Below are 57,671 nucleotides of genomic sequence, written 5' to 3' on the forward strand. Positions count from 1 at the left end.
AATGGCAAAGTAGGTGTGGTTGGCTTTTGTTTTGGCGGATGGATCTCGAACATGATGGCGGTACGCATTCCGGATTTAGCAGCAGCTGTTCCTTTTTACGGCGGGCAACCGGCTACAGAAGATGTACCAAGTATAAAAGCGCCCCTGCAACTGCACTTCGCTGAGCTGGATACGCGCGTAAACGAAGGCTGGCCAGCGTACGAACAGGCTTTAAAGGAACATGGCAAAACATACGAGGCTTACATGTATGCGAACGGAAACCACGGCTTCCATAACGATACAACACCCCGCTACGACAAAGCCATGGCAGAACTCGCCTGGAAACGTACCATTGATTTTTTCAGTAAGAAATTGAAGTAGAAGTATAAAGTTTACTTTATATCCGCCTTGCTCGTATGGATTATAACAGTAGCCTGTTTTATATGGATTCGATTCGTACGCTGAAAAAGAGGCGAAAAGCGAAAAACAAGGGTACGCGTTGAACACATTTGCTTTTATGTTCCTTTGCTGGTAAACTTGTATATGAAACGACTTTGTACTGCTGTATTCTCTCTCCTGCTGGCTGCTTGCAGCACCTCGCCTAGTAGTGATTTTGTCCGGGAAAAGACCAAACAGCAAATCAATGAATTCTATACGCAAACGGAGGTGCAAGCCTACACCCCCGTTTTTTACAGTGATTTAGATACTGCTCAGTATGTAACAGAAACAGATGGCACCATTACCAAACTTAGCGGCTATGTCATCCACAATTACAAGGCAAAGGCCACCGATGGCTCTTTTCGCAACTATACCGATACCTTTGATATAGATGTGTTCAAAGAGCAGGTCGTGGTTATCCCGCGCGGCTATTGACGCCCGGAGTCCAGCGCTTTCGCTGCTCATATTGGTTTCCATGCTGGCTAAACAGTTATCAAGTACCTGCCCCATACTATTTATTCTGTGCTTGCCAAAGAATTTTTAATCATCTATACAAGAGTCCTCGACAAGCTCAGAAAAACAAATAAAAAAGGTCTTCACTTAGTAGTGAAGACCTTTTTTATGAAGCCTATAACTTAAGCCCTACAACTTAAACTGTACTGAGAACTTAAGCCCGAACTTGCGGGCGTCTTTATTATCTAAGTAAGATAACCGGTGGAAAGCATCCACGCGCAGCACTTTAAAGATATTCTCGATGCCGTACCCCACTTCCATATAAGGTTTGCCGCCACCGAAAGTATAGAATTGTTCCTGCGGAGCGCCATCTATACCAACCGGTGATAGCATTTGCTGGTTTTTGGTACTCAGGTCGCCATACAGGATATTGGCAGTGGCCAGCGTACGCCATTTCAGCTTACGGATAAGTGGCAGGCGGTTAAAGAAAAGCCCCTCAAAATACTGTTCGTAGTGCAAAGATGCGTAGGTATCGCTGGCAAACTCAAAATTGTTGAGCAGGTTAAAAGCGGCAGTGTAGTAAAAAGGCGTTTCGTTTCCGGTATGTACTTCCAGTAAAGGATACGGCACCGCCGAAAATATCTTCCCCGCATCCAGTTTATAGTTGGCATTTCCTAAAAAGCCCATCGGGAAATCATGCGTCACGTTCACATCTACGCGCTGGTAATCCAGTGTAGAGCGCATGATGTTGGGCAGGCCTGCGGTATACTTCAAGGTAAAAACAGGGCGGTTGCCGTTACCCAGGCTAATGCGTTCATTGTCGTTTTGTACGTATACCTGGTGGCTGGCAATGCGCGTGGTAAAACTTACCTCTGTGGTCGTAAAACCATCTTTTAATACAGGCTGGTCGCCTTGCTGCGCAACGTAAGCAAAATTATACTGCGGCGCGAAAACACGGTTACTGAAGGCAATGCGCTGGGTTACGCCGCGTAATACATCACGTTGTAGGTACGCGCTGTTCTCTGTTACTAAGATCGGCCTCCTTAAGGTGCCAAAGCGCGAGAAACCCATAAAAAACGGACTTGCTTCCAGCCTTTCCGACATCAGGCCTACCTGTTGCAGGTCTTGTTTATGTGTTACGCCTACTTCGCTCCAATGGTCGCGGGAAAGTATGAAACGGGCACTTGTGCTATACTTCAGTTTTTTATCATCGGTGCCATAGGCAGCATAACCACGCAGCTCCAGTTTGTTACTGAAATCGATGTTGGTTTTGCCGCCTAGCTGGAAGCGGTGGCCTTCAAAATTGTTCCAGGCGTACGTATAAGGCCACGGTCCCCAGCTGAATTTCCCCATTTTCTGATAGCCGGTACTCAACAGCGTCATGATGGTAGTAAAGCGTTTGATCTTAGGGGTTTCCCGGATAGAGTCTATGGTGGCGTATACTTGCTTATCGGCTATGGTAAGCGTATCATGGCGGCTGGATTGCCAGAAAGAGTCCTGCTGTTTGGTGGCTTCCTGCAGTAATTCTACGGGTTTGTCAAAATACCGGTTGGCATGTGGCTGATTTACAACTACATCTTTGTACGAAGTATAAACATGCGCTTTTATACCTGTTTTAGAGCGGTTAAGGCCCTGCAACTGAATGGTAACGTCTGTTCTGTTGGGTATCCAGGCAATGTCGTTTACAGGCTGCAATTCCTGCACCAGCCGGATGCCGTCCACAAAGTTTATGTTAGCTGATCTGCTTATTTCCACATCAATTTTACGGAGGGCATACGTTTTTTCGGTTATCCAGATAGTACCGTTAAAAGCCAGGTCCTGCGGGCGCTTCTGGTTTACTTTGATCTGGTAGCACCATTCATCACCAATAAAAAGGCTATCCTCTAATTCATAGTCATAGGCTCTTTTCCAGCCATCAGCAATCGGGCTGATAAAATCTTTCTGTAAAACACTTACGCGGTTCTGGTAAAAATTGTAATCCTGGTACGAGCTGCCCATCAGCTGCGACATCAGGCTGCCATCCTGCAAACCAATGCCGGTCACTTTAGTAGCTTTAATTACTTCCTTCTGCAGTTTGGGATCGCGGTTATAGCTAAAATCCGAAAGCGTTTCCGACATAAAGAACGGCAGTTGCTTATCGCCTTTCTCCCCTTTTTGCAGCTTATCCGTATCCACAAAACGCGTAACGGCTCCTGTTACGGCATCTTTCCCCTTCTTTTGCCCCAGCCCGTTCAGGTGCAGTTGCATTTTGGTATAAGCCTCGTACTGGTAAGCGGTCAGTTTACGTTTGTCGTTTGCATTTTTGTGGTTTATCACTTCCCGCATAATCTTAAAAGCAGGATTTTCGCCGGGCCTAATCACAATTTCCTGTAGTGCGTGCGCGCTTGGCTCCAGTTTAAAGATCAGTTCTTGTGCGGCCACACCTTTCGCTACAGGAAGCGTTTTGGAAGTATAACCTACAAAAGATGCCGTAAGGGAATCCGGAGCTGTTGAAAGCCGGATATTAAATGCTCCGTTCAGATCGGAAGAAGTGCCAAGTGTGGAGTTTTTTATATAAATGCTGACAAACGGGAGCGCTTCTCCTGTTGCAGCATCGGTTACCTTGCCTGAGATACGGATCTGTGCCTGTAATACCGTACTGCTCAAAGCAAAAACCAATAGAAGTATGATTCGTTGCAATGTCTTGTTTCTAAAATTCAGGTGCAAAAGTAGAGTGAACTATTTAGAAAAGCTATAACTGAACGCAATGTTTATGTTGGAACACCCTTGTATAGAAAAATATATTTCATATACAATATAATTCACTAATAACTAGCACCTTAACACAAGCATAATTTTCCTGATAAAGCCAGTAATATTTGATTACTGTACCCTGCTTTCCGGGAATTTGCGGCTGCTAAAACCACCCCGTAAAGTATAACTATACCTGCCAGGTAAATGTACCGTGTTTTATACTTTGGGTAGTTTAAGCTGTAGAAAGAAAGCTTTGTAAGTATACTTTCTTTCTGAATGAAAACTTTGCTTTGATTTTACGTTAGATAGATTCAAAATTGACGATCCTTAATATATGAATATCCGTTACCGGGAAACCATACTTGTACTCCTCTTGCTTTCTTCGGGCTGTGCCCGTAAAAACTTCTTCTCCAAAACGCCCGTTTCCGACCCAGCCGTGTACCAGGCCTTGCAAACGAACACCACTCCCATCGATAGTGTAACCGTGCAGGCTGGCAAGCATTACAAGCGTTCGGGCTTTCATAACATTTTCTGGGGCTCGCATTACCGCAATGTATGGGCGGCTCCTGTTACGGTACCTGTTTTCGATTTGAAAACCATGCACGGCGGTATGGAGATCGAGAAAAAAGGCGGTGGTTTCCAGACAACCAGCCTGACCTTAGCCAGCAAAAGCGGCATGACCTACGCATTGCGCTCGCTTGATAAAGACCCTGTAGCGGTAGTACCCAAAATCTGGCAGAAAACTTTTGTTGCCAACGTACTCCGCGACCAGACATCAGCCCAAAACCCTTACGGAGCTTTTATTATTCCGCCCCTTGCCGAAGCTGTTGGGGTACCACATGCCAATCCGCAACTGGTGTATGTAAAACCTGCTGCCAAAGAGTTTGGCGAGTACGAAGAGCTTATCAGCGATGGCGTGTACATGATCGAGGAAAAGTATAACGACGAACGCGCTCTTACTCCTATGCTCGGCGATGCTGTGGATATTGTGGGCTCAGGAAAAGTGCTGAACAAGCGGTTCGAAGATGATGACCACTTTATAGATCAGTTGGCCTTTGCAAAAGCAAGGTTGCTCGATATTTTCATTAATGACTGGGACCGCCATGAAGGCCAGTGGGAATGGGCCAAGTATGAACCTGGCGAAGAGAACGTGTACCGCCCGATTCCGAAAGACCGCGATAATGCGTTTTTCCGTTTTCAGAACGGGCTTATTCCCTGGATCTTCAGCCGCAACTGGGCTATCCGCAAATTCGAATCTTTTGACGATGAATATAACGATGTGAAAGCGCTGGCCATTAACTCCAAGTTTATAGATGACCGCGCTCTGAACATGGTAACACGTGCGCAGTTCGATTCGCTGGCAAAAGAGATGCAGCGCTCCCTGACCGATAACGTGATCGAAACGGGGGTAAAACGTTTGCCTCCTTCGGTTTATAAATTGGTGGGCGAATCAACTACGCAGAAGTTAAAAAACCGCCGCGACCAGCTGGATAAAGCCGCAGCCATGTTCTATAAAGTACTGGCCGAAGAAGTATTGGTAATAGGCACCGATATGGAAGAAACTTTTGAAGTAAAACGCCTGAACGATGAGGAAACGGAAGTAAGCATTGTCCGCAAATCAGACAAAAAGCAAGTATACCACCGCATCTTCAAAACCTCCGAAACAAAAGAAATTAAATTGTATGGCCTCGCCGAAGACGATAAATTTAAGTTGAGCGGCGAGGTTAACAAAGGAATAAAGATCAGTATCATTGGTGGCCGCGGCGAAGACGAGATCAAAGATAAATCTGTTGTGAAAAGCGGCGGCAAAAAAACCTGGGTATACGATACCGTTGTAGGTACCGAACTGGAAGGTGGCCCAAGCACCAAAGATAAACGCACCAGCGATGTAAGAGTACACGCTTTTGATAGAGAAGGGTTCTGATAAGCTGAGGTTGGCTTTAAAACAAAAGGGGCTGCAATTAATTGCAGCCCCTTTTGTTTTACATATGATCTTTATCTGTCTTTCTTATTTGTGTCGCTCCCGCCACTTTCGCTGCCACTGCGGCTATCCGGGTTTTTAGCGCTTTTAAGGCCCTGGCCTTGCTGCTGCGAAGCTGTAGGCTGTGTGCCGCTTGGGCTTGTATTTACAGCCCCTTTGCGGTTTGCTTCATTCGGATCGTTTTCTGATCCAAGCTTAGCTTTATTTTCAGTGCTTTGCTTCGCGCTGTTTTGATTTTGCGGGTTATTGTTATTCTGATCTTTCATAGCTTGTCGGTTTAGGTTTAGTACATCGCCTGTCAGGTAACAGGTTGTATATTCTTACGCCTATACCAACAGCTAAGTTATGGCAATGCTTACTGGCTCTTGTTTACAACGGTAGCAGATGCCTGTGCAGCCGGCAATATCATCACCTCAGCCAGGTTTACGTGTGCAGGGCGCGTTACCATAAAAGCGATCAGTTCGGCTATATCCTGAGCTTCCAGGGCTTTGTAACCCTGATAAACGCTGGCAGCACGCTCCTTATCTCCTTTAAAGCGCACTTCCGAGAACTCCGTTTCTACCAACCCCGGATTAACTTCCGATACTTTGATGCCTTCCTGAATCAGATCCATCCGCATTCCTTTCGAGAGCGCATCTACCGCATGCTTGGATGCACAGTAAACATTCCCGTTCGGGTACACCTCTTTGCCCGCAATAGAGCCGATGTTAACGATATGGCCTTTTTTATACTTTTGCATCAACGGAATTACGGCATGGCTTACGTACAACAGGCCTTTCACGTTTATATCGATCATTGCATCCCAGTCAGCCAGGTCACCACCCTGTACCGGCGACAGGCCGTGTGCATTACCAGCATTGTTTACGAGCACTTCGATCTGTTTCCAGGCATCCGGCAGCGAGTTAATGGCATCGGCTACCGCATTTTTATCGCGCACATCAAAGGCTAACGTATAAACCGGAACTCCGCTAAGCTGTTGTTTCAGTTCTTCCAGGCGTTCTGTTCTGCGGCCTGTGGCAATAATCTTAAATCCCTGTTTTGCCAGTTCCAATGCGGTTGCGTGGCCAATACCAGAGGTGACTCCGGTTACAAGTGCTATTCTGTTCATCTTTTATTCAAAGAAAAGTATAAGCGATACGTTGTGGTTTTTCAGTTTCTGGATGCTGCGGTCGTACAGTTGCAGGTCGTCGTTTAACGGATCGTGCATGTTCATCAGCCCATGAGAAAAACGGAGTTCGGGCGCAAACTTAAAGTACGGGTAAAAAATATCGAGCCCGACGCCATACTCCAGTGCCAGGTCAAATTTTTTGGTCTGGATCAGCTGCGTCTTGGCATCTTCCGGCGAATTTTTCAAACTCCCCATATCGATGCCGGGCTTTATCCCTCCCACAAAATACATCCTGAAGTTACCACGGCGCTTGGCTTTATACTTTAAAAGCAGCGGCAACTCGATCATGGTAGAGCTCAGGGTTTGGATATCTTCTTCCGAACTCTCAGCGGCAGTATTCGTGAATGCGATCTGGCGGCCGTAAAAACCTACACCCGGCACAAAGCGTGCATCCAGGTAATCGGCGAGACGCACGTTAAGCACCAGGCCGGTATAAAAACCAATGTTGGATTTGGTATTGGCTGTAATATAAGGCGAGCCTTCTACAGCAGCCAGGGCCAGTTGGTCTGCGTACCACTGCGAGTGCTCCAGGTTATACTTGGTTAGCGGCATGGCCAGGTAAAAGCCGTAATGTACCAGTTTATCGTCGTAGCCGGGTTTGTTCTGGGGCGCTTTGTTTGTCTGAGCTATACTTGTGTGGGTTATACTTAGCAGCAGAAACGCCAGAACAATTATTTTGTACCGATGTAGATCGAACTGATCCCGAATGTGAGTGAATGCCATTTTGTGTTTTTAAATCCTACTTGCTGATAGATGTTTAAGAAATCCTGCCCGTCCGGGAACGCCTGTACCGACTCCGGCAGGTAGGTGTACGCTGCATTGTCCTTTGAAACGATCTTACCTACCAGCGGTAGTATATTTTTAAAATAAAATTGAAAAAGCTGCTTCATCGGGAAACTGCGTGGCTTCGAAAACTCCAGTACCACAATGGTTCCGCCCGGTTTCAGCACACGGTTCATTTCTGAAAGGCCTTTGCTCAGGTTTTCGAAGTTGCGCACTCCGAAGGCTGCTGTTACGGCATCAAAGGTATTGTCTGCAAAAGGCAGGTTTTCCGAGTCGCCGTACTGCAGTTCTATCTTATGGTTCAGACCTTTTTTGGTGAGCTTCTCACGTCCTACGGCTAACATGCCCTCCGAGATGTCTGCGCCCACAATTTTATCCGGGTTCAGCTTTAGTAACTCGATCGCAAAATCGCCGGTGCCGGTTGCAATATCAAGTATAAGCTTCGGTTTTTGGGGAGCCAGCAGACTTACCGCCTTCTTGCGCCAGATTATATCGATCCCAGCACTCAGAAAATGGTTCAGGAAATCATACTTGCCGGCAATGTTATTAAACATGGTGGCCACCTGCGATTTCTTGTTATCGTCCTGGTCTTTATAAGGTACTACTGCCATATGCGTTTCTAATTCAGATTCAGACAAAAATACGGCACCTGCTCTTATAATGCATAGCTTATGTGTTTAAATATAAGTTGCGCTTTAGAATTATTTGATTTTGTGTGGGTTTTGCTGGTGTAGCTTGATAATGTGAGTATGCTTTTTTGCTACCGTAGCTTTTTCTTTCTTCGTTTAGAAGTTCTTGTTTTATAGTTGGTTTTTTCGCCTCGCCGGCTAGGCCTCACTTTTCTCCTTGATGAGAAAAGTAAGCAAAAGAATCAAGACAATTCGAAACTCGCTGACGCTCAAACAGCGAATTGTCGAAGTGGTGCACCTTGCTAAAGTCTATCGCTCTTAGCAAGAGTATAGTTTATACTTTGTCGAACTTTAATAAAGCAGCTGATAGAAGAAAAAACCTATTCCAGTTCTTGGGTTGAGCGCCTTGTGAATTTCCGGTGCGCAGCAGCCGTTAGGCAGGGAATGAACACAGCGCGATGCCCGAGAACGAGTCCCAGCGGACTTGGAGCGAAAAAGCCAACTACACAACAAAAGCATCTCAAGCTAAGAAAGATGAAGCTACGCCAGCAAAAATTCACATCAGCAACTACAATCAGGAACCTATTAACAAAAAGAGGCCGAACATTGCTGTCCGGCCTCTGTAAAAATAATTCAGAATAAACTTCTGCAGGTTATTGCACTGGCTTCTCGCCTTCTCTTGGCAACACTTTAAAGATCGTTCTTCTGTTTAGCTGCATGTTCTCAGCTGATGTATTTGGCACTGCCGGACGACGCTCGCCATACGATACCGTAACCATACGCTTCGCTGAAATACCTTGCTTCTGCAGGTAATCGAAAGCTGCATCGGCACGGTTAGAGCCTAATGTCTGGTTGTAGCTATCGCTTGCACGTGAGTCTGTGTGGCCTTCGATGCTGATGTTTACAGTAGGGTTAGCCTTCAGGTAAGCCACCAGTCTGTCCAGTTCCTGAACAGATTCCGGACGCAGTACATACTTATCTGTATCGTAGTAGATGTTCTTGAAAGCAAAGCGTTTAGTGGCCGCTGTATCAACATAATCAACAAGGAAGTTACGAACAATCGTAGTTGTATCGTTTAATACCACCGGAATTTCGATTTCTTCTGTTTTGATTACCTGGTTGTCTTTTGAAACCTGTACCTGGTAAGTACGGCCAGACAGGATCTGAACCTGGTAGCTGGCCGAATCAGACTTACTAATATCACGGTAAGAAATAGGGCGCTTATCTGCCTGCAAACCGTTAAATATAAGCTCTACACCAGAAACCGGACTGTTATCCGTGCTGGATAACACCTGGCCTACAACGCGTGCCGGACGGATGTAGTTAATGGTATAAATATCTTTTTCGCCGTAGCCACCAATGCGGTAAGAGGATAGGTAGGCATAGCTGCCATCCGGGGCTAAACGGTAATACGTGTCATCATCCGGCGTGTTGATTGGCGAACCTAAGTTAACAGGCTTTGCAAATCTTCTGGCTACGGAGTCATACTTGGCAGAGAAGATGTCGTATCCGCCCATGCTGTTGTGGCCTCTTGATGCGAAGAATAAGGTACCATCCTTGGCTAAGTACGGGCTGTCATCATCAAACGGTGTGTTAATGGTTTTGCCCATGCTTTTTGGTCTGCCCCACTGGCCGTTCTTCTGGCGCTGCGATACATAAATATCCAGGTCGCCGTTTTCAGAATAGTTGCTGGTAGAGAAGTATAACGTCTGGCCATCTGGCGTCATGTACGCATCAGACTCAAAGTTTTTAGAGTTGATGTTGCTGCCAATGCTCTTAGCCGGGCCCCACGACCCGTCAGCCTGGCGCTCAGAGATCATGATATCACCATTGTTTTCAGAACGGTACAACATCATTTTGCTGCCATCTTCCAGTAACTGGATGGATGCTTCGTGCACAGCGGTGTTCAGGTTACCTGGTACGCGGCGGGTAGTTTCCCACTCGTCTTCGCCGATGCGGTTGGTTTCAAAGATATCTTCGAAATACTCACCGTCTTTAGCTTCCTGGCTTCCGGTTGTGTTTTCAGAGCGGGAAGTAAATAACAGGTAGTTATAATCATTGGAAATTACCGGGCTGTGCTCTGAGTAAAGCGTGTTAATAGTTCCACCCAGGTTTTTCACGAACACATCTTTCGGATTAGCAGTTTCGCGCTTTGCGTTCTTAGAATACTGGATCAGCTGTGCTACTTCATCCTGGCGCTCTAAATTACGCTTCTTGATGTTTTTGCTATAGGCCTGGTAATGCTCAATCGCCGTATCGAAACGGTAGTTGATATGGTCTACACGGCCTAACCAGTACTCCAGGTCTTTGTCTACGTTTGGCTTTAGCTTCTGGGCACGGTACAGGTAATCAGCCGCTTTTTCTTTATCGAACGTGATGTAACTGATACCGGCAAAGTATAACGCCTTTGCATTGTTCGGATCAGAAGCGATCAATTGCTCATAATGAGGAATGGCTTGTCTGTAGTTTTCCTTGTCAAAAAACTTGTTTCCGGTCCGGAGTAGTTTTCTTTTGCTTTGTGCTGCAGCAGGGTCTGCCATCAGGCACACAAAGGCAGCAAGCATCGAAAACCGTAAACACGATTTAGCTAAATGGTTCATGTGTAAAATTTGTGTTATACTTTTCTGGTATTAAATGTGTTGAGATACTGTGGCCTGCCTGAACGTATGTTCAGAACGCTTCAGGTTATTTTGTTTACCTATACGGCTTACTCCTAAACAAGTATAGCGTGATGCTTATATTTCTATTTTTTACTACTGTTCGCTAAAAACAAACTAAGTTATAAACTAACCTGCTTAAAGCTACAAACAACACCTGCCCACTTGTATCTTAATAAGGCGTAAATATAGCAAATTATCAATGCTAACCCGTGTATTTTTAGTGAAAAACTCACATTTACCCCGTCAGGCATCAAATTTTAAAGTATAAAATACAATACAGAAAGCAGCCATTAGCTAAAGCCGGTCAGGCAAAACAGCTTATACTTCAGGATTGGAAAAATTAATAGTACCTTTGGGGTGCTGATTAAAGTAACTATTCTCTGAGGATAGCTAATTTGGCACCGGGTATCGTTTTGCCGGGTAACAAGACTAGTTAAAGCCCCGGCAGGCTGCCACAATACGCATTAAGTATGATTATCAAAGAAGCAAAATTTGTAATAAGTAACACCAAAGTATCGCTTTGCCCTACCCCGGACAAGCCGGAATACGCCTTTATCGGGCGCTCCAACGTAGGCAAATCGTCTTTGATTAACATGTTGATGGAGCAGAAAGGCTTAGCCAAAACATCTTCATCGCCAGGTAAAACACAGCTTATCAATCATTTTATAGTGAACGATGAGTGGTTCCTGGTCGATTTGCCAGGCTACGGCTACGCTAAAGTGAGCAAAGGCTCGCGCGACGAGTGGCGCAAAATGATCAACTATTATTTTCTGAAGCGCGAGAACCTTACCTGCGTTTTTGTTTTGATCGACTCGCGCCACAAACCCCTGAAACAAGACCTTGATTTCATCGATTATATTGGTAAATTGGGTATTCCGTTTGCCATTATTTTTACGAAAACAGATAAACAGTCAGCTACCAAAACGGACGCCAATATAGCCGCTTACCGCCGCAGCCTGCGCGAAACCTGGGACGAGCTTCCGCCTATTTTCCAGTCGTCGAGCACAAGCCGGGAGGGCCGCGATGAGATACTGGCTTATATCGAAGAAATAAATACAAGTATGAAAGCCTGATTTAGGCACGGTATTCGTTTAGATGCAGAAAGCCTTAAAGTGTAGTTGAAATTAAATGTCTATCCTTATGAAAATGAAACACTCGTTCTTATTTCTTTTATTTATTTGCGCCAGCTTTACCGTAGCAGCCCAAACCAGCACACCAGCGCCTGAAAAGCAGGAACTCGAAGAAAAGAAAGTATGGATGCCCGCCAAAACACCGCCGGTTGCCCAGCACTACGAAGGCGGCGTGGAAGCCATGTACAAAGCTGTTTACAAAGAACTGATTTACCCGCCATTGGCTCGCCGCAACCGCATACAGGGCGATTGCATTATTGGCTTTACCTTAAATGAAGACGGCTCCACGTCCGGGTTTAAAGTGCTCCGGAATGCGGGTGCCGGCACCGGCGACGAAGCCCTTCGCGTGGCCCGTTTGCTTAAGTTTAAAGCGCCCGGCTTCAAAGAAAATGTTAGCATCCCCATCATGTTTAAACTATAACCAAACGCATTATTCTGACTATGTCAATTGATTTAAAACAAATTACTGCCATATCTGGCATGAGCGGCCTTTACCGCATTGTAAAGCCCACCCGTACCGGCGTTATTGTTGAAAGCCTGGAAGAAACACCTAAAAGCATTGTAGCACAGGCCCGCCACCGTATGTCGTTGCTCGATGAGATATCGATCTACACCACAGACGAAGAAGGCACTGTGGCTTTAGCCGATGTGTTCGACCGTATCAACCAGAAGTATGGCGACAAGCTGCCTGTAAGCGAAAAGCCTAGCAACGACGAGCTGAAAAGCTTTATGGGAGATATTTTACCAGAGTATGATACCGAGCGCGTGTATGTATCGGATATGAAAAAGCTGGTGCAGTGGTACGACATTGTAAACAAGTTTGTAGGCTTTAAAGGCCAGTCTGCTGAAACGGAAGCAGAAGTTGCCAACGAAGAAAAAGCATAAATTAAAAGCCCTCCGCTAACGAGGGCTTTTTTTTGTAATAACCTGTTCCGCGCATGAAACTCTCTCCTGCCCTGCTCGCTAATACCAGCACACACCTGCAACGCATCTTCGAAGCCGATAACCTGCCCTCGACTGATACGCTGGAACTGCTCACAAAATTAACCACCCTGGTCGCACAGCTGCTCCGCACCGACCTTAACCGCCTGCTGCATATTTTATACCGCATTGATGTAGAGGAGCAAAAAGTAAAAGCCGCTATGGCCGCCGAAAACGAAGAAGCCATGGCCCGGCAACTTGCCCAGCTTATATTGGCCCGCGAACTGGAGAAAGCCTACACCCGCCTGAAGTATAAATCCTAGCAGATAAAACCAAAGTATAAATTCATAAAAAAAGGCAGCAAGTATAAACCTGCTGCCTTCTTCTGTTTCTAAAGTATAAACTTAGCTTACAGGCACTTCTGCACGCAAGAATCCTTCTACTTTATCCACCATCTCCGTAGAACCGATGATAAGCGGGCAACGCTGGTGAAGTTCGGTTGGCTCGATCTCCATAATGCGCTGTGTACCGTTTGTAGCTTTACCGCCGGCCTGCTCTACTATAAAGGCAAGGGAGTTTGCTTCGTATAACAAACGTAGTTTGCCGTTAGGTGCTTTGGCTGTTGGCGGGTATATGTAAATACCGCCTTTCAGCAGGTTACGGTGGAAATCTGCTACCAGTGAGCCAATGTAACGGCCCGAGTAGTTGTTCTCTTTGCAATAGTTGATGTAGTTCTTAATGCCTTCCGGGAAGCTGTTGCTGCCGCCTTCGTTGCAAGAGTATATGTTACCTGTCTGCGGTGTTTTGATATTCGGGTGCGATAAAAAGAATTCGCCAAGGGATGGCTCGTAGGTAAACCCATTTACGCCGTTGCCTGTCGTGTAAACCAGCATGGTAGAAGAGCCATATACTACATAACCGGCAGCAATCTGCTGTGTTCCGGCCTGTAGGCAATCTTCCATAGTGCCATCGGTGCCTACTTCAGAGCAACGTCTGTAAATAGAGAAGATCGTTCCGATAGATACGTTTACATCTATGTTGGAAGAACCATCAAGCGGATCCATGGCTACAATGTAACGGCCCTTTTTATTGCCCGTCTGGATGAGGTCTTCCTCTTCTTCTGAAATGATCGTACATACTTCGCCACCGTTGCGGAGTGCACGGATAAAACGGATATTGGCAATCACATCCAGTTTTTGCTGCTCTTCGCCCTGCACGTTCTGCTGGCCGAAGGCACCTGAAATATCAAGTAAGCCGGCGCGGTTGATCTCGCGGTTAACAATTTTAGCGGCAAGTGCAATATCGCGCAGCAACTGAGACAACTCTCCGGAAGCAAACGGAAAATCTTCCTGCTTTCTCATAATAAACCTGTCGAGGGTTGTGCCCACTGGCAGGGCTAACTTGTCATTCATATCAATTAAAGTTTAGATAGTGATTCAGGTACTTTCGGTCTTACAAAATTATCATTTTTGGGCAATATTACGAAGTATACTTACTTTTACGCCGCAATAGCCTGTATCAAGTATGAAAGTATTTAAATTTGGAGGCGCCTCCGTAAAAAATGCGGACGCCTTTCATAACCTGGCCAACATCGTTCAAGCACATGGCGGAACCCGGCAACTGCTGCTGGTGGTATCGGCTATGGGCAAAACAACGAATGCGCTGGAACAGATTTTTGAGCAGGCTACCGCACAGCAGGATTATACAGTTATACTTCAACAGAACTGGGAATACCACCTCGAAATTGTGCAGGCGCTTTTTCCGGATACCACGCACCTGGTGTACACGCAACTGGAGCATCTCAGTGTTTCGTTGCAGGAGTACCTCCGCGCCTTCCCTGTTTCCGACAACTACGATAAACACTACGACCAGGTTATAAGTTACGGTGAGCTGTTCTCCTCCACTATTCTGCACCATTTTTTGCAACAGCAGGGCCTTGAGAATACCTGGGTTGATAGCCGCAAGTATATACAAACAGACAGTACCTGGCGCGAAGCAAAAGTAGACTGGGCCTGGACCGAACGGGTTATAAAGCGAGACCTTTTGCCTTTGCTGCAAAAGCAACTGATCGTGACGCAGGGTTTTTTAGGCGGAACTAATAATGGCCTGACCACCACACTTGGCCGCGAAGGATCGGATTTTAGTGCCGCTATTTTTGCGTATTGCCTCGATGCAACTGCACTTTATATCTGGAAAGATGTAGATGGCCTGTTAAATGCAGATCCCAAGCATTTCGCCAACACGGTGCGCTACCCGGAAATATCCTACCAGGAAACCATAGAAATGGCCTATTACGGCGCCTCGGTTATACACCCCAAAACCATACAGCCGCTTGCCACCAAGCTGATTCCGTTGTATGTAAAATCATTTCTGAACCCTGCCGGCGAAGGCACCAGGATCTGCGATTGCCAGTTTAACCTTATCGCGCCTGCTTATATTGTAAAAGAAAACCAATGCCTGGTTTCTTTCAGTGTGAAAGATTTTACGTTTATTTCCGAAAAAAACCTGGGTACAATTTTTAACGCTTTATCTGAATTGCGCCTGAAAATAAACCTGATGCAAAACTCGGCTATCTCTTTTTCCATCTGCACCGATTACCATGAAAGCCGTTTGCATAAACTTATCCAGACCTTACAGGATCAGTTTATAATCCACTATAACACCAACTTAAAACTGTATACTATTAAAAATTACAATCCTGAAAGTATAAAGGAGGTTGTGGCGCAGCAAAAAGTGCTGTTAGAACAGCGTACGCGCACAACGCTGCAAATAGTTTGTCAGTATGCATAAAACTCCACTTCTTAATTAATTAGAAAAATACAAAATGTTCCTCTGGAACTTTCATAATAATATTGTACCTTTGCAGGTAATAGTAAAAGAAAGTATAGTGCCTATATTATAATTTATGAATACTGCAGAAAAAGTTACAAAAAAATTCGTTCTTAAATTGATGGCTTTAGTTGCATTATTAGTCGTTGGGGCAACATTTAAAACCCCTCCTGCTACCGACATCGCAAAAAGCAACATGTCATCTACTACAACCCAAACCTCTTCCCAATCTATGCTGCCACTTTACACGCACTTAGTAAAACAGTAAAACAAACAAGCCTTTGCGCTGGTAGCAAAGCAAGAAATCAGAGCCCGTCTTCGTAAGAAGCCGGGCTTTTTTTATGGTTAAACTAAAAAGTGTAAATTCGCCGGTAGCTAACCTTGTAAACCAGACGATGGAATTTATACTTGTAACACCCCAGGCAAAGCCCCATGTGGCCCTTATCCAGCTAAACAGACCCAAAGAACTGAATGCATTGAATTTACAGTTAATGGGCGAACTGCGCGATGCACTAAAGCAATTGGATGAAGATGACAACGTACGCACCATTATCATAACAGGGAATGAACGTGCTTTTGCAGCCGGTGCTGATATTAAGCAAATGGCGGGCAAAACAGCCATCGACATGCTGAACGTAGACCAATTCTCTACCTGGGACCAGATCCGGAAAACAAAAAAACCGATCATTGCTGCTGTATCTGGTTTTGCGCTGGGTGGCGGTTGCGAACTGGCCATGACCTGCGATATGATCATAGCTTCCGAAACGGCTATGTTTGGCCAGCCGGAAATAAAGATCGGCGTAATGCCGGGCGCCGGCGGTACACAGCGTTTAACTAAAGCCATTGGTAAAGCAAAAGCCATGGAAATGGTGCTTACCGGCAAATTTATGACAGCCGATGAAGCCGAAAAGCATGGCCTCATTAACCGCATCGTACCCGTAGAGTTATACCTGGAAGAAGCCTTTAAACTGGCCACGGAAATTGCCCAGATGTCGCCGGTGGCGGCTAAACTGGCTAAGGAAGCGGTGAACCGTTCGTTTGAAACCAGCCTGGATGAAGGTTTATACTTTGAGCGCAAGAATTTTTACCTCTGCTTCGCCTCCGAAGACCAGACCGAAGGCATGAATGCCTTTGTTGAAAAACGAAACCCGGAATTTAAGGGAAGGTAATCTCAGTTAGAAAGTTAAGAAGTTAGAAAGGTTTAAGTAGAAGCTGTTTAGCGTTTTAGAATAAAAATGTTTTCGCTGCCCTTGCTTCGTGTTTTCACCAGCAAGCACTTATAGGTTAATGCATGGTTGTCGGTGAAAATACCAACAACGGCGGGTTTTCCCATATCAAGCGAAAACGTTAAACAGCGTTGTATTGAACAGAGCACCTTTTTAACTTTCTAACCTTTTAAGTTTCTAACTTTTTCCTTACCTTTGCACAAATTCTTACATAAGAATAATTATTAGTTAATAAAATATGCAGCAGCAACTTACAAAGCAGGAAGTACACCAGTACATTGCGGCTTCGGGCTTAAAAGCTACGGGCCAGCGCATTGTGGTGTACGAAGCATTGCATGAACTGCATGGCCACCACCCTACAGCAGAAGAAATTTACCAGCTCCTGAAGCCAGCCAACCCTAGTATATCATTGGGTACTGTTTATAAAACGCTGGATGCTTTTGCTGAGGTAAACCTGGTGCACCGGGTTTTTTCGGAGGAAGGCGGTAAACGCTACGATGCCAACATCGGCGCTCACAGCCACATCTATTGTACCAATACCCGTGAGATCATTGATTTTGAAGACACTGAGCTGCAAGCTTTACTGACGGATTTCTTTCAAAAAAGGAAACTGCAGAATTTCGAGATCAAGAGCTTTTCGGTGCAGCTGACGGGCAATAAAGTAGAGCCTGATAAACAGATAAGCATTACACGAGTACCTTAATTATACATTTAACAAAACTTAAACACGATAAAATATGGCAGTATTAGTAGGTAAAAAAGCACCTTCATTTAAGGCTACCGCTGTTGTTAACGGCGAGTTCGTAGAAGATTTCTCTTTAGAACAATACATTGGCAAAAAACACGTGATCTTCTATTTCTACCCGATGGACTTCACGTTTGTTTGCCCGACTGAGATCATTGCGTTCCAGGAGCGTATGGAAGATTTCGAGCGTAAAAACGTAGCTGTAGTAGGTTGCTCTACCGACACTCATTTCTCTCACTTTGCATGGCTGAACACACCACAGAACCAGGGTGGTATCGAAGGTGTAAACTACCCATTAGTAGCTGATGCTGCTAAAACCATCTCTCAGAACTACGATGTATTAGCTGGCCATTACGAGTATAACGACGAAGGCGAAATGATCTTTGTTGGCGAGCCGGTTGCTTACCGTGGCTTGTTCCTGATCGATAAAGAAGGCATGGTGCGCCACCAGGTTGTAAACGACATGCCACTAGGCCGCAGCATTGATGAAGCACTTCGTATGATCGATGCGCTGCAGTATTTCGAGGAGAAAGGCGAAGTTTGCCCTGCTAACTGGGAAGAAGGAAAAGATGCCATGTCTGCTACAAAAGAAGGCGTATCGAACTACCTTGCTTCAAAAGCACACTAAGTTACTTTAGTTTATAAAACAGAAAAGCCCCTGCACTTTGCTAGGGCTTTTCTGTTTTATACCTATTTATACTTGCTGCAAAGTATACTTTGAAAGGCAACCATACTTTGGTAGCAATAAGCTGCTTCTAGCTGTTATTACTTTTCTCCAGCTCAAGCAGTTTTCTTTTCCGCCAGATGCCGCCGCCGTAGCCTGTCAGTTCGCCATCTGCGCCTATAACCCGATGGCAGGGAATGATGATCGAAATCCTGTTCATGCCATTTGCGTTTGCCACCGCCCGTATCGCTTCCGGCTTCTGTAGTGCCAGCGCCTGTTCTTTATAACTTCTTACAACACCGTAAGGTATCTGCCGCAACTCCTGCCATACCAGCTTCTGAAAATCTGTGCCGGGCATATGTAATGGAACGGTAAATTCTTTTCTGTCTCCGTCGAAATACTCCTGCAGTTCTCTTTCCAGCTGCTCGAAGTGCGGGTTACTGCCTTGTATAATGTTTGCGTTTAAGATCCGGGCCAAAGTTTTTAATTCTGTTTCCAGCATCTTCCGGTCAGTAAATTCCAGCAGGCAGATGCCTTGGGGTACGGCACAGGCAATCATGGTGCCCAGAGAAGTTTCTATACGTGTAAAATCTATCACCTGCTGTGACTTACTTTGTGCCGGTGAAACCCCGAATATACTTTTGAAGGACTCACCAAATCCGCTTAACGATTCATACCCGGTTGTAAACGCAGTATCTGTTACAGACCCGCCTTTCTTTATTTTTTTGAAAGCAGAATTAATCCGAAAAATCCGTTGATAGGCCTGAAACGTGATTCCATGATTTTTTAAAAACCAACGTCTCATTTTGGTAGGTTCGATGCCGCGTAACACCAGATCATAATCCCTGAACTTTAAAGAAGGATCCGCGTGAAGCTCTTTTAAAATATCCTGTATATAGGCAGGCGTTGCATCTTTGTTATCAAGCGGATGGCATACTTTGCAGGGCCTGTACCCGTGCAGCATGGCTTCTTTTGTCGTCCCGAAAAATTCCACGTTCTCTTTTTTGGGCTTTCTGGCCGTACAGGTTGGCCTGCAAAAGATACCCGTGGTTTTAACGGCTGTGTAAAAAACACCCTCAAACGCCGTATCTTTTTCTACGGCCGCTTTATACATAATGGCATCGGTCAGGTCTTTCATCGTGTAGTCAAGCTTAAAACAAACTGCTGAAACTTTGTTCTTGGCGTATGGCATGTGTCAGTTCCTCCATTTGTCCGTAAACTTTATTGTTTACAAAGTTGCCCATACTAATTCTTTTTACACCCATACGTTCCAGTTTCCCGAAATCAGGTAATTGGGGCAGGCACATCACATTCAGCGGAAGGCGCGTTGCGGCTGCCACGTCCAGGATATCTTTTTCTGCAGCGATTCCGGGCAGGAAAAGGCCATCAATAGCAGCTGTTTCATAGCGTTTTATTCTTAGTCTGGCTTCGCTTAACGCAGCAGGCAGGTTAAGTAAAAAGGCATCGCAACGCACATTTATAAATAGCCTGATGTTTTCAGCATTCAGGGCATCCGTTATACTTTTAAGTTTATGTGTGAAAGCTTCGGTATCCAGAATAGTTCTTTCCCCATTGCTTACGACAGAATCTTCGATGTTTATGCCGGCCACCCCTAACCTGTATAGTTCTTGTAAATGCGTAACAACGGCTTCGGCACTTTTCCCAAAACCGGCTTCCATATCAACAGACACCGGCAGCGATGTAGCAGCCAGTATCCGTTTTATGATAAAAAGATAGTCTTCGAAAGGCATATTTTCACCATCCTCATATCCCAGGCTATGTGCTACAGCCGCACTGGAAGTTCCGATAGCATCAAAACCGGCTTTCTCATACACCCTGGCACTCTGCGCATTCCAGACATTACCCAGTAAAAGAGGTTTATTTTTACGATGAAGTTCACTAAAATGCAGGTAGCTGGCGCTCATACAGTTGGTTTTAAGTTTCTACAAATGTATGCTTCCCGGCTCTTGGCTGGCAACCGAAAAATCGACAAGTATTTTTTTAAGCAAAATAATTTCCTGAATCCGGGTACCTGCTTCACATCGCTAAACCGAATCGTAGTACTCCCAAAACCAAATAGCTTATATTTGCAGCAAGTATAACACGTATAAAATTTGAAGTTACTCTACGATATCGGCCTGACAGCATACAATGCCCTGCTGGCAGCGGCGGCACCTTTTAACAAGAAGGCAAAGCTGATGCAGGAAGGCCGCGAAAATCAGTTTGCTAAATTAGAGGCTGCTTTTGAAGGTAACCAGGCGCCGGTGGTTTGGTTTCATTGTGCTTCGTTAGGTGAGTTTGAGCAGGGCCGGCCGGTGATGGAAGCTTTTAAAGCTGAATTTCCAAAGTATAAAATCCTGCTCACCTTCTTCTCTCCTTCGGGTTACGAGGTGCGTAAGAATTACAACGGGGCAGATTTTATCTTTTATCTGCCGCTCGATAGCGCTGCCAATGCCCGGCAGTTTCTGGAGATTGCAAAGCCAACACTGGCCATATTTGTAAAGTATGAATTCTGGCATTATTACCTGCAAGAGCTACACCAGCGCCATATTCCTATACTTTCAATCTCGGCTATTTTCCGCCCGGATCAGGTTTTCTTTAAGCCGTACGGCGGTTTTAACCGTGCCATGCTGCGCCATTTCACGCATATTTATACGCAGAATCTGGCTTCAAAAGAGCTGTTGCAAAGTATAAATATTACCAACGTTACCGTGGCCGGCGATACCCGTTTCGACAGGGTTTTACAGACAGCAGCAAGTATAAAACCGATTCCGTTAGTAGATGCTTTTGCAAACGGCCATGCCGTTTTTATGATCGGGAGCAGCTGGCCCGCGGATATGGAAGTGTTGTTGCCACTCATTCAAAAGTATAAACCAAGTATAAAATTCATTATCGCGCCGCACGAAATACACGAAGGCAACACACGCGCTCTGCTGCAACAGATCGGCAAAGGTGTTGTCCGTTTTTCAGAAGCTGAGGAAAGCACTATTGCAAAGTATAACGTACTGGTGATCGATAACATCGGGATGCTGTCTGCGCTTTATAGTTATGGCACCTACGCGTACATTGGGGGTGCTTTTGGCAAAGGCCTGCACAACACACTGGAGGCTGCTGTGTTTGGGCTGCCGTTGTTCTTTGGGCCGAAGTATGAGAAGTTTCAGGAAGCTAAGGATCTGGTTGCGCAGCAGCTGGCTTTTCCGGTAAACGATGCCGCAGAATTACTGGCCGCTTTTGAGCGCATTTATCAAAATCAGGCACTCAGGCAACGTATAACCAACAGCCAAAAACAATACGTACAACAGCAGGCAGGTGCCACCACCAAAATTATAGCCGACATAAAACACCTGTTACAGAAAACCGCATGAAAGGAGTAGTTGTAAAATCAACGGGGTCGTGGTACATCGTGCGCGATGCAGCAGGTACCTTGCACCGGGCGCGCCTGCGTGGCAAGTTTAAGCTGAAAGGCATGAAGGTTAGCAACCCGCTTGCCGTTGGCGATAAAGTAGAATTTGACGTAGAAACGACCGGCGAGGACACCGCCGTGATCCATAAAATAGAAGACCGCGAAAATTATATTATAAGGCAGAGCACCCACAAAACTGCTTTCTCGCACATCATCGCTGCTAACCTGGATCAGGCCTTGCTGATCGTAACACTGGTTTCGCCGCGCACCTCGTTTGGGTTTATAGACCGCTTTCTGGTTACCGCCGAAGCCTATGATATACCCACCATCATCGTGTACAACAAAACAGACATGTACGACGATGAGATGCGTGAATACCAGCGCCAGATCAGCTTTATGTACGAAAAGATCGGCTACAGCAGCATGGCCGTTTCGGCGCATACCAACGAAGGCATGGAAGCGCTCACCAAAACACTTGATGGCAAAGTAACACTTCTATCGGGCCACTCGGGCGTTGGCAAATCCACACTCATCAACCTGATCGTGCCGGACCTGGAACTGAAAACGTCTGAGATTTCTGAGTTCTCGGACAAAGGCGTACATACCACCACGTTTGCCGAAATGTTTGAGGTAGACCCGGACACGTTCATTATTGATACGCCCGGCATCAAGGAACTGGGCATTGTAGATATTCCGGTGGCACAGCTGGGCCATTATTTCCCGGAGATGCGCGAGCGAATGAACCAGTGCCGCTTTAACAACTGCACTCACTTTAACGAACCGGGCTGTGCGGTAGTGGAAGCTGTTCGTACCAACGATATTTCGCTTACCCGCTACGAAAGTTACCTGAGCATGATGCACGGCGGCGATAACCGGAAATAAGTTAGCGGGGCCGGGGGTGGTTGAAAGTAGGCAACTTTCCTGTTTTGCTCAGAAATGCGTACTTTTATACTTTGATTGTTTACCAACTAATTAAAACAGATATGAAAACTGCAGAAATCCATACCGGTAAAGGCGTAATGAAAGTTGAGTTTTATGAGAAAGATGCTCCTAAAACAGTAGAAAACTTTGTAAAGCTTGCCAAAGACGGCTTCTATGATGGCCTTACTTTTCACCGCGTTATTCCTGATTTCGTGATACAGGGTGGTTGCCCGAACGGCACTGGCGCTGGCGGCCCGGGCTACAAAATCGACTGCGAACTGACCGGCGATAACCAGTTCCACGACCGTGGTGTGTTAAGCATGGCTCATGCCGGCCGCAACACAGGCGGTTCACAATTCTTTATCTGCCACAGCCGCAAAAACACCGCGCACTTAGACCGTAACCATACTTGCTTTGGTAAAGTGGTAGAAGGCCTGGAGGTGATCGATGCGATCAAGGCAAATGATAAGATCGAGAAAATCGTGGTAAACGAAGCGTAATTACTTCTTTTTTTTAAAAAAGGCTGCCTTTCGGGGTGGCCTTTTTTATAACATCCGTTTATACTTTTGTTTGCTGTTGCAGCGCTTACTTCACTTCCATCTCTAACAAAGTGGGCCGCTTCTCAGTATTAGAAACAACCTGTGCAAGGTTATCTGTCGTCCAAAAGCAAATGCCTGTTTGCTGTTCCTGCATCAGTTGGCGACAAACCTCCACAACCTTTAAATAAGCGCTGCATAGCAGCCGGCTCACATAATCTGGTATATGAAAAACCTTGCTTTACACTGGCAAATTCTGATTGGTATGTTCCTGGGAATCGTTTGGGGAATGCTCGCCAGCTACCTCAACCTGAATGATTTTACCATCGACTGGATCAGCCCCTTTGGTACTATTTTCATCAACATGCTCAAACTGATCGCGGTGCCGCTTGTACTGGTATCGTTAATTACAGGAGTTGCCAGCCTGAGCGATATAAGCCGCCTTTCCCGCATCGGAACCAAGACCATCGGCCTGTACCTGAGCACAACGGTGCTGGCTGTTTTGCTGGGGCTGGTGCTGGTAAATGTATTTAAGCCGGGAAACGCATTCTCTCCGGAAAAGCGCGAAGAATTCAGAAGCCAGTTTGCCGCAGCTACCTCCGAAAAATCTTCTGATGCCGCCGCCGTAGAAGAACAGGGCCCGTTGCAGGCGCTTGTGGATATTGTGCCATCCAACATTTTCGGGGCCATGACTGATAACAGCAGCATGTTGCAGGTCATCTTTTTTGCTTTGCTGTTCGGCATTGCCCTCATTATGATCCCTACCGATAAAGCTGCGCCCGTTAACAGTTTTTTTGAGGGCGTGAACCTGGTTATACTAAAGATCGTGGATATTATTATGGCAGCCGCCCCTTATGGTGTGTTTGCGTTACTGGCCGGGCTTATCGTAGAATTTGCAGGCGATGACCCCGCTGCTGCTATAGAACTGTTGTTGGTGCTAGGCTATTACTGCATTGTAGTTACCATAGGTCTGGGCTTGATGATCCTGGTTATGTATCCGCTATTGGTTGTTACGTTGGGCAAAACAAAATACAGAGCTTTCTTTAAAGGCATTTTCCCGGCGCAGATGCTGGCTTTCTCTACTTCTTCCAGCGCGGCAACATTACCTGCTACCATGGAGTGTGCCGAAAAAAACCTGGGCATAAACAAGGAAATTTCCAGCTTTGTGCTGCCATTGGGCGCAACTATTAACATGGATGGAACCAGCCTTTACCAGGCCGTAGCTGCCGTTTTTATTGCGCAGGCCTATGGCATAGACCTTACGCTGATGCAGCAGTTAGGCATTGTACTTACAGCTACGCTGGCTTCTATCGGAGCGGCCGCTGTGCCCGGTGCAGGTATTGTGATGCTGGTAATTGTATTGCAGCAGGCTGGTATCCCGATTGAGGGCATTGCGCTTATACTTGCCCCGGACCGTATTTTGGATATGTTGCGTACCACCGTTAATGTTACCGGCGATGCTACCGTAGCGATGATCGTGGCCCGCACCGAAGGACAACTGCACCCGCCTACAGGGATAAAAGTATAACAGCGTATAAACCGGCACCCAGCACGAAGGCCCAGTAGCGGCTTTCGCGCTCTTCAGGTAGTTCTTCTTTTAATACGTTCAGTATTACGCCGCCACCTACAAACGCCATCAGCAGCACCACAGCTGTTTCCGAAACTTCGATAAGCAAGCCTGTTGCCCAACCAGCGAGCAGCGCCACCACCAATACCCAACGGCCTTTTCGCCTGTATACTTCGCGGTGATGCTCCTGTAATCCAATATCGTTTACCAGGAAGTGGAGCGCCATGGCTACGGCAAACAAAAGCATTTCCTGCATTACACCTTCTTCCCGCTGAAACAACAAGTAACCGATCAGGGCATTATACAGCGCAAACGAACCAATGTGCAACCAGAACCAGCCTGTCTGTTCTTCGTCGATCACATCTGAGGCAGTTATGTTTTTAGCGCTGATAATGGCTCTTTCCAGTCCGTAAAAAACCATCAGCCCGATCAGCGTCATCAGGTATACATGGTGGCTCAGAAACTCCTCGGCCCACCATGTGCTTTCGATGTGCTCCTGCCCCTGACCCAACTCCGGAAACAGATGCAGAAACACATACGCTACCGATACGCCGCTTGCTCCGGACAGCCAGACGCTACGCGGCATCTCGGCTAAAAACCGCAGCCGGTTACCAAAAAAATGAATGAATGCCAGTGCCAGAATCGGCCAGATCGATACGTGATGCTCCATAAAGTATAGCTACTCTATTTCTGAAGGATGCGTTGAGCGCTAAGTATAAATTAATTCAAGTTTATACTTTAAAAATGCATAGATCAGAGGCTATATTTGATGGAGAAAATGTATGCTTACAGTTATACTGTAGTTAACTTACAGATAAATCAGACAAAGGATTGAAAGCAAAACTCAAAAATGACTTTATATCAATTTAGCAGATTTTCAATTTAGCAAAACTAGGTTTTCAATATTCCAATTAGCTCCAACCTCCTGCTATAGAACAAGAAACACTAACACCTAACAAAGCGAAAAGTAATCCTTAGGTTTTGCCTCACTCGCCTTCTATACCAGCAAATTAACCAATAAAAAAGCATTTATTAACATTCATCCTCATCTAGCCAACTTCCATCACTCTATGAATCACACATTTTTACTGCTCATCATTTTTACTTTCCTCTCAGGCAGTTTAACTGCACAGCCTAAATCTATCAGCGAAGAACGCTTTATCCAGGTAGGGGGAATTGAGCAATGGGTAACCATGCACGGCGAAGACAGAACCAAGCCGGTTATCCTCTTTCTGCACGGCGGACCGGGCAGTACCATGAGCCCCTATGACGATGCCATGTACGGCTCCTGGAAGAAAGATTTTATACTTGTGAACTGGGACCAGCGTGGTGCCGGCAGAACGTTTGGCCGCAATGCTCCCTCGCCTGTAACGGAAGATTACTGGATCGAGAACCCACTGACTGTAGAGCAGATTGTAGCCGATGGCATTGAGGTTTCTGAATATGTACGAAAGCATTTAGGTAAGCGGAAGCTCATACTGATAGGTACTTCGTGGGGCTCTGTAGTTGGCGCTAATATGGCCCTTGCCCGCCCCGATCTGTTTACGGCCTATGTTGGGCACTCGCAGGTAGTTGAAAGCACAGGAGGCTTTGTGCATGCGTACAATAAAGTATCCGAACTGGCGCAAAAAGCCAATGACACAGAAGCACTTGTAAAACTGAAAGAGCTCGGACAGCCACCTTACGAAGATGCCCAAAAAGAAGGCCAGCTGATGCGCATCATCAAAAAGTATGAGCACCAGAATTCCGTGCCTGCGCCTGCTACCTGGTGGAAGATCAGGAGCGAATACGACAATGAAAAAGATGCACAAGCCCGGTACGATGGCGATGATTATTCTTTCCTGCACTTTGCCGGCTTCAAAAAAATGGGCATCAAATCCATGGCCGCCGGCATTGATTTCAGGAAGAACGGCATGACCTATAAAGTTCCGGTATACTTTATCCAGGGCGAAGAAGACATCCTGACGCCAAAAGAAGCTACCAAAGCCTATTACGATAAAGTAAAGGCTCCGAAGAAACAGTTTATATTGGTGCCCGGCGCTGCCCACGGCCATAACCAGGCTATAATTGAGGCACAGTATAAAGTTGTAAAAAGCCTGTAAGTGTACTTTTAAAACCTACCCTTTCTAAACTAAAAAAGCAGGAACATGTACGTTCCTGCTTTTTTAGTTTAGAAAGGTGTTTAGCATTTTCGCTTGTAGTGGCAAAACGCGCCGTTGTTGATGTTTTCACCGACAACTATACTTTTCCCAACAGATGCTTGCTGGTAAAAACACAGCAAGGGCAGCGAAAACAACTTTATCTTAAATCGCTAAACAACTTCTATTTATACTTCTACTACTTGTTAAAAATCTTCTTCGTCCTCTTCCCCAAATTTTGGCATCGAGAACATACCGCTAAGTATGTCTTTAAACTGAAGGCCGGTGCTGAGGCGGTTTTTGCTGATCTGGCTGTGTTCGGCGAGGCCATGAAGGGCAAACTCCATCATAAACAGTTTTTCGTCGCCTTTGGCTTTGGGCTGCTGCTTTTCTACCAATTCGGCCAGACCGGGTACCTGCTGCAGGGCTTTTTTGTATGTGGAACCGTCCGCATCGTTCAGTACATCCAGCGTGTTGCCATCGCCAAACCAATCGGTAATGGCTTTGTACGGATTGCCCTGTTTGGCTTTTTTCACTTTATCCGGGTCCGGGAAGTAGGCCAGAAACTGCGTGCGGATAGCTTTGCCCATCAGCACCTGCGCCACGTGTCCGGCTCCCTCCTGCTCGCCTTCGTACACCAGTTCTACTTTACCGGTAATGGCCGGAATCGTATTCATGAAATCCGAAACGCGCACATAGGTTTTTGTTTCGCCGTTCACCAACGCACGACGCTCGGCAGCACTCAGCAGATTTTCGTAAGCCGAAATAGTTAAACGTGCCGATACACCGCTTTTGGCATCTACGTATTCACTTTCGCGGGCTTCAAAAGCTACTTGTTCTATCAGGTCGCCAATGATGCTGTTGGTTTGCACAATATCTTTCTGTTCGGTTTTTACGTGCGCTTCCTGCTCGGTTATCTTTTTGCCGGTTTCTATACTTTTCGGATAGTGCGTGATGATCTGGCTATCGATACGGTCTTTGAGCGGCGTTACAATAGAGCCTCGATTGGTATAATCTTCGGGGTTAGCTGTGAACACAAATTGTATATCCAACGGTAAACGCACTTTAAAACCACGAATCTGAATGTCGCCTTCCTGCAGAATATTGAACAACGAAACCTGGATACGTGCCTGCAAATCGGGTAGCTCATTAATTACAAAAATGCCGCGATGCGATCTTGGTATCAACCCAAAATGAATCACACGCTCATCAGAATACGGCAAACGCAATGTGGCTGCTTTTATCGGGTCAGCATCGCCAATCAGATCCGAAACCGATACATCAGGAGTTGCCAGTTTTTCGGTATAACGCTCGTCGCGGTGCAGCCAGCTAACCGGTGTATCATCACCGTGCTCTTGTACCAGGTCTTTTGCAAAACGGGATAGCGGCTGCATCGGGTCGTCGTTCAGTTCAGACCCTTGCACTACCGGCACATACTCATCAAGCAGCGTTACCATCTGGCGCGCAATACGTGTTTTAGCTTGTCCGCGCAAACCCAGCAGGTTAATGTGGTGCATCGAAAGTATAGCGCGTTGCATATCCGGAATTACCGTTTCCTCATAGCCCCAGATGCCCGGAAAAATTTCTTCCTTGTTCTGCAGTTTCTGAATAAGATTCTGGCGAAGCTCCTGTTTTACCGTTTGCGGCTGGTACCCTACGGCTTTTAGTTGCCCTAATGTTTTTATTTGTAGCAGCTTTTCCGCTGGTATGTCTTTATAGTTCATGTATGTTAATTGCTGGTTGTTGAATTGTTGATTATGATAGATTCATTTAAAGTATGAACCCACTCCTTATCCTCTTAGATGGAGAGTAATTTTAGAAGTTCTTTTTGCGGTTCTGTTTATAATCCCGGAAAACTAGATGGCCTAATCCTTTCAGGCTGCTGTAATAGGCCTGCCCGTTGTTTACCTGCGTAAATTCATCTACAAACGCCTGCAAGTATGGATCTGATGCGATCATAAACGTGGTGATCGGAATTTTAAGACGACGACATTGTGCAGCCAGGTTCAGGGTTTTGTTTACTACTTTACGGTCCAGGCCGAAGCTGTTTTTATAGTAATGCAGCCCTTCTTTCAGGCAGGTAGGTTTGCCATCGGTGATCATAAATATCTGTTTGTTGGCTGTTTTGCGCTTCCGGAGTATATCCATAGCCAGCTCCAAACCGGCAACCGTGTTCGTGTGGTATGGGCCAACCTGCAAGTATGGTAAATCTTTTATCTCGATCTGCCAGGCATCATTGCCAAACACAATCACATCCAGGCTGTCTTTCGGGTACTTTTGCTTTACCAGTTCGGCCAGCGCCATCGCTACTTTTTTGGCAGGTGTGATGCGGTCTTCGCCATACAAAATCATCGAATGTGAAATATCGATCATCAGCACGGTAGAGGCCTGCGACTTGTGTTCTGTTTCGTTTACTTCCAGATCCTGCTCGGTTAACCTGAACTCGCCGATACCGTGGTTTACCTGCGCGTTCCGGATAGAATCTGTCATAGAGATCTGTTCTACGGCATCACCGAAACGGTATTCGCGGCGGTCTGTGCTGGCTTCGTCGCCGATGCCGGTGTGCGAAGTAGCATGGCTGCCCTGCCCGCCTTTTTTCAGTTTCCCAAAAATTTCTTCGAGCGCACTTTTCCGGATACCCTGTTCACTTTTTGCGGTTAAACTGAAGTTGCCATCCTGCTGCGGCCCGTCATCAATAAAGCCTTTCTTTTTCAGGTCTTCAATAAAATCACCGATGCCATACTTGTCGCTGGTTAGTTTATACTCTTTGTCGAGCTCGTTCAGCCAGCTAAGCGCTTCGGCCACATCGCCGGAGGTAAACGTAACCAGTTGCAGGAAAATTTTGAGCAGCGATTCGAAGTTTTCTTCTTCCTGCTGCGGTGGTATATATTCTGAGAATCGAAATCCTATCGCCATAAAATAAATATTTGTATAGTATAACAAGCAGATGGTGCAAGTTGTTCGGTTGTTTTAAAACACCGGGAAGCCCCGCAAACATTCTGCCATCAACCAAAGTAAACTTATACGGTAACAACGCCTAAACAACCCTGCAAACTATGAAAGCAATTTGGAATGAAACCGTAATCGCGGACAGCGACCAGACCATTGAAATAGAAGGAAACCAGTATTTCCCGGCTAACTCTATAAAACAGGAGTACTTCGAAAAAAGCGAAACACATACTACCTGCCCCTGGAAAGGCGAAGCTTCTTACTACCATATAAAAGTAAACGGAAAAGTAAACCTGGATGCCGCCTGGTACTACCCGGACCCTAAACCCAAAGCAGAACAAATACGCGGTTATGTCGCCTTCTGGAAAGGCGTGAACGTGCAGAGATAAGGAAAGTATACCCTAAAAGAAAAAGGCTCAGAATAAAGTTTTTATACTTTGCTCTGAGCCTTTTTTATACTTTGGAAATCAGTTATTAGTCGATCCAGCGGAATTTATACTCCAGCGATGGTGCCTTCATACGTTCGGCAACACGCTTTAATCTGGCTGGCAGCGCCATTACATAATCACGGGCTTTTTCGCCGGCTTCGTTTAACCCGGATACAGCGTCAATTTTCCATTCCGTGATCAGGCCATCCAGAATCTCGGTATAATCTGTGGCGGTGTAAACATTTATACGTTGTGCTGCATCTGTAAAGTGCCCGAATGTCTTGCCAAGGTCTACGCCCAGTTCGCGCATGTAGTGGGCTGGCATTACAATTTTCTTGCGCATCATATCCTCAAAAGCCAACATCATTTCGTTTGCATCGGCTTCAAAAATCTTTCCAACAAATGCTTTGTAAGCCTTGGCGTGGCGGGCTTCATCAGCGGCAACGTGGCCACATAATTTAGCCAGCATGTTATCGCCTTGCTTTTTAGCGATCTGCGCTACACGGCGGTGCGAAATATTCGTAGCCGTTTCCTGGAACGAAGTATAAACAAACGAACGGTACGGGTCATTATCGGTCTGCAGGTCGAAGCCGTCTGCGATCAGGTATTGGGTTGATGCTTCCATCTCGCGCATGTTAACGCGGCCTGTTAAGTACAAATAGCGGTTCAGGGCATCGCCGTGACGGTTTTCTTCGGCTGTCCAGGCGCGGTTCCATTTAATCCAAGGGCTGTTCTCATCGTTGGGCATCCCATCAATGCGCATCAGCCAGCTTTCGTAAGTTGGCAGGGCTTCTTCTGTTATCGTATCGCCTACCAGCACCGCCAGCAGGTCATAAGACAGGTCTTTGGCACGCTCGCGTAAACTCTTCAGTTCATCAAAGAAATTTTCGAAACGAGCATCCGGCAACAGATCCGCGGGCTGCCAGCTCTCCTCTACTGTTTTCAGGAATTCCGTCATTTTTTCGTTTACGAAATCTTCCATCCATCTTAATACTTCTACTCGGGAGGCTACTGCTGTAATCATGTGCTATGTATTATTTTAATCTGAACAAATTTGATTATTCTATGCCTTGTAAAGACACTGCTGCAAAAGGTTTCCAGTATTTATACTTACCGGTAATGTATCTACGCAAAAATCGGGCAGCTCGTCGATAAAAGTACAATTAAAATCCGTAGTACGAAAAAAGAGCATTAAAATGTGCTAATGTTTTACCTGATAATAAATTTTGCGCACTGCGGTTAAATTGATTTTTAAGCTGTTAAGCTGCCGGAGCATTTTATACATAAATGGCACTTTACCCTGCTCTGCCAGCATCCCGAAAAACGATTCCGCCTCGCTGAAATTTGCCGTAAAGTACGCGTGCCGTGCTTCGTATTTTAACCGTTGCCGGTAGGCTTCGCGCTCTGTTTCGGTTTGCAGCAGGGCCGCAATTTTCTCGCAGACTTTTACCGTAGATGCCAGCAACCTGTTACCTTTTGCGTACCAGCTTTGCGATAACGATGCCTCATGTACGCGGCGTTTTGTAGTAACGATATCCAGGTAATGGTAGCCAAAATTCCGGGCCGACCGCACCCAGAAATCGAAGTCTTCGTATGCCAATGTCTCATCATAACCACCTAGCTTTTCAAACACTTCGCGCCGGATCATCATGGTAGGCGGACAAATGAAATACCTCGCAATTACTTCACTGAATACAGCGCTACTTTGTGCAGGTTTATACTTCTGGCTATGGAAGCTGATGTGCTCGGCGTTATCAGTTATGTATTCGGCATCCGTATAAACAACCCCGGTGGCTGCATTAAGTTTCTGGAAAGTTTCTACCTGCTGCGCCACACGGTCCGGCAGCAACACATCATCCGTCGAAAAATCAATGATAAACGCACCCTGGCTTGCCCGCCAGCCCATGTTAAAAGCTGCGCAGTTTCCTTTGTTCTGGCCCGTAGAAATAAATTTCAACTGCGGATGATGTTGTAAGTATGATTGAATAATGGAAACACTCTCGTCTGTACTTTCATCATCCACCACTATTATTTCGATGTTAGGATAAGTTTGGGCCAGCACCGAATCGAGCGCTTCGGGCAAGAAACGGGCGTGGTTATAACACAGGCAAACAATCGAAACAAGCGGATACGTATTAGTCACGGATGGGCTATTTATACTTGTAAAATTCCTGCACGGCTGCAATTACGGCTTCCTGCTCATCGGCGCGCATCCCCGGAAACAAAGGCAAACTCAGGCTTGTTTCGGCCAGTTCTTCCGCCACCGGGAAATCACCTTTTTTATACTTTAAAAAACGGTACGCCAGCTGTAGATGTACTGGCACCGGGTAATGTATGGCCGTGCCGATCCCCCGTCTTTGCAGCCATTCCTGCAGCTCGTTTCTATACTTGGTCCGGATGTTAAAGACATGGAAAACGTGCCCGCAACCCGGCGCTGTAACCGGAAGTATGAGATCGCCAATGTACTGCAATTTGTCTAAGTATACTTGTGCCAGCCGTTGCCGTTCGGAGTTCAGTTGGTCCAGGTGTTGTAGTTTTACCCGGAGTACGGCTGCCTGCATTTCATTGAGGCGCGAGTTAATGCCGATAACCTGATTGTGGTATTTCTGCTGCTGCCCGTAGTTGCGGTAAAGTTGCGCAAAAGTTGCCAGTTCCGGGTTGTTGGTTGTTACAGCACCGCCATCGCCGAGAGCGCCTAAATTTTTGGTGGGGTAAAAACTGAACGCGTTTACATGCCCGAACGAGCCGGCCGGTTTGTTTTTATACTTCGCCCCATGCGCCTGCGCACTATCTTCTATCACATGTAAATCATACTTTTGAGCGAGCGCCATAATGTTTTCCATTTCGCAGGTCTGGCCGTAGAGGTGCACCGGAAGTATGGCTTTTGTCTTAGCAGAAATATTACTTTTTATACTTGCTGCCGTGATGTTACAGGTATGGATATCCGGCTCCGCAAAAACGGGTGTTGCGCCCACTTGTACCACGGCATTGGCGGTTGCAATAAAGGTATTGGCCGGAAGTATAACTTCATCGCCTTCGGTAACGCCCACTGCTTTCAGGGCAATCACCAGCGCATCGTACCCATTGCCTACACCAACGGCAAACGATGCAGTTAAGTAAGCTGCAAATTCCTTTTCGAACGCCGAAAGCTGCGAACCAAGTATAAAATGTTTCGACCGGATGGTTTGCAGCACGGCACTTTCAACGGCCGCTTCCAGGCCAGTCGGAAAATCTCTCAGCTCAAAATAAGGAAGCGCCATTTTTTCTTGATAAAGGATATTTGGATGAAGGACAAACGACTTTGACTTTACCGTAGAGGCTGTTTAGCGTTTTAAACAAATAAATTACTGCTGCCCTTGCTGCGTGTTTTCACCAGCAAGCTCCTGTCGGTGAAAACACAAACAACGGCAGATTCAGGTACTATAATTGAAAACTCTAAACAGCTTCATAGTTAAAAGCTGATCAGATCAAAAGTATGCAACTCTTCCTTTGTCTTTTGTCATATAATCTTTTGTCTACTTTACAGCCCAATTATTTTCCGAAACTCATCCAGATCGCGGATATAATCTTTTTCGTCGTAATCTGTGGAAGCCATACAAAGCGCAATGGTGCTTTCGCTGAAGTATAAATTTACCCAGCACATAGCAGGCAAATACAAACCTGTGCCCGGCTCCGAAAGTATAAACGTTTCTGCACTGCCTGCCATCAGGGTTTCTACCTTTACCTGCCCTGTTAGCACGACAAGAACTTCTTCGGTTTGTTTGTTGGCGTGCCTGCCCCGCACAAATTCCGGGGAGGTGCCGTAGGTCCAGAAAACGCGCTTGATGACAAACGGAATATTGGCCGCTTGTTGGGTAGAAGTGATAAATCCTTCAGGCGAATTTCCGGTAGTATGAAACGTAAGCAGGTATGGAGCAGCAGGCACTGGATTATAATTAAATTCAGTACAAAATAACTACTTTTTGCGATAACTCCGGCATACTTGCCCTTGGCTGGTGTTTGGGCTACCTTTACAACCGTATTTTACCTTGCATACAACGCACTTCTTAAACACATGGAAGACACTTACCGCACCATAACCGCTCCCTCCGAAGGCCTTTACAAAGAAAAAGGAAGTAAGTTTATTGCGCTCGCCTATCCGGTTTTTTCTGAGGATGAAGTGAAAGAACGGTTAGCCGAGCTCCGGAAAACATACTTTGATGCCCGCCACCATTGTTATGCCTATTGCCTGGGAGCTGATAAAAGCCGTTACCGCGCCAACGACGATGGCGAGCCAAACCATTCGGCCGGCGACCCGATTCTGGGCCAGATCCGGTCTGCGGATCTGAGTAATGTACTAGTGGTGGTGGTGCGTTATTTTGGCGGAACGAAGCTGGGCGTTAGTGGCCTGATCCATGCCTATAAAACTGCAACTGCCGACGCATTAGCCGCTGCCATACCTATCGAAAAGTATGAAACAGAGCTGCTGGAAGTGCATTTCCAGTACCTGCAGATGAACGATGTGATGAGCCTGATCAAGGAGTATGAGTTGGAAATGCGCAACCAGCAGTTTGAGCTCGACTGCCGCTTAACACTGGAAATACGCCGAAAACTACTGCCTGAAGTAAGCACCAAACTACAGGATCTGGACAACGTATCTGTTCAGGTTATCAACTAATTTTTTTTGCTTCCGGAATCTACCCGCTTTTCCACCGCTCTCATGCCGAAACTGAAATTTCAATCCGATCATCATAAAATATTCAGCCGCAAAGCCGGCAGCAAACCCGGTATGCTTTTCGTGCCTGCAGAGGCCTTTGCCCCGCGCTACTTCCTGATCTCGTTTAGCGAGCAACATTTTGAAGAAGCAGAACTACCGGATTATGAGCAGCTGATCAACAAAGTTAAAACACAGCCTGAGTTGCGCCATTGGGTTGATATCCGGGGATATAAGGATGATACGCTGATGGGGAAACTAGCTTCAGACTTTGGCCTGCATGCCCTGCAACTCGAAGATGTACTGAACGATTACCAGCGCCCTAAAGTAGAAGAAACCGAAGGCAATAACCTGTTTATTGTGTCTCGGATGCTGCGGTGGTCTGATGCGCAGCAAAACCTGAATGATGTGCAGCTTTCTATTTTTACCGGGCCAAATTACGTGCTCACACTGCAAAGCGATTACGAAGACTGCCTTGACTCGCTCCGCGAACGCATCCGGGTGGGCAAAGGCATTATTCGCCACCGCCCTACCATGTACATGGCCTACGCAATGCTGGATGTGGTGCTGGATTATTATTTCCCGGTGATGGCTGCGATCAGTAATCTGCTGGATGAGGAGGAACAGAAGATCATACTGGTACCTTCCAAAAAAAACCTGTTCACGGTGCTCAATCTCAAAAGCCAGCTGGCCAAGCTACGGCGCATTGTATGGCCCGAGCGCGATAAACTGAACGAGCTGCTGCGCATGGACGAACCCCTGATGCCCGAAGAGATGAAAGTATACTTCCGGGATGCCTACGACCATGTCATCCAGCTGATCGATTTGGTGGATAACCACAAAGAAATGACCTCGAGTTTGGTGGACCTTTATACTTCCACGATGGGAAACCGGATGAACGAAATCATGAAAGTGCTTACCATGATTTCCACCATCTTTATTCCGCTCAGTTTTATCGTAGGGCTTTACGGTATGAACTTCTCACATCAGAACCCAGAAACCGGAAAAGTATACCCGTTCGGCATGCCCGAACTGTACCAGCCGTATGCCTATCCTATTTTACTTGTTTTGATGTTGCTGTTGGTAACGTTGCAGGTCTACTTTTTTTATCGGAAAGGCTGGTTCAGGAGCATGTAGAGCCAGAGCAAGCGATCTATGCTTTGGAAAGTATACTTACTCTACTTTAAAATTGAGCTTCTTAAGTTCCCGGCGATACGATTTGTAGATCGTGTAATTGTTGGTGTCTTCGTTGTAAAAGATGGCCGGCGCATGGGTAGCACGCAAGGACTGGTTCCCGATCAGGGTTGCCTGGGTGTTGTAGAGGTATGTTTTCTGAGGTCCGGTTTCGGTGATGGCGTACAGCTTTCTGGTGCCTCCGAAATGGTAATACTGCACAATTTTAGGCGCTGAAGTGACGTAGCGTTTCTCGAAAAGCTGCTTCATATCCTGCCCGAAAGCGGCTACACGGCCCTGGTCCTGGCGCACTATAATAAACGAACGGCCCACACTGCTTTCCGGCAATAAACTGAACATAGCACTTTTAGTAGGCCGCGGCAACTGGTCGCGGCGCAGCACACGCCCCTGCAGGTTAAACGTAATTACATTGCCATACTTGGTTACTGCCGTTATCTCGGTTCTGCGCAGGTCGGCGGCCGGTTTTATAAAAGCACCCGATGTAAGCGGTGATTTTAAGCTCAACGGAAAGCCCGGATACGTTACACCTTGTTTGTTTAACGCATAAATATATCCGTTCTCAAGCAGCACCAGAATAACATCACGGTTGCCTACGCGCACGTGTTGCGGTGTGGCGGCCAACCGATGCTCCAGGCGGCGCGGCTGCCAGCCTTCCACGCCTGCGCCACGCAGATCATACATGTATAGGTTGCCGGCCTCATCATCCACTAAAAGGCGGTAATCTTTATTTTTTTCGTAATCGAAAACAGCCAGGTGTTGTATGCGTAGCGAGTCGCTTACATTAAACGGAAAATTTTCGAGTGACAGGCTCTGGTTATTGATGGCATGGATGCGGCCGGAGGTAGCAAAAATGTACCGTAATTTCTTATCCTGCGGATGTTCTATACTTTCGATGCCGGTTTGCAGCATGGCGTTCAGGCTATCGGTCCAGCCAAGTTTGTTGGCGTTGGTAATGTTGTGCAGCACACCCGCCGAGTCTTGTACCACAACTTCCTGGGTGCCGTCCACAGCATTCAGTACCGGGTAAGGCTGGCTGGTTAATTTATGAATGAAAGGCACACGCAGTTCCTCTACAAAAGTCTCCTGGCTGGCAAGTGCCGCCGTGTTTGGTCTCCTGATAACAAAGCTTGTATAATACTGGCCTTCCGCTTTGGCAAACTGCAAACTTACCTGATTAAACCGCCTGATTAGGGCTGCGTGCTGCAACAGGTCGTCCTGGCTCTCGTCGGTTATGTAGCGGTTTAAAATGTACCAGGCGTTTTCAGAATTTAAGTATAAACTAAAATTCGCTTCCTGCAAGGTCTGATCCAGGAACTCCTGCTGTCCTACAGATTTCGCCCATACTTTCTCACCTGCAATATCATCCAGCAAGGAGCGCAGCGTGGCAACATCCGCAGCCATTACCAGGTAATTATCTAGCAGCACAGCATAGCTTTCCGGGAAGCCGGTAAACATTTCACCAAAAAAATAAGCCGGAAATTCTGCCGCCTTTATATGCCGGATGGTATAGCTTCCATACTTTAAGTTAGTGCCTGTTTTTTTGCCGGCGGCATCGGTTTGGGCAAGCAAGGTTTGCAGAAAATCATTGGCCCTGGCCGGATTGTCTACGCGGGCATACACTACTTTCTCTGGTTTGATGGTGCTGTTACCCGTCTCGAGATAGGCCAGCGCGACCTCCTGCTGCATACTTTGCGCCAGGCTATCCAGTATACTATTTTGCGCCGGCAGCCCGGTGGCAATTGCTCCCGTCCGCAGCCGGGTTACCTGCTCCAGGCCAAAATGTAAAAGTATGGCAGCCCGGTTTGGCAGGTATGCTTCCAACCCAATGGATGCTGGCTTCTGGGGTTGCATGGCTGTATGCAACGTTCCTTTCAGTTTCTCGGGGTTCGAAAAGCCGTTCAGGAAAAGCTTATCGTTCTCGAGTTTTAGTTCGAGCATGCCGCTGTGGCATAAACTAGCCAGGTAGCGTACCTGCGGCATCAGGTCTTTCTTCAGAAAAAGGCCAAGCAGATCGGGTAAGTTGCGGTAGTTTACAAATACGTTGGCGTATACATCCGGCTGGCTCAGGTAATCGGTTTGCTCAAAACCGGCTGCTATTGAGGTTAAGGTGGTTCGTTTGGTGCGCCGCACAATTTCCTCTATCAGTTTGGGAGAGGCGCTAAGTATAATGTTGTTGTGGTAAGAGAAATACGTGAAGCGCGTGTTAAGTTGTGTGTTGGTAACTTCGGTTAATATCTCGTCCTGGTACTCGCGGGTGGTTTGGGTAAAGGCTTTGTTTTTACTGATGTTATCGGTTAGTGTGCGCAGAAAACGATGCTCTCCCACTGATACCACCGGCACATAGTATACCAGCTGCACTTCTGTGCTATTTTCGACGTGTACCGAAGTCAGTATCTCCTTTTCATCCAGGAAACGGCTGAGGCGCTGGCTGCTGTTGGCGGCGCTATCGAGCCAGGCCAGGTTCTCTTCGAACCGCTGGGCCGCCGGCAGCAAAGTCAGGCTTTCCCACAAACCGGTTTTTTGAAGGTGTGCTTTCAGGGCGCTGTGGTCTTTTGTTTCTACTACCAGGGCAGCATTATCGGGCACCAGCGTCCAGAGGTTTACCTGCTCGCGTGCCTGCTGCCAGCGGCTGCACCCGTAATAGGTCCCAGCTACCAGTAACAAAAACCCGAGAAAGTATAACAGTAAACGTTTCAGCATGAACAGATGGTTGGCGCTGTAAAATTAAGCTATTTTTTTTAACTGCACAGCGGGCGCATTTCTGATGGTTGTAAGATGTTGTACAGTTTAACTCATCCGGTCGCTATAAGTTTATACTTGCGTTTCTACCTGATCGAGTTGCGCACGCAGGGCCGTATAATAGCGTTCGTAAGCACCTTCGCTGGTATGCAGGAACAGAAAAGGCTCAATCAACTCCAGCTCCATCAGTATAAATTCGCCGTTCACTTCCACGCCATCCACACGGGCATACAGGCAATCGCTGGCAAAAGTATCTACCACATACTGGGCTGCCTGCTGCAAATGTGCAGGAGGAGTTGGTGTGTGTACCGTTCCGCCAAAAAAGTGCTGTACCCTGAAATCGCCGGCTTTGGCAGTTTTAAGCACGGTGTGGCTATATTTTCCGTTGAAAAACAAAAACGACCACTCGCCTTTCTCCTCTATCTCAGGCAGGAAAGGCTGCACCATAAACGGTTCTTGTTTTATCAGCTCATTCAGCTCCGGAGTTTTGGCAATCGCATCTTCCAGCGTTAAGGCAAAGGTGTTTTTGGCAGCGCCGCTGATGCGTGGTTTTACAATGATCTTCTTGGTATGTAAAGCTGCAAAAACTTCTTCCGGCTTAAACGCATCGCCTGCCTCCAGCCAAACGGTGGGCGCTACGTTTACGCCTTTCCGGCCGAGGTCTTTAAAGTATACTTTGTCGGCGTTCCATCGGATAGTTTTAACCGGGTTCAGTACGCGGCAATTGAGTTGTTCGAGTTTATCCAGCCAGGCATAAAATGCATCGATCTTGTCGAAATAATCCCACGGCGATTTCATAATCACCAGCCCGAATTGGCTCCAGTCCACTGCCGCATCATCCCAAACCTGAAACGAAACCGACAAGCCTTTTTCCTTTAAAAAACGAAGTAATTCAATATTCTCATCCTCCGAAACAGAGGTAAAACTTCCGGCTTCTTTATATGTTATAAGCGCTACTTGCTGCATAATTTTATTTGTCTGATATTTACGCCGAATATACTTTATCCGGCGCAGAAACCAGTGATAACCGCTGCTTTAACCATAACTTTTTACGGGTAAGCTCTCGTATGTAAGTATACTTCTCACCCGCTTTTTACACTGCGTATCATGCCCAACCTGCGTTACAACAGCTTTCGCTGCAAGTACAGCCTTTCGGTTCGTTTACTTGTGTTGCTGTTGCTTTTTAATTACATCGCCTCTGCCTGCACCCCTGATACGGCAGACGAGCAGCAAACTGATGCGCCGCAGGAAATCCATACCGCCATTGCCGCTGATACCACCGCCACCCGCAACCCAAAACCCGAGCCCAGTGTAATAGACCTGCTCGGAAACCCGTTCGTGGCCAACCGTACCAAAAGCAACAGCCTGAGCTCGTATTACGACCGCATTAATGCCGACTTTACCGTAGAGGCCGACCCGATCGAGAACCGCCATAAAAGCAACATCACCGATACCATTTACACGATCCGGTTCGGTAATTCTGTGATGGAATTTTACGCGCCGACCCAATCCGGTGCGTTGCTGCTGCAGGTAGCTGATATTAAAAGCAATGCCATTGTGCTGCGCGATAACCTGCGTGTGGGCATGCCCCAAACCGAGCTGATCGCTAAACTTAAAACCCAGGCTCAGAACCTGAAAGTGGTGCAAACGCCAAACGAGATCATCGCCTCGACCAAGGAGGGCGCTCCTATCTCACTGCACTTCTACCTCAACAACGGCAAAGTTGACCGCATCCTGTACGAAGGCTATGTGGATTAATGTTTTAGTGGTTTAATGTGTTAATTTGCTAACATAAAATTCAGTATTGTGACTAAGTTCTCATTTTCTGAATTTTACTGATCTTAACTGAAAACTATTAATACATTATCACATTAATCCATCACCACATTAACAAATATGCGCATTGTTATACAGCGGGTTACGCAGGCATCCGTCGAAATTGAAGGAAGTATAAAAGGACAGATCGGAACAGGGCTTTTGCTGCTGGCCGGCTTTACCGCCGAAGATACCGAGGAAGACCTGAAATGGATGGCCGGCAAAGTAACCCAACTTCGCATTTTTAGTGATGCCGACGGTAAAATGAACCTGAGCGTGCAAGATGTGCAGGGAGATATGTTGGTAATCAGTCAGTTTACGTTATATGCCAGCACCAAAAAAGGCAACCGCCCTTCTTATATAAACGCCGCTGCGCCAGCCATTGCCATCCCGCTTTACGAACGGTTTATTGCACTCCTGGAAACTGCCTTAGGCAAAAAAGTACAGACCGGTGAGTTTGGAGCCGACATGAAAGTTTCGCTGCTGAACGATGGCCCGGTTACGATTGTAATGGATACGCAACAAAAAGACATTTTTTAACATGACCATAACCGAAGCCCAAAGTATAGTTGATACCTGGATAAAAGAAAACGGCGTCCGCTATTTCAGTGAACTCACCAACATGGCTATACTTACCGAAGAAGTTGGCGAAGTGGCCCGTATCATTTCCAGAAAGTATGGCGAGCAATCGTTTAAAAAGAGCGACGAAGGAAAAGAACTGGGCGATGAACTGGCCGATGTACTTTTTGTGCTGATCTGCCTGGCCAACCAAACCGGCGTTAACTTAACCGAAGCCCTCCAAAAAAACCTAGAAAAGAAAACCGCCCGCGACAGCCAGCGCCACAAACAAAACGAAAAGCTGAAATAAAGTATAAATGTTAGAAAGTATAAAGGCCGGTCATAATAACCGGCTTTTATACTTTAACTTAAAAAATGTTCCTTACGCCAGGGTAGGCGCTGCGTGCAAATCTACTAAGCGGTCTTTTTTCCAGACAGGCAGGGTGTTGTACACATCGTGTTTCATGCAGAAGGCAATGTCTTTGTTGGTTTCCAGGTTTTCGAGGCGCTGCACATGCGACGATTGCCTCAGGAAGGTAACCAGATCGGCTTTCGCTGCCTGGTACAAGTATAAAGAAGCCAGCGTAGCATCGTTCTCAAAGGTAAATTTATCCTGAAGCTTTGCTGCCAGCGCGCCGGCAAACAGGGTATCTTCGAGGTTAAACTTTCCTTTCCAGCCTGCACAAACCACGATCACATCCAAACCCAGCGCAATTAAATGGTCGGCTACGGCCTGCAGGTTCAGAAAAGCGCCTACTATAATTTCCTCGGCCGCTTCCGACATCCGGATGGCGCGTGTGCCGTTGGTAGTTGTAATGGCAATGGTCCGGCCTTTTATATGTCCGTTCATGTAAGCAAACGGCGAGTTGCCCAGGTCAAACCCTTCTGCTTTTACACCATCGCGTTCGGCAGCTGTCAGGCAACCTTGTGTGGCATATTGCAGGCACTCGTCCAGTTGCATCACCGGAATAATATCGGCAGCGCCGTTGGCAAACGCCGTTACCATCGTAGAAGTAGCCCGCAGAATATCCACTGCCACAACTGCCTTCCCCTTCAAATCATACAAGTGCAACAGCTCCGGGCTGAAACACACATCTATACTTGACATTCTTTTTAGACGTTAGATATTAGATGTTAGACATTAGACATAAACTCCAAAGGAAGTCTAACGTCTAATATCTAGCATCTTGTGTCTTTAAAAATTACTTTTTAACAAACGGAAGTTTAATAACCTGCGCTTTCATGTCTTTGTTACGCACGCGTACAAACACTTCGCTGCCCGGTTTGCTGAACTCGTTGGTTACGTAGCCCATCCCGATGCCTTTGCCCAGTGTTGGCGACATGGTACCGGATGTTACCTCACCAATTTGCTCGCCTGCTGCGTTTACAATTTCGTAATGAGATCTCGGAATCGCTTTTTCCATCATCTCGAAACCAACCAGTTTTTTGGTTACACCGGCAGCTTTCTGTTCTTTCAGATTTTCTGAATTGGTAAATTCCTTATCGAACTTCGTGATCCAGCCCAAGCCGGCTTCCAGTGGAGATGTTTCGTCGGTGATGTCGTTGCCGTAGAGGCAGAAACCCATTTCAAGGCGTAAGGTATCGCGCGCGCCCAACCCGATCGGCTTAATGCCAAATGGTTTGCCGGCTTCCATGATCGCATCGAAAACTTTGCGGGCATCTTCGTTCTTCACATAGATCTCGAAACCACCTGAGCCAGTATAGCCCGTAGCTGAAACGATCACATCCGGCACGCCGGCAAATTCGCCTTTATCAAACGTATAATATACCATTCCTGCCAGGTCGAGGGAGGTAAGCGACTGCAATGCTTCAACAGCTTTAGGGCCTTGTACCGCAAACAGAGACATTTGATCAGAGATGTTTTCCAGTTGGGCTCCGTTTGTGTTATACTTGCTGATCCAATCCCAGTCTTTATCGATGTTAGAAGCGTTTACCACCAGCATGTATTCTTCTTCGGAGAGACGGTACACCAGCAGGTCGTCTACAATGCCGCCGTTTTCGTTTGGCAGGCAAGAGTACTGTATTTTGTTATCGGCCAGTTTAGCGGCATCGTTGGTAGTTACGCGTTGGATCAGGTCCAGTGCCTGCGGGCCACGAACCATAAACTCGCCCATGTGCGACACATCAAAAATACCTACTGCGTTACGTACAGTGTTGTGCTCATCCAGATCTGAGGAGTAGCGTACAGGCATATTATAACCGGCAAAAGGCACCATTTTAGCGCCAAGCGCTTCGTGCACGTCATTTAAAGCGATTTTCTTAAGTTCCATGGTAGGTTTGTGTGGTCTGTTGAACAGATGAAATGTAAAAATAAATAAAATTAAGGCGCTTTCTAAATTTATACTTTGGCTGTACTCCTTTTCATACTTCTGCCGCTACTATACTTACCGCGCATACAAGCCATCTATGCCATATTTCGGAAGTATAAGCTAGGCATTTTATACGTTGGGCTGATTGGTTTATACTTTGAAAACCGGTACATAAACAGCAACATGGGTAGTTAATTGGTAATTGTGAGCAGCTGTTTCTATTTTTGCTCTCCAGGTTTATACTTTCGCCCTAATTTCCTTACATGAAATTATCTGTTAAGCTCTTTGCGGGCTTCTTACTTATCTCGCTTTTGTTTAGCGCAGTAGCTATAGTAAACTTTCAGCTATCCGAAACGGTGATCAAGAACACGGAGTGGGTTACGCGCTCTCAGAATGTGGTTCGGAACTCAGCTGCGCTGCAACGTAATATCATTGATATGGAAACCGGTATACGGGGCTTTCTCCTGAACGGCAACGAAACATTCCTGCTGCCTTATTACCAATCAAAAAACCAGCTTAACGGCCTTATAAAAGAGATAAAGGTGTTAACAAAGAGCTCTCCAAGCCAAACGCAGAAGATAGGCGATATTGTAAAGCTGCAGGAAGACTGGCAGCGCAACTATGCCGAACCCCTCATCCAGATAAAACGCGACAGTACACATACTTACCAGCGTATAAACTATACCCAGCTCGATAGTTTGGTAATGGGCGAAAAACTGATGATGGACTCTATCCGAGTGGCTTTCCGGGAATTTAATTCAATAGAGTACCAGATCAGGACAATACGCCGCGACCGCCTGAATGAAAGTATAAATAACACCCGCACAGCCTCTACGGCCCTTACTATCTTTTCGATCGTGCTGGGTCTGGGCTGGGCCTGGTACATCACGCGCCTTATTACCCGCCGCATCATTAAAATGGTCACGCTTGCCGATCAGATATCGAAGGGCGATTACAAAACCCGCATCATCGATACTTCCAAAGATGAACTTAGCCAGCTGTCGTACTCCCTTAACCGGATGTCTACCACAATTGATGAGACCTTTAGCGAGCTGGACCGCAAAAACAGAGAGCTTGACCAGTTTGCCTATGTCGTATCCCATGACCTGAAGGCACCGCTCCGGGGCATAGAGGTTGCATCGCGCTGGGTGGAGGAAGACCTAGGCAGCGACCTGCCCGCCAATATACAGGAGTACCTGATGATGATGCGCGTACGCGTGCACCGCATGGAGAACCTGATTAATGGTATCCTGGCACTGTCCCGTATTGGCAGAACAAAGCAAATTGAGGAAGAGGTAGATGTAAACCTGCTGCTGATAGAGGTAATTGACATGCTATTGCCGCCCGAAGGATTTATTATTGATGTGCAGGACAACTTACCTACGCTCCATACAGTACATGTACAATTACAACAGGTTTTCACCAACCTTATCAGCAACGCCATTAAGTACCACGATAAAAAGCATGGGATTATCAAGGTCAGGCATCAGGAAGAAGAAACCTACCATGTTTTTTCTGTTTCGGATGACGGCCCTGGGATAGACCCTGCATATCATGAGCGCATCTTTGTGCTGTTCCAGACGTTGCAGGAACGGGATGCCATAGAAAGTACAGGCGTAGGCTTAACAATTGTAAAAAAGATAATTGAGCAACAAGGAGGCACTATTTCGATTACTTCCACACTTGGCAAAGGATCAACTTTTACCTTTACCTGGTTAAAAAACAGGCAAGTTGAAGTATAATTCTATAAGTTTATCTAAATTTGAATCAATAGCATATCCTATTGAAGAGTAAAAAAATATAATGACTACTAAAAATGTGACAATCCTTTTAGTTGAAGATGACTATCTGGACATAATGAATGTAGAGCGAGAGCTTAAAAGAATTGATTTAAAACATCCTTTGCACGTAGCCCGCAACGGCAGAGAAGCACTCGATATGCTACGCGGTGATGGTTTTCCTAAGATAACTCCGGCACCAAGTGTTATTTTACTGGATATCAATATGCCTAAAATGAACGGTCTGGAGTTTCTGACGGAACTGCGCCACGACCCCGAGTTCAGCCATATCCCTGTTTTTATCATGACTACCTCCAACGAGGAAACCGACCGCATGACAGCCCAGAAACTGAACGTGACCGGTTACATCGTAAAACCGCTTTCGTTTGATAGTTTCGAGAACGGTGTTTCTTCTTTAGACAGCTTCAGCCTTTTCCTTGATCTGATCAAATTGAAATAGAAAGATCATACTTCTCTATTCTATAAGCTAAGAGCCATAAATAAGGTATGATGTATACTTTATTTATGGCTCTTAGCTTTACAATAACCTGAAACTTTGTCTGTGAAAAGCTGTTGGGCCATATTCAGCAATCGCGGTCCGGTGCATTTTGGTAGGATAGCCTGCATTTTGCTCCCAGCCATACATTGGGTTTTCATCTGCTAAGCGGCACATCAACTCATCGCGGTACGTTTTAGCAAGTATGGATGCCGCTGCAATGGCCAGGTACTTTCCATCTCCTTTTATGATGCAGCTGTGTGGTATAGACTGATAGCTTTTAAACCTGTTGCCATCTATAAGTAAATATTCAGGTGTCAGATTCAGTTTCTCTATAGCCCGGTGCATTGCCAGAAATGACGCCTGTAATATATTGATCTCATCTATTTCCTGAGGGCTCGCCTCTCCTATCGCCCAGGCAACGGCATCTTTTTTTACATCCTGCTCCAGTGCATTTCTACGTTTCTGGCTTAACTGCTTCGAGTCGTTCAGGTACGCATGCTGATACGCTTTGGGAAGTATAACAGCCGCTGCTACCACTGGCCCTGCCAGGCAACCTCTGCCTGCTTCGTCTACGCCGGCTTCTAGTATAAATCCACTGTAATTTGGGAGGAGCATAAATCTATAAGTAAGCTGCAAGTATAAAAATAAAAGCCCGCCTGTCAATAACAGGTGGGCTTTGGTTGTGTTAAATGTATTATATGCCAATATAAAATTGCTGTAATCAATATTTATAAAAAAAGGAGGACTGCGCGAACAGCCCTCCTTTAACAGTTACCATTTAACTGGTAAAACTATGTTTATTGCCTTGTATCCCAGAAAATACGAACTTTCATATCAGGCTTCTGCTTGATGTTAGGGTTAGTATTAGTTTCTGCTTCAGGATAATACAATGATCTTGGAATATAATCCGTAGCAGCAATAGATGTTGGTACTGGAGTAATTGCAGGATAACCTGTTCTTCTCCAATCGTTCCAAGGCTCTAAAGCAACACCGTAGTTTGCGATGTACTTCTCAGTGATAATCTGACGTAGCATTTCTGCAGTAGATCCTGTTAATGTACCGTTTGCAGTAACGTAAGCTAACTGTTGTGCAGCCGGAACGTTAGCAGCGGCCATAGAAGCATTGATACCAGCCTGGAAGAAGGTAGTAGCTGTTGCCACATCATTGCTGAAACGTAAGGCATGCTCAGCTCTGATAAAGTTATACTCCGCGAATGTAAACATACGAATTGGAGCATCGCCGGTGTAAGCACCGTTGTTAGCCGCATTTGCAGGAACACGACCTTGTGCATCCGGTACCAAAGCAGTCTTTAACGGGCCACGCAGGTAAGTATGCATACGAGAGTATGAAGTTGACTCAGCATCTCCGGCTGCAGCACCTACATACTGACCTGATCCGAAAGGAAAATCAGTGAAGTAAGTTGAACGGCGCGGATCTGCTTTGCTGTTCATCAGATCAACTAAATATTTGTTCGCAAACGTATAGTTCAGACGTGATACTTCAAACTGGTGAATCGGGTTCTGAGATGCTGTTGCATCAACGAAAGTCATCTGGAAGTTATCCGCATTCGAACTCATGAATGGTGCTCCACTTGCAATCAGGGCATCCATCTGCGCTTTTGCGAAAGCTGGATCACTCTCACTGTAACGCAGGAATAAGCGTAGCTTAAGTGAATTAGCAAATTTTTCCCACTTCAAACGGTCACCTCTGTAGATGGTCTCGTTGTTACCAGGAGAAAGCACGGAAGTAGCAGCTTTTATATCAGTTGTACCTTCATCAATCAATCTGAGAACTTCTTTGTACACATTTGCATCATCATCCAGAGCTGGTGTTGTGTTCTGGGTACCTTGCAATGCCTCTGTAAATGGTACATCACCCCATACATCTACGGTCTGTGAGTAAGTGTAACCTTTCATAATCTTGGCTATACCTGTGTAATGCGGGCTGCCCTGGCTATTGTTAATTACATACTCCAGGTCTGGTAAAGCAACTGCAAAGAACGCGTTGTAAAGGTTATTCAGGTCTGATGGCTGAATCAAGTAACGCTGATATTCTCTTGTCTGGATGGTAGGACCAGCCTGACCAGAGAATTGCTGCATTACTAAAGAAGTAAAGCGATGCAGATCACTACCATTTCTGAAACCTGTGTTAACGGTTGCACTTGTTAATACTTGCTGGATAGGTGCCGCAGTAGGGCTGTTAGGGTTAACATTAACATCCAGGAACTCATCGCAAGAACTGAACGTCAGCATAAATGCTGCTGCTAGTCCGGCTGTTAAATATTTATATTTTTTCATCTTTGTAATTCGGTTTATTATAACGTAACTCTTAAGAAAGCACCGTAAGATCTGGTTTGTGGTAAACCGTTAAACTCAAATCCTTGTGCATTGCTTACACCTAACGTGTTGTTTTCTGGGTCAAGGTGCGGGAAGTTAGGAGCACGCATTAACAGGTTTCTTCCGTTAAGACCTATTTCCAGACGGCCAAACGGCGTTTTCTGAACAATAGCAGATGGTACAGAATAGCTGATAGATGCTTCTCTTAAACGAATCCAGGTTGCATCATATACATAGCTTTCACCGGCAGTATGCAGCGTAGTAAAATATTGCTCTGTTGTAACTGGCGTTGTGTTAGGAGAACCATCAGCTTTAACACCTTCAAATATGTAAGGTGTAGCTAATGTACCGTCCGCATTAAATCTGTCGAACTCTGCAGTTTCAGCAACTGAACCACTTCTGATCAGGTCACCTAAGTTACGTGAGTATACATCGCCACCTTTTCTGATATCAATCAGGAAGTTAAAGTTGATACCTTTGAAGTTTAAGTTGTTCGTGATACCACCAGTCCAGTCAGGGTTTGTATCGCCAATTTTACGTGATATCGGATCCAGTGAAGGCAAACCAGTTGTGTTGTTGATGATTAATTGCCCATTATCATTGCGCAAGAATGCAGAACCGTACATTACACCGTAAGGCTGACCAGCTTCCAAACGAATGTTTGGCGTAGTGAAACCAGCAAGGATAATGTTTGGAACACCATCAGCAAGTTGTAATACTTCGGATCTGTTTCTGGTGAAGTTGAAGCTAACATCCCAAGAGAAGTTTGGTGATTTTACCGGAGAAGCGTTCAGCAAGAACTCTATGCCTTTGTTTTCCAATGTACCAGCGTTTTTGGTCTGGCTTGTAAACCCGCTTGAGCTGGAAATCGGAACTGCAAAGATTAGGTCTTCAGAATTGGTCTGGTAGTAGTTGGCTTCAAAACCTAATCTGTTTTTGAAGAACTGCATCTCCAAACCAATTTCTTTTGATGTAGTGAATTCTGGTCTCAGGTTAGGATCACCGGAAGCGTTTGACAAAGTTCTGCCGCCCAAACCATTATAAGGGAACACAACAGCTGGGCCGAAACCATCTGATGCACCAGCCTGTACAAAGTATGTGTTAGTAGAGAACGATGGTGCTTCTTTACCTACTTTAGCATAGTTAGCTTTAATTTTAGCAAACTCGATTACGTTATTCTTTAAAGCAGGGAACGCCTCAGTTGCAATAAAGCTCACAGCAACAGATGGGTAGAAGTATGAATTCTCGTCTTCACCGAATGTAGAAGAGAAGTCGTTTCTTCCTGTCATGTTCAGCGTTACGAAGTTTTTATAACCTACTGTTACGTCAGCAAAGAGACCCACCAGTCTTCTTATATCTCTGTTTGCGCTACCTGTTACAACGGAAGCGTTAGAAATATTCTTAAGGTCTTTGATACCTAATGTTTTACCTGTTACTGTAACGTTTTTAGATGAGCTGTGCACAACCTCATTACCTACGTTGAAGCTTAGTTTGAAGTCATCGTTCAGATCGCGGCTACCAGAAAGTATAAAGTTGGAGTTTACGTTACGGCTCAGGAAGCTTTGATCATAAATACCACCTGTACCAAGTGCAGATACGTTTGCAGCACCTCGCGCTCCAATCTGGTCGTAACCTTTTGCTACGAAGTTGTATGCATCAACACCTAAGCGGTAGTTAGCGCTTAACCATGGCAACAGGTCGTAAGTAAAGTTAACGTTACCGATAACACGGTTTACTTCATCTTCATACGTATTATTTGCAATAGTCCAGTAAGGGTTATCTACTGCATCAAAGTAAATCTGGTTGCCTGCTTCATCCTGGTAAGGTATACCAGATAAGTTAATGTTGCGCGGAATAAACCAGCCACGGAAGAATGGGTTAGATAGTTGGTTACCCACCTGCGTACGCTCAGAATTGCTGTTAACATACTGGAAGTTAATACCAGATGTGAGCTTAGAAGTAATAGCAGACGAACCGTTAAAGGTAAAGTTGTTTCTGTCCAGTGAGTTGTTATCCAGAATACCTCTCTCGGCAGTGTTACCATAAGATAAACGGTAACTGGCTTTATCACCACCACCACTGAAACTTAATGTGTTCTGTCTGTTTGTGCCTGTTTTGAAGATATCCTTGATGTTATCAGGATATGCAGTCAGCGCTTCCTGCTCTCCTCTGAAGTTAGTTACAGTCTGGCCTGCAATACGTGGACCCCATGACACGTTACTTGTCGGGATGAAGTTACCACCTGTACCTTGCGCATATTCGTTCTGCCAGTCCGGGAATCTGTTCACATCTACCAGGTTGTAAGAAGAGTTAAACTCTAATCTGTTTTTCTGGCCGGCTTTTCCTTTTTTAGTGGTGATGATCACAGCACCAGAAGCAGCACGCGATCCATAAAGCGCAGCAGCAGCTGGTCCTTTCAGGATGTTGATAGACTCGATATCGTCCTGATTAAGGTCAATTGCACGGTTTGAGTTAGAAACACCGTTCTGTAGAGCGTTATCTCCACCACCGTTATCAATCGGAACACCGTCTACAACGAATAAAGGCTGGTTATTACCAGTAAACGTTGTATTACCTCTGATAAAGATACCTGAAGATGAACCAACCATACCACTGGCACTGGAAATTTTAACACCTGCAACTTTACCAGATAAAGCGTTAACAACGTTTGTAGGGCGTCCAACTATCAGTTCTTCAGCATTTACAGTACCAACTGAATAACCTAAGTCTTTTTTCTCTCTCTGGATACCTAGGGCCGTTACTACCACTTCCTGTAACTGCTTATTATCAAGCGACATAGCTACATTAATAGTGCTTGCATTTCCAATACTACGTTCTACTGCTGTGTAACCAATAAAACGGAACTGCAATGTATTTCCTTCCGCAGGAACATTAATAGAATAAGAGCCATCTGCTCCGGTTGCTACCCCAACGGTAGTACCTTTAACGAGAACAGCTACTCCAGGCAGCCCATCTCCTGTCGACTGGTCAGTAACTGTACCAGTTACAGTTTTGCCCTGTGCCATCGCCTGCTGAAGCAGGACAAGTACCAGAGCAAAACTAATTAGTAATAGTTTTTTCATGTGTGTTTGTGTTTAAGGTGAAATATTAAAGTAAGCGTGTTTGGTCCTTTTAAGGAAGCAAAAGCCTTTTAGCTTTCGCTTTAAACATACCAGTTCCATACTCTTATTTTAAAGAGATTATAAAGGATAGTATGATTTTAAAATTTACTTAAAGGGATATGATAGCGCATCTGACCAATGGCTTATCGCTGTAAAAGTATATTTATTACAACATCCTCTTTATTGCCATGAATTGGGTATTTGCTTTACTTGTTCTCAATATTATACACTAAAAAACAGAAAAGCAACTTTAAAACATCTGTTGCCTAAAATATTTCTTAATAATACGATAATTTAAAACTACCCTGATAATCAATGTTTAAACCATAATTAACAATATCCAGCTTCATCCCCTCTTTTGCAGGCAAGTTAGGGTTCTTGGTTTAAGGCAGACTTAATTTAAAATAATCCAGCTTATAAATAGCTGCTATTACCCAATATTACCCATATAAAATATACATTTTTCAAGGGTTAACTTCAAAACTGAAATTTTTAAAACCTACAAATAATACATTCCTTGTTACAACATCGTTTATACAACCTTCTTTAAAAGAAAAGCCCCGAAGCACATGCTTCGGGGCTTTTCTTTTAAAGAAGGTTTCTGAAATTATTAAGCCTGCATCAGGTAAGCTTTAATATAATCATCCAGATCGCCGTCGAGTACGTTCTGTACATCGGTGCGCTCTACTCCTGTTCTTATGTCTTTGATGAGTTTATACGGGTGAAGAACATAGTTACGAATCTGCGAACCAAAGTCAATGCGCTTTTTCGTGCTTTCTATCCGGTCGCGCTCTGCGTTCATTTTTTCGATTTCAATCTGGTATAACCTGGATTTTAGCATGCGCAGCGCGTGCTCTTTGTTCATGAGCTGCGAGCGTTCGATCTGGCATTCGATCACAATGCCGGTTGGTTTGTGCTTTAATCTCACGGCTGTTTCTACCTTGTTCACGTTCTGGCCACCTGCGCCGCCTGCACGGTAGGTATCCCAGTCAATGTCGCTCAGGTTAATCTCAATATTGATCGTATCATCTACTACCGGATAAGCAAAAACCGAAGCAAACGAAGTGTGCCGCCTGCCACCCGAATCGAACGGAGAAATACGAACCAGCCGGTGCACGCCAATCTCAGACTTAAGGTAGCCGTAAGCAAAGTCGCCGGTAATTTCGAGTGTAGCTGATTTTATACCTGCGCCTTCGCCGGCATTGTAGTTCAGCTGTTTTACAGCAAACTTATGCGACTCGGCCCACATAATATACATACGCATCAGCATCTCGGCCCAGTCCTGGCTTTCGGTGCCACCTGCTCCCGGGTTAATTTCGATGATAGCACTGAGCTGGTCTTCTTCCCCGCTTAGCATACGCTTAAACTCCAGCCCTTCTACCGCATCCGTAGCGTTTTTATATTCTTTCTGAATATCTTCTTCGGATACATCCCCTTCTTTGTAGAAATCGAACAGCACTTCAAAATCAGATACCGCTTTTTCTACTTCTTCGTAATGGTTGGTCCAGTTCTTTACCAGTTTAATCTCTTTCAGAATCTTTTCGGCTTCTTTCGGATCATCCCAGAAATCGGATGCGGTGGTTTGCTCTTCTGTGGCGGCTACCTGCTCTTTTTTAGCATCGTAGTCAAAGGTACCTCCTCAAAGCCTCTACACGGGCTTTTAACTCTTTTACCTGATCAGTTGTCATGGTTTTATTTTTTTGTTGGAAATGTGATTTGCTGTAAATAATAAGATGCTGAAGTATAAACAAATGAGTTATACTTCAGCATCTTACTGAAAATTTTATACTTTAGATAACTAAGCCGAATGCTGTTACACGCTAGGCTTCGATTTTCACCATCCAGTTGTGTGTATCAGTTGCCTGGCCGGTTTTTATTGCATCCAGCGCTGTCGCTATTTTGTTTGATATTTCGCGGTTCTCGATAGCTGGCAAAGTATAATCCGTCCCGTTGTAGTGGATAATTGCGATCTGGGCAATGGTAGCGGCAGTGCCTGTTCCGAAAGCTTCCTGCAAAGTACCGGCCTGGCTGGCTTCTATAATCTCGTCTACGGCCACTTTTCGTTCTTCTACAGTATAACCTAAGTCTTTGGCAACCTGCAGCACGCTGGCACGGGTAATACCATTCAGAATAGTGTTGCTTACAGCAGGTGTTACCAGTTTCCCATCTATTACGAACATAATGTTCATGGTACCTGATTCCTCGATATACTTGTGTTCTTTAGCGTCTGTCCAGATAAGCTGGTGGTAGCCTTTCTCCTGCATTTTACGGGCTGGCAATAGGGCCGATCCATAGTTACCTGCTGCTTTGGCAAAACCTGCGCCGCCCTCTACGGAGCGGGCATAATTCGGCTCTATCGCTACTTTTAACGGCACACCGTAATAAGCGCCCACCGGACAGGTAAAGATCACAAAACGGTACGTATCTGATGGGCGAACGCCAATAAAATCATCGGTAGCAAACATGAACGGGCGAATGTACAATGCGCATCCTTCTGTTGGCGGCACCCAGGCAGCATCCAGTTTCAGAAGCTCTTTCAGGCCATCCATAAAAAGCGCTTCGGGTATCTCCGGCATGCACATACGCTCTGCCGACAGGTTTAACCGCTTAAAATTCTCCAAAGGTCTGAATAACTGAATTTCGCCTTCCGGGTTACGGTACGCTTTCATCCCCTCAAAAATGGACTGACCGTAATGTATAGCTGATGTAGCCGGGCTCATCATCATATCGCCATATGGCAGAATCTCTGGCGTTTGCCAGGCACCATCCTTGTAATCAACAACCAGCATGTGGTCTGCAAAAATCTTCCCGAACTGGATGTTATTAAAGTCCAGCTCGTTTATGCGCGATGCTGTTGCACGCTGGATATTTATGGTTTTGGTTGGTATCGTTGCTGCGTCTTCAGTTGTCATAGCAAGTTTTTTGGAGGGTTAAGGTTGATAATAACCGTTTCAGATACGGGCTTTCCAGGCTATTTCTTCAGCGCCAAGCTCGTGCGTCATTATACGGCAAAGGGCAAACAGATAATCGGATAATCTGTTCAGATAAATTATAACAAGATCTTCTACTTCGGATTCCTGCTGCAATTGGATGGCAATACGCTCGGCTCGCCGGCAAACACAGCGTGCCACATGGCAAAACGAAACAGACTGGTGCCCGCCAGGCAACACAAAAGCGCGCAGCGGCGGAACTTCAGAAGTATAATTATCGATTTCCTGCTCCAGCAACAGCACATCTTCGTTGTGCAGGTCAGGGGTCTTCATTTTTGATTTTACGGGGTCAGAAGCCAGCGATGCACCAATCGTAAAAAGCCGGTCCTGTATTTCCTTCAGAATATCGGCACGGTTACAGTTTACTTCCTGGTCGCGTACCAGCCCGATGTAAGAGTTAAGCTCATCTACGGTGCCGTAGGCTTCGATGCGTACATCAGATTTGGCAACACGCGTGCCCCCTATAAGCGAGGTTTTGCCTTTATCGCCGGTCTTAGTGTATATTTTCATTTACGTTTTGTTCTGCCTGTAACTTACTGGCCGTAGCTACATCATCATTAATCAGATCCGATTCTATAAGTCCGTCCCGAAGGCGCACAATGCGGTGGGCATACTTGGCGATATCTTCTTCGTGCGTTACCATGATGATGGTATTGCCTTTGGCATGCAGGTTCTCGAACAGCTCCATAATTTCGTAGGAGGTTTTGGTATCGAGGTTACCTGTCGGCTCATCTGCCAGAATTATACTTGGGTCGTTTATCAGCGCGCGGGCAATGGCCACACGCTGGCGCTGGCCACCCGACAATTCGTTTGGTTTGTGATTGCCACGGTTGCCGAGTCCTACGCTTTCCAGCGCTTCCTGGGCTTTTTTATCGCGTTGCGATTTGTTGTAACCAGCATAAATCAGCGGAAGTGCTACATTATCGAGCGAGCTTTGGCGCGGCAACAGGTTAAAGGTCTGAAATACGAAGCCAATTTCTTTGTTACGAATTTCCGCCAGTTCGTTATCCGACATGTTGCTTACATCGTTCCCGTTCAGGATATAGGTTCCGCCGGAAGGTGTATCGAGGCAACCGATAATATTCATCAGCGTGGATTTACCGGAACCGGATGGCCCCATAAAGGCAACATACTCGCCTTTGTTGATGGTGATCGATACGGATTTAAGTGCATTGATCGTCTCGCTGCCCATGCGGTAAACCCTGGAAATATCGTTCGTTTCGATAATTGTGCTCATACACCTGACTTATAGTTGCCAGTCGTCGGCGCGTGCCTCCGATTGCTGGCGCTGTTTTAGTAATTTATCACTAAATGTACTGTATTCTGCCGCAGGAAGCAAATCCTTTAAAACGGCCAGCGCATCGTCTGCATAGCTGTATAATCCCTGGTTTATACTTTCCAGGGCATAGGCTTTTTGCAGCTCCGCCGACTGTGCATTATAGGTGATGCCAGCCAGTAAAATATTATACGCGTTCTCTTCTTTCGGTTTATACCTGCTGAAAAAATCGGCTGCAGCCAGCACTACTTCTTCTTTATACAACAGCATTTTCAGGGCTTGTTCGTAACGGGTTGCTGCTTCCTGGGTGCGTCCTTTCAGGTCGGCCACGCGAGCCCTGTAGTATAAAGTTAAACGTTTGTCGCGCTCTGTTAAGTGCAGGTTGTTCATGCGGGAAAGCAGCACATCGTAGTTTTTGGTTTCGAGCCATACTTTCATTTGCTGCACATTAAGCTTCGAGCGCAACTCGCCTTCCGGTTGCAGTTGCGGGCCAGCTTCTTTCAGCAGGTCGTTTGCTGTTTTCCATTTTCTTAGATTGATCAGGTAATCGATGCGGGCAACCAGGGCACGGCGTTTCAGGTCTTTGTCTTCAACAGCATCCACTAACTTATTTACCTCCTCAAAAGTAAGGCGTGGCAGGTACGTGAGCAGGAACGTTACTTTATCTTCATCAGCACCTATTGCAAGTATAGATGATACATTCTGACGAAGCACAGTGGCAAGTTTTTGCGCTACCTCAATAACTGGTTTGTTGCCGGTAAAGCCTACTTCCTCCAGGGCTTGTACTGCTTTGGCTGGTTGGTGGGCCATGGCGTGTGCATACCCTTCCGAGATGTACGATTGCGGGTTGCCCCGGTCTTTTGCCTGTTTAAAGTATGCTGCTGCTGCCCGGTAGTTGTTCTCTTCCATCATCCAGATACCCAGCGCATCGTAGTAATAACCGCTTCGTGCGGAAGCAGCCAATGCCAGGTTCTCTACAACTGTCCTTGCTTCTTTGGGCTGGCCGTTATAGTGCTGCACAAGGCCTTTCAGGTAAATCAGGCTTTCCTGGAACAGCTGGTTATCAGGCTCGGCAATGTAGGCATTGATGGCAGCCAGGCGCGTTGTATCAGCGGTGTTAAGCGTGCCGATGGTCTGGTTATAGAACAGCGTAAAATCCTCTACCTGTTGCAATGAATCCGGCACGAAAGCATCTTTTGCATCGGGCTGCTGACCGATCAGCTGGCGCAATAAAGCGGCGTTGCTGCGTAGAGTAGTATAGTCGCCTTTGCTATCCTGAAGCAGTTCTCTGGCTGGCTCCAGCATAGCTTGCTTGGTATAAAAAGCCAGCCGGTTGCTTTTTACAAAATCTTCGTTGCTGCTGTATTGCTGAGCCAGGTCAAAGTAATAATCGGTGCTATCGGTTATACTTGTCTGGGCGTACAGCAGGGCCATGTTGTTGTATAGTTCGCCGCTTTCCGGGAACTTAGCAAGGCCTTCGCGCAGCACATACATCTTCTCGAAAAAGAACTCTTTGCCATCATACAGGTTAGCCAGCCGGATGTATAACTTTGGATTGGGGCGCTTCACCACCGCATTTTTCAGGCGGATAATTTCGTTGTTCGATTCCTGGGCCGCACGGTGCATGCCGGCTAAACTGTAATTGGCTTTTACGTTATCCGGGTCGTAGATATCGCTTTCTTCGTAAAAGCGGGCCGCCAGCATGTGGTTGTCGGAAGCACGGTACAGATCACCCAAATAATTGTAATAGCCGGCTTTTGCATAAAAGTAAACCCTGTATTGCGTGCGCATCACGAGTATGGCCGTCAGTACAGTTCCTACAATCAGAAAAGCAAAAAGCGAGAAGGATTTGGGCTGGTATACCACTTTATATACCTGCAAACGCTCTTCCAGTAACCTACTGAAATTAACCAGCACATACAGCAGAAAAGCAAAGCCAAAAGCCAGGTGCGTATACACGATCACATCATGGTACATCACTGTAAGCGAATCGTTGGCAGTGGCGTAGGCATAGCCTATACTTAGAAAAGCGACCGTTGCAAAAACCAGGTATAGAACAG

Annotated in this window: 54 protein-coding genes (2 of these 54 cut by a window edge); 26 read left to right on the top strand and 28 right to left on the bottom strand. The window is 46.0% G+C overall.

What is annotated here, in order from left to right; translation table 11 throughout:
* Both DP923_RS00500 and DP923_RS00505 read left to right on the top strand, forming a co-directional pair.
* Nucleotides 1-360: the 3' end of a dienelactone hydrolase family protein gene (locus DP923_RS00500; RefSeq protein ID WP_112303631.1), read on the top strand. It extends 528 nt beyond the left edge of the window; 360 of the gene's 888 nt are visible here — the last part of the coding sequence; its start codon lies off the left edge, out of view; it ends in the stop codon at nucleotides 358-360.
* Nucleotides 361-522: 162 nt separating this feature from the next.
* Nucleotides 523-852 (top strand): hypothetical protein, encoded by a 330-nt coding sequence (locus DP923_RS00505; protein ID WP_112303632.1) that lies wholly within the window; start codon nucleotides 523-525, stop codon nucleotides 850-852.
* 207 nt (nucleotides 853-1,059) lie between these two features.
* Here DP923_RS00505 and DP923_RS00510 read toward each other — a convergent pair whose 3' ends face one another.
* Entirely contained in the window at nucleotides 1,060-3,549 is a 2,490-nt protein-coding gene (locus DP923_RS00510) for a DUF5686 and carboxypeptidase-like regulatory domain-containing protein (RefSeq protein ID WP_165838121.1), read from the bottom strand.
* Nucleotides 3,550-3,937: 388 nt separating this feature from the next.
* Here DP923_RS00510 and DP923_RS00515 point away from each other — a divergent pair, with 388 nt between their 5' ends.
* Entirely contained in the window at nucleotides 3,938-5,527 is a 1,590-nt protein-coding gene (locus DP923_RS00515; protein WP_112303634.1) for a hypothetical protein, read from the top strand.
* A gap of 71 nt (nucleotides 5,528-5,598) precedes the next feature.
* On the opposite strand, the gene DP923_RS00520 is transcribed toward DP923_RS00515, so the two are convergent.
* The 5 genes from DP923_RS00520 to DP923_RS00540 all read right to left on the bottom strand — a co-directional run bounded on the left by DP923_RS00520 (nucleotide 5,599) and on the right by DP923_RS00540 (nucleotide 10,764).
* Nucleotides 5,599-5,850 (bottom strand): hypothetical protein, encoded by a 252-nt coding sequence (locus DP923_RS00520; protein WP_112303635.1) that lies wholly within the window; start codon nucleotides 5,848-5,850, stop codon nucleotides 5,599-5,601.
* An 89-nt stretch (nucleotides 5,851-5,939) separates the two neighbouring features.
* Entirely contained in the window at nucleotides 5,940-6,692 is a 753-nt protein-coding gene (locus DP923_RS00525; RefSeq protein WP_112303636.1) for an SDR family NAD(P)-dependent oxidoreductase, read from the bottom strand.
* A 3-nt stretch (nucleotides 6,693-6,695) separates the two neighbouring features.
* On the bottom strand, nucleotides 6,696-7,475 hold the full coding sequence (gene porT, locus DP923_RS00530; RefSeq protein WP_112303637.1) for a type IX secretion/gliding motility protein PorT/SprT: 780 nt from the start codon (nucleotides 7,473-7,475) through the stop codon (nucleotides 6,696-6,698).
* Complete coding sequence (ubiE, locus tag DP923_RS00535; RefSeq protein WP_112304744.1) at nucleotides 7,424-8,146, bottom strand: bifunctional demethylmenaquinone methyltransferase/2-methoxy-6-polyprenyl-1,4-benzoquinol methylase UbiE; 723 nt, start codon at nucleotides 8,144-8,146, stop codon at nucleotides 7,424-7,426. The genes porT and ubiE overlap by 52 nt, the downstream gene beginning before the upstream one ends.
* A 671-nt stretch (nucleotides 8,147-8,817) precedes the next feature.
* Nucleotides 8,818-10,764, bottom strand: a complete 1,947-nt coding sequence (locus tag DP923_RS00540) for an OmpA family protein (protein WP_112303638.1) — start codon at nucleotides 10,762-10,764, stop codon at nucleotides 8,818-8,820.
* Between the two features lie 530 nt (nucleotides 10,765-11,294).
* On the opposite strand from DP923_RS00540, the gene yihA reads away from it, so the two are divergent.
* The 4 genes from yihA (at nucleotide 11,295) to DP923_RS00560 (ending at nucleotide 13,198) form a co-directional block, all read left to right on the top strand.
* A complete protein-coding gene (yihA, locus tag DP923_RS00545; protein ID WP_112303639.1) occupies nucleotides 11,295-11,897 on the top strand; it encodes a ribosome biogenesis GTP-binding protein YihA/YsxC in 603 nt (200 codons plus the stop codon).
* Nucleotides 11,898-11,964: 67 nt separating this feature from the next.
* The gene (locus DP923_RS00550; RefSeq protein ID WP_112304745.1) at nucleotides 11,965-12,375 is read left to right on the top strand and encodes an energy transducer TonB; all 411 of its coding nucleotides are present in this window, start codon (nucleotides 11,965-11,967) and stop codon (nucleotides 12,373-12,375) included.
* Nucleotides 12,376-12,395: 20 nt separating this feature from the next.
* The gene (locus DP923_RS00555; protein ID WP_112303640.1) at nucleotides 12,396-12,839 is read left to right on the top strand and encodes a DUF5606 family protein; all 444 of its coding nucleotides are present in this window, start codon (nucleotides 12,396-12,398) and stop codon (nucleotides 12,837-12,839) included.
* A 53-nt stretch (nucleotides 12,840-12,892) separates the two neighbouring features.
* On the top strand, nucleotides 12,893-13,198 hold the full coding sequence (locus DP923_RS00560) for a hypothetical protein (RefSeq protein WP_112303641.1): 306 nt from the start codon (nucleotides 12,893-12,895) through the stop codon (nucleotides 13,196-13,198).
* A gap of 81 nt (nucleotides 13,199-13,279) precedes the next feature.
* On the opposite strand, the gene fbp is transcribed toward DP923_RS00560, so the two are convergent.
* On the bottom strand, nucleotides 13,280-14,287 hold the full coding sequence (fbp, locus tag DP923_RS00565; protein ID WP_112303642.1) for a class 1 fructose-bisphosphatase: 1,008 nt from the start codon (nucleotides 14,285-14,287) through the stop codon (nucleotides 13,280-13,282).
* A 112-nt stretch (nucleotides 14,288-14,399) separates the two neighbouring features.
* On the opposite strand from fbp, the gene DP923_RS00570 reads away from it, so the two are divergent.
* The 5 genes from DP923_RS00570 (at nucleotide 14,400) to DP923_RS00590 (ending at nucleotide 18,303) form a co-directional block, all read left to right on the top strand.
* Nucleotides 14,400-15,665: an aspartate kinase gene (locus DP923_RS00570; protein WP_112303643.1), complete on the top strand. Its 1,266-nt coding sequence runs from the start codon at nucleotides 14,400-14,402 to the stop codon at nucleotides 15,663-15,665.
* Nucleotides 15,666-15,780: 115 nt separating this feature from the next.
* A complete protein-coding gene (locus tag DP923_RS00575) occupies nucleotides 15,781-15,972 on the top strand; it encodes a hypothetical protein (protein ID WP_112303644.1) in 192 nt (63 codons plus the stop codon).
* Between the two features lie 127 nt (nucleotides 15,973-16,099).
* Nucleotides 16,100-16,873, top strand: a complete 774-nt coding sequence (locus tag DP923_RS00580) for an enoyl-CoA hydratase-related protein (protein ID WP_112304746.1) — start codon at nucleotides 16,100-16,102, stop codon at nucleotides 16,871-16,873.
* A gap of 295 nt (nucleotides 16,874-17,168) precedes the next feature.
* The gene (locus tag DP923_RS00585) at nucleotides 17,169-17,633 is read left to right on the top strand and encodes a Fur family transcriptional regulator (protein ID WP_112303645.1); all 465 of its coding nucleotides are present in this window, start codon (nucleotides 17,169-17,171) and stop codon (nucleotides 17,631-17,633) included.
* A 34-nt stretch (nucleotides 17,634-17,667) separates the two neighbouring features.
* A complete protein-coding gene (locus tag DP923_RS00590; protein WP_112303646.1) occupies nucleotides 17,668-18,303 on the top strand; it encodes a peroxiredoxin in 636 nt (211 codons plus the stop codon).
* Between the two features lie 127 nt (nucleotides 18,304-18,430).
* On the opposite strand, the gene DP923_RS16890 is transcribed toward DP923_RS00590, so the two are convergent.
* Both DP923_RS16890 and DP923_RS00600 read right to left on the bottom strand, forming a co-directional pair.
* Nucleotides 18,431-19,477 carry a bifunctional transcriptional activator/DNA repair enzyme AdaA gene (locus tag DP923_RS16890; protein WP_112303647.1) on the bottom strand — a complete coding sequence of 349 codons (1,047 nt, stop codon included), beginning with the start codon at nucleotides 19,475-19,477 and terminating at the stop codon, nucleotides 18,431-18,433.
* A 13-nt stretch (nucleotides 19,478-19,490) separates the two neighbouring features.
* Nucleotides 19,491-20,264, bottom strand: a complete 774-nt coding sequence (locus DP923_RS00600; protein ID WP_112303648.1) for an isocitrate lyase/PEP mutase family protein — start codon at nucleotides 20,262-20,264, stop codon at nucleotides 19,491-19,493.
* 189 nt (nucleotides 20,265-20,453) lie between these two features.
* On the opposite strand from DP923_RS00600, the gene DP923_RS00605 reads away from it, so the two are divergent.
* The 4 genes from DP923_RS00605 (at nucleotide 20,454) to DP923_RS00620 (ending at nucleotide 24,727) form a co-directional block, all read left to right on the top strand.
* On the top strand, nucleotides 20,454-21,704 hold the full coding sequence (locus DP923_RS00605; RefSeq protein WP_112303649.1) for a 3-deoxy-D-manno-octulosonic acid transferase: 1,251 nt from the start codon (nucleotides 20,454-20,456) through the stop codon (nucleotides 21,702-21,704).
* Nucleotides 21,701-22,624, top strand: coding sequence for a ribosome small subunit-dependent GTPase A (rsgA, locus tag DP923_RS00610; RefSeq protein ID WP_112303650.1), 924 nt, complete (start codon nucleotides 21,701-21,703; stop codon nucleotides 22,622-22,624). Before DP923_RS00605 ends, rsgA begins: the two co-directional genes overlap by 4 nt.
* Nucleotides 22,625-22,725: 101 nt before the next feature.
* Nucleotides 22,726-23,163: a peptidylprolyl isomerase gene (locus DP923_RS00615; protein ID WP_112303651.1), complete on the top strand. Its 438-nt coding sequence runs from the start codon at nucleotides 22,726-22,728 to the stop codon at nucleotides 23,161-23,163.
* 262 nt (nucleotides 23,164-23,425) lie between these two features.
* The gene (locus DP923_RS00620) at nucleotides 23,426-24,727 is read left to right on the top strand and encodes a dicarboxylate/amino acid:cation symporter (RefSeq protein ID WP_112303652.1); all 1,302 of its coding nucleotides are present in this window, start codon (nucleotides 23,426-23,428) and stop codon (nucleotides 24,725-24,727) included.
* Here DP923_RS00620 and DP923_RS00625 read toward each other — a convergent pair.
* Nucleotides 24,708-25,436, bottom strand: coding sequence for a hypothetical protein (locus tag DP923_RS00625; RefSeq protein WP_112303653.1), 729 nt, complete (start codon nucleotides 25,434-25,436; stop codon nucleotides 24,708-24,710). The genes DP923_RS00620 and DP923_RS00625 overlap by 20 nt on opposite strands.
* 400 nt (nucleotides 25,437-25,836) lie before the next feature.
* Between DP923_RS00625 and DP923_RS00630 the strand changes: the two genes are divergently transcribed.
* Nucleotides 25,837-26,868, top strand: a complete 1,032-nt coding sequence (locus DP923_RS00630) for an alpha/beta hydrolase (protein ID WP_112303654.1) — start codon at nucleotides 25,837-25,839, stop codon at nucleotides 26,866-26,868.
* Between the two features lie 242 nt (nucleotides 26,869-27,110).
* Here DP923_RS00630 and DP923_RS00635 read toward each other — a convergent pair whose 3' ends face one another.
* Entirely contained in the window at nucleotides 27,111-28,628 is a 1,518-nt protein-coding gene (locus DP923_RS00635) for a sigma 54-interacting transcriptional regulator (RefSeq protein ID WP_112303655.1), read from the bottom strand.
* Nucleotides 28,629-28,719: 91 nt separating this feature from the next.
* Nucleotides 28,720-29,820: a vWA domain-containing protein gene (locus DP923_RS00640; protein WP_112303656.1), complete on the bottom strand. Its 1,101-nt coding sequence runs from the start codon at nucleotides 29,818-29,820 to the stop codon at nucleotides 28,720-28,722.
* 140 nt (nucleotides 29,821-29,960) lie between these two features.
* Here DP923_RS00640 and DP923_RS00645 point away from each other — a divergent pair, with 140 nt between their 5' ends.
* Nucleotides 29,961-30,242: a DUF427 domain-containing protein gene (locus DP923_RS00645; protein ID WP_112303657.1), complete on the top strand. Its 282-nt coding sequence runs from the start codon at nucleotides 29,961-29,963 to the stop codon at nucleotides 30,240-30,242.
* A gap of 85 nt (nucleotides 30,243-30,327) precedes the next feature.
* On the opposite strand, the gene DP923_RS00650 is transcribed toward DP923_RS00645, so the two are convergent.
* From DP923_RS00650 to DP923_RS00665, 4 genes are all read right to left on the bottom strand, one after another.
* Nucleotides 30,328-31,305, bottom strand: coding sequence for an acyl-ACP desaturase (locus DP923_RS00650; protein ID WP_112303658.1), 978 nt, complete (start codon nucleotides 31,303-31,305; stop codon nucleotides 30,328-30,330).
* 177 nt (nucleotides 31,306-31,482) lie between these two features.
* Nucleotides 31,483-32,424, bottom strand: coding sequence for a glycosyltransferase (locus tag DP923_RS00655; RefSeq protein ID WP_112303659.1), 942 nt, complete (start codon nucleotides 32,422-32,424; stop codon nucleotides 31,483-31,485).
* Nucleotides 32,425-32,431: 7 nt separating this feature from the next.
* Nucleotides 32,432-33,541 (bottom strand): DegT/DnrJ/EryC1/StrS family aminotransferase, encoded by a 1,110-nt coding sequence (locus DP923_RS00660; protein ID WP_112303660.1) that lies wholly within the window; start codon nucleotides 33,539-33,541, stop codon nucleotides 32,432-32,434.
* A 260-nt stretch (nucleotides 33,542-33,801) separates the two neighbouring features.
* Nucleotides 33,802-34,206, bottom strand: coding sequence for a sugar 3,4-ketoisomerase (locus DP923_RS00665; RefSeq protein ID WP_112303661.1), 405 nt, complete (start codon nucleotides 34,204-34,206; stop codon nucleotides 33,802-33,804).
* A 129-nt stretch (nucleotides 34,207-34,335) separates the two neighbouring features.
* On the opposite strand from DP923_RS00665, the gene DP923_RS00670 reads away from it, so the two are divergent.
* Both DP923_RS00670 and corA read left to right on the top strand, forming a co-directional pair.
* A complete protein-coding gene (locus DP923_RS00670) occupies nucleotides 34,336-34,938 on the top strand; it encodes an IMPACT family protein (RefSeq protein WP_112303662.1) in 603 nt (200 codons plus the stop codon).
* A gap of 42 nt (nucleotides 34,939-34,980) precedes the next feature.
* Nucleotides 34,981-36,111 (top strand): magnesium/cobalt transporter CorA, encoded by a 1,131-nt coding sequence (gene corA / locus DP923_RS00675; protein WP_112303663.1) that lies wholly within the window; start codon nucleotides 34,981-34,983, stop codon nucleotides 36,109-36,111.
* 36 nt (nucleotides 36,112-36,147) lie between these two features.
* Here the strand turns inward: corA and DP923_RS00680 are convergent, their stop codons facing one another.
* On the bottom strand, nucleotides 36,148-38,868 hold the full coding sequence (locus tag DP923_RS00680; RefSeq protein ID WP_112303664.1) for a DUF3352 domain-containing protein: 2,721 nt from the start codon (nucleotides 38,866-38,868) through the stop codon (nucleotides 36,148-36,150).
* Between the two features lie 111 nt (nucleotides 38,869-38,979).
* On the bottom strand, nucleotides 38,980-39,873 hold the full coding sequence (locus DP923_RS00685) for an ATP-grasp domain-containing protein (protein WP_112303665.1): 894 nt from the start codon (nucleotides 39,871-39,873) through the stop codon (nucleotides 38,980-38,982).
* Between the two features lie 141 nt (nucleotides 39,874-40,014).
* On the opposite strand from DP923_RS00685, the gene DP923_RS00690 reads away from it, so the two are divergent.
* The 3 genes from DP923_RS00690 to DP923_RS00700 all read left to right on the top strand — a co-directional run bounded on the left by DP923_RS00690 (nucleotide 40,015) and on the right by DP923_RS00700 (nucleotide 41,590).
* Nucleotides 40,015-40,665 carry a hypothetical protein gene (locus tag DP923_RS00690; RefSeq protein WP_112303666.1) on the top strand — a complete coding sequence of 217 codons (651 nt, stop codon included), beginning with the start codon at nucleotides 40,015-40,017 and terminating at the stop codon, nucleotides 40,663-40,665.
* A gap of 138 nt (nucleotides 40,666-40,803) precedes the next feature.
* Nucleotides 40,804-41,262 carry a D-aminoacyl-tRNA deacylase gene (gene dtd / locus DP923_RS00695; RefSeq protein ID WP_112303667.1) on the top strand — a complete coding sequence of 153 codons (459 nt, stop codon included), beginning with the start codon at nucleotides 40,804-40,806 and terminating at the stop codon, nucleotides 41,260-41,262.
* A gap of 1 nt (nucleotide 41,263) precedes the next feature.
* Nucleotides 41,264-41,590: a nucleotide pyrophosphohydrolase gene (locus DP923_RS00700; RefSeq protein WP_112303668.1), complete on the top strand. Its 327-nt coding sequence runs from the start codon at nucleotides 41,264-41,266 to the stop codon at nucleotides 41,588-41,590.
* A gap of 72 nt (nucleotides 41,591-41,662) precedes the next feature.
* On the opposite strand, the gene DP923_RS00705 is transcribed toward DP923_RS00700, so the two are convergent.
* Entirely contained in the window at nucleotides 41,663-42,388 is a 726-nt protein-coding gene (locus tag DP923_RS00705) for a 2-phosphosulfolactate phosphatase (RefSeq protein ID WP_112303669.1), read from the bottom strand.
* A gap of 94 nt (nucleotides 42,389-42,482) precedes the next feature.
* The gene (gene gcvT, locus DP923_RS00710; RefSeq protein ID WP_112303670.1) at nucleotides 42,483-43,571 is read right to left on the bottom strand and encodes a glycine cleavage system aminomethyltransferase GcvT; all 1,089 of its coding nucleotides are present in this window, start codon (nucleotides 43,569-43,571) and stop codon (nucleotides 42,483-42,485) included.
* Between the two features lie 75 nt (nucleotides 43,572-43,646).
* On the opposite strand from gcvT, the gene DP923_RS16600 reads away from it, so the two are divergent.
* The 3 genes from DP923_RS16600 to DP923_RS00720 all read left to right on the top strand — a co-directional run bounded on the left by DP923_RS16600 (nucleotide 43,647) and on the right by DP923_RS00720 (nucleotide 45,848).
* The gene (locus tag DP923_RS16600) at nucleotides 43,647-43,805 is read left to right on the top strand and encodes a hypothetical protein (protein ID WP_165838122.1); all 159 of its coding nucleotides are present in this window, start codon (nucleotides 43,647-43,649) and stop codon (nucleotides 43,803-43,805) included.
* Nucleotides 43,806-43,873: 68 nt separating this feature from the next.
* Nucleotides 43,874-45,352 (top strand): CHASE3 domain-containing protein, encoded by a 1,479-nt coding sequence (locus DP923_RS00715; RefSeq protein WP_112303671.1) that lies wholly within the window; start codon nucleotides 43,874-43,876, stop codon nucleotides 45,350-45,352.
* A gap of 61 nt (nucleotides 45,353-45,413) precedes the next feature.
* Entirely contained in the window at nucleotides 45,414-45,848 is a 435-nt protein-coding gene (locus DP923_RS00720; RefSeq protein ID WP_112303672.1) for a response regulator, read from the top strand.
* A gap of 78 nt (nucleotides 45,849-45,926) precedes the next feature.
* Here DP923_RS00720 and DP923_RS00725 read toward each other — a convergent pair whose 3' ends face one another.
* The 8 genes from DP923_RS00725 to DP923_RS00760 form a co-directional block, all read right to left on the bottom strand.
* Nucleotides 45,927-46,502: a ribonuclease HII gene (locus DP923_RS00725; protein WP_112304747.1), complete on the bottom strand. Its 576-nt coding sequence runs from the start codon at nucleotides 46,500-46,502 to the stop codon at nucleotides 45,927-45,929.
* A gap of 182 nt (nucleotides 46,503-46,684) precedes the next feature.
* A complete protein-coding gene (locus DP923_RS00730) occupies nucleotides 46,685-48,184 on the bottom strand; it encodes a SusD/RagB family nutrient-binding outer membrane lipoprotein (protein ID WP_112303673.1) in 1,500 nt (499 codons plus the stop codon).
* 17 nt (nucleotides 48,185-48,201) lie between these two features.
* Entirely contained in the window at nucleotides 48,202-51,306 is a 3,105-nt protein-coding gene (locus DP923_RS00735; protein WP_112303674.1) for a SusC/RagA family TonB-linked outer membrane protein, read from the bottom strand.
* A gap of 649 nt (nucleotides 51,307-51,955) precedes the next feature.
* Nucleotides 51,956-53,033 (bottom strand): peptide chain release factor 2 gene (gene prfB, locus DP923_RS00740; RefSeq protein WP_112304748.1). Its coding sequence is split into 2 segments (ribosomal slippage): nucleotides 51,956-52,972 and nucleotides 52,974-53,033, totalling 1,077 coding nucleotides; the frame shifts between segments, so codons are not numbered across the junction.
* A gap of 132 nt (nucleotides 53,034-53,165) precedes the next feature.
* Nucleotides 53,166-54,257 carry a branched-chain amino acid aminotransferase gene (locus DP923_RS00745; RefSeq protein ID WP_112303675.1) on the bottom strand — a complete coding sequence of 364 codons (1,092 nt, stop codon included), beginning with the start codon at nucleotides 54,255-54,257 and terminating at the stop codon, nucleotides 53,166-53,168.
* 39 nt (nucleotides 54,258-54,296) lie between these two features.
* Entirely contained in the window at nucleotides 54,297-54,845 is a 549-nt protein-coding gene (locus DP923_RS00750; RefSeq protein ID WP_112303676.1) for a cob(I)yrinic acid a,c-diamide adenosyltransferase, read from the bottom strand.
* Nucleotides 54,829-55,572, bottom strand: coding sequence for an ABC transporter ATP-binding protein (locus tag DP923_RS00755; protein ID WP_112303677.1), 744 nt, complete (start codon nucleotides 55,570-55,572; stop codon nucleotides 54,829-54,831). Before DP923_RS00755 ends, DP923_RS00750 begins: the two co-directional genes overlap by 17 nt.
* A 9-nt stretch (nucleotides 55,573-55,581) precedes the next feature.
* Nucleotides 55,582-57,671, bottom strand: partial view of a tetratricopeptide repeat protein gene (locus DP923_RS00760; protein WP_112303678.1) — the 3' portion only. Its footprint extends 949 nt past the window's final position; 2,090 of the gene's 3,039 nt are visible here — the last part of the coding sequence; the start codon falls outside the window, past its right edge — the gene reads right to left on this strand; the stop codon is at nucleotides 55,582-55,584.

The organism is Pontibacter arcticus, from assembly GCF_003284895.1.
GTDB classification, from domain to species: Bacteria; Bacteroidota; Bacteroidia; order Cytophagales; family Hymenobacteraceae; genus Pontibacter; species Pontibacter arcticus.

Excerpts from the sequence above, each read along its gene's own strand:
- DP923_RS00735 (WP_112303674.1), bottom strand. The coding sequence starts at position 51,306 with ATGAAAAAACTATTACTAATTAGTTTTGCTCTGGTACTTGTCCTGCTT.
- DP923_RS00555 (WP_112303640.1), top strand. The coding sequence starts at position 12,396 with ATGTCAATTGATTTAAAACAAATTACTGCCATATCTGGCATGAGCGGC.
- fbp (WP_112303642.1), bottom strand. The coding sequence starts at position 14,287 with ATGAATGACAAGTTAGCCCTGCCAGTGGGCACAACCCTCGACAGGTTT.
- DP923_RS00615 (WP_112303651.1), top strand. The coding sequence starts at position 22,726 with ATGAAAACTGCAGAAATCCATACCGGTAAAGGCGTAATGAAAGTTGAG.
- DP923_RS00725 (WP_112304747.1), bottom strand. The coding sequence starts at position 46,502 with ATGCTCCTCCCAAATTACAGTGGATTTATACTAGAAGCCGGCGTAGAC.
- DP923_RS00680 (WP_112303664.1), bottom strand. The coding sequence starts at position 38,868 with ATGCTGAAACGTTTACTGTTATACTTTCTCGGGTTTTTGTTACTGGTA.
- DP923_RS00660 (WP_112303660.1), bottom strand. The coding sequence starts at position 33,541 with ATGGCGCTTCCTTATTTTGAGCTGAGAGATTTTCCGACTGGCCTGGAA.
- DP923_RS00685 (WP_112303665.1), bottom strand. The coding sequence starts at position 39,873 with ATGCAGCAAGTAGCGCTTATAACATATAAAGAAGCCGGAAGTTTTACC.
- DP923_RS00705 (WP_112303669.1), bottom strand. The coding sequence starts at position 42,388 with ATGTCAAGTATAGATGTGTGTTTCAGCCCGGAGCTGTTGCACTTGTAT.
- DP923_RS00630 (WP_112303654.1), top strand. The coding sequence starts at position 25,837 with ATGAATCACACATTTTTACTGCTCATCATTTTTACTTTCCTCTCAGGC.
- DP923_RS00720 (WP_112303672.1), top strand. The coding sequence starts at position 45,414 with ATGACTACTAAAAATGTGACAATCCTTTTAGTTGAAGATGACTATCTG.
- yihA (WP_112303639.1), top strand. The coding sequence starts at position 11,295 with ATGATTATCAAAGAAGCAAAATTTGTAATAAGTAACACCAAAGTATCG.
- DP923_RS00645 (WP_112303657.1), top strand. The coding sequence starts at position 29,961 with ATGAAAGCAATTTGGAATGAAACCGTAATCGCGGACAGCGACCAGACC.
- ubiE (WP_112304744.1), bottom strand. The coding sequence starts at position 8,146 with ATGGCAGTAGTACCTTATAAAGACCAGGACGATAACAAGAAATCGCAG.
- dtd (WP_112303667.1), top strand. The coding sequence starts at position 40,804 with ATGCGCATTGTTATACAGCGGGTTACGCAGGCATCCGTCGAAATTGAA.
- DP923_RS00640 (WP_112303656.1), bottom strand. The coding sequence starts at position 29,820 with ATGGCGATAGGATTTCGATTCTCAGAATATATACCACCGCAGCAGGAA.
- DP923_RS00690 (WP_112303666.1), top strand. The coding sequence starts at position 40,015 with ATGCCCAACCTGCGTTACAACAGCTTTCGCTGCAAGTACAGCCTTTCG.
- DP923_RS00700 (WP_112303668.1), top strand. The coding sequence starts at position 41,264 with ATGACCATAACCGAAGCCCAAAGTATAGTTGATACCTGGATAAAAGAA.
- rsgA (WP_112303650.1), top strand. The coding sequence starts at position 21,701 with ATGAAAGGAGTAGTTGTAAAATCAACGGGGTCGTGGTACATCGTGCGC.
- DP923_RS00560 (WP_112303641.1), top strand. The coding sequence starts at position 12,893 with ATGAAACTCTCTCCTGCCCTGCTCGCTAATACCAGCACACACCTGCAA.
- DP923_RS00620 (WP_112303652.1), top strand. The coding sequence starts at position 23,426 with ATGAAAAACCTTGCTTTACACTGGCAAATTCTGATTGGTATGTTCCTG.
- DP923_RS00585 (WP_112303645.1), top strand. The coding sequence starts at position 17,169 with ATGCAGCAGCAACTTACAAAGCAGGAAGTACACCAGTACATTGCGGCT.
- DP923_RS00715 (WP_112303671.1), top strand. The coding sequence starts at position 43,874 with ATGAAATTATCTGTTAAGCTCTTTGCGGGCTTCTTACTTATCTCGCTT.
- DP923_RS00505 (WP_112303632.1), top strand. The coding sequence starts at position 523 with ATGAAACGACTTTGTACTGCTGTATTCTCTCTCCTGCTGGCTGCTTGC.
- DP923_RS00650 (WP_112303658.1), bottom strand. The coding sequence starts at position 31,305 with ATGATTACAGCAGTAGCCTCCCGAGTAGAAGTATTAAGATGGATGGAA.
- corA (WP_112303663.1), top strand. The coding sequence starts at position 34,981 with ATGCCGAAACTGAAATTTCAATCCGATCATCATAAAATATTCAGCCGC.
- DP923_RS00755 (WP_112303677.1), bottom strand. The coding sequence starts at position 55,572 with ATGAGCACAATTATCGAAACGAACGATATTTCCAGGGTTTACCGCATG.
- DP923_RS00670 (WP_112303662.1), top strand. The coding sequence starts at position 34,336 with ATGGAAGACACTTACCGCACCATAACCGCTCCCTCCGAAGGCCTTTAC.
- DP923_RS00600 (WP_112303648.1), bottom strand. The coding sequence starts at position 20,264 with ATGAGCGCCAGCTACCTGCATTTTAGTGAACTTCATCGTAAAAATAAA.
- DP923_RS00525 (WP_112303636.1), bottom strand. The coding sequence starts at position 6,692 with ATGAACAGAATAGCACTTGTAACCGGAGTCACCTCTGGTATTGGCCAC.
- DP923_RS00575 (WP_112303644.1), top strand. The coding sequence starts at position 15,781 with ATGAATACTGCAGAAAAAGTTACAAAAAAATTCGTTCTTAAATTGATG.
- DP923_RS00520 (WP_112303635.1), bottom strand. The coding sequence starts at position 5,850 with ATGAAAGATCAGAATAACAATAACCCGCAAAATCAAAACAGCGCGAAG.
- DP923_RS00580 (WP_112304746.1), top strand. The coding sequence starts at position 16,100 with ATGGAATTTATACTTGTAACACCCCAGGCAAAGCCCCATGTGGCCCTT.
- DP923_RS00730 (WP_112303673.1), bottom strand. The coding sequence starts at position 48,184 with ATGAAAAAATATAAATATTTAACAGCCGGACTAGCAGCAGCATTTATG.
- DP923_RS00745 (WP_112303675.1), bottom strand. The coding sequence starts at position 54,257 with ATGACAACTGAAGACGCAGCAACGATACCAACCAAAACCATAAATATC.
- DP923_RS00750 (WP_112303676.1), bottom strand. The coding sequence starts at position 54,845 with ATGAAAATATACACTAAGACCGGCGATAAAGGCAAAACCTCGCTTATA.
- DP923_RS00515 (WP_112303634.1), top strand. The coding sequence starts at position 3,938 with ATGAATATCCGTTACCGGGAAACCATACTTGTACTCCTCTTGCTTTCT.
- DP923_RS16890 (WP_112303647.1), bottom strand. The coding sequence starts at position 19,477 with ATGAAAGACCTGACCGATGCCATTATGTATAAAGCGGCCGTAGAAAAA.
- DP923_RS00540 (WP_112303638.1), bottom strand. The coding sequence starts at position 10,764 with ATGAACCATTTAGCTAAATCGTGTTTACGGTTTTCGATGCTTGCTGCC.
- gcvT (WP_112303670.1), bottom strand. The coding sequence starts at position 43,571 with ATGGAACTTAAGAAAATCGCTTTAAATGACGTGCACGAAGCGCTTGGC.
- DP923_RS00570 (WP_112303643.1), top strand. The coding sequence starts at position 14,400 with ATGAAAGTATTTAAATTTGGAGGCGCCTCCGTAAAAAATGCGGACGCC.
- DP923_RS00625 (WP_112303653.1), bottom strand. The coding sequence starts at position 25,436 with ATGGAGCATCACGTATCGATCTGGCCGATTCTGGCACTGGCATTCATT.
- DP923_RS00635 (WP_112303655.1), bottom strand. The coding sequence starts at position 28,628 with ATGAACTATAAAGACATACCAGCGGAAAAGCTGCTACAAATAAAAACA.
- DP923_RS00590 (WP_112303646.1), top strand. The coding sequence starts at position 17,668 with ATGGCAGTATTAGTAGGTAAAAAAGCACCTTCATTTAAGGCTACCGCT.
- DP923_RS00550 (WP_112304745.1), top strand. The coding sequence starts at position 11,965 with ATGAAAATGAAACACTCGTTCTTATTTCTTTTATTTATTTGCGCCAGC.
- porT (WP_112303637.1), bottom strand. The coding sequence starts at position 7,475 with ATGGCATTCACTCACATTCGGGATCAGTTCGATCTACATCGGTACAAA.